Below are 56693 nucleotides of genomic sequence, written 5' to 3' on the forward strand. Positions count from 1 at the left end.
GTCGAGTTCCACCTCGACGCGACCGACAACCGCGTCACCGTCTACCAGGACGGCGTCGAGCGGTCCGACCTGACGGTCTCCACGAAGAACCACGGCGGCACGGCGGACGACTTCGTCTTCCCGACCTTCGACAAGCTCAAGCTGGGCTGGCAGCTGTACCAGGCCGACCCCAGCCCCTCCGCCTACGACGTCCGCATGGACGACGTGGCGCTGAGCACCCGGCGCGTGGGCGGGTGCGCCTCATGACCCGGGGCCTGTCGCGCCGGGCGCTGCTCGGCGGGACGGTCGGCGGCCTCGCCCTCGCCCCCGCCCTGACCGGCCCGGCCGTGGCGGCTCCTCAGCCCGGGCGGCGGGGGAGCGCAGGCCCGGAGCGGTACGTTCCCCTGGCCGTGGGCGCGGGCGGAGGGCCGGCCGGTACGGACCGGGTCCATGTGCTCAAGACCGGTCCCGACACGGCGCACACGGTGCTGGTGATGGTCCCGGGCCAGTTCGGGGCCGCGGGCGACTTCCGGCTGGTGGCCCGGGACCTCGTCGCCGCCGTGCCCGGCGTACAGGTGTGGTCCTTCGACCGGCGCGAGGAGAACCTCGCCGACCGCTCCGGCTTCACTGCCGCGGACCCCGCCGGCTACTACCTGGACGGCCACTACCGCTCGCAGGACCCCGCCGCCTCCGGCTATGTGGCGGGCTGGGGCCTGGCCCGCACCCTGGCGGACCTGGACACGGTCGTATGCGCCGCCGCCCGCGGCGGCCGCCGGGTCGTGCTCGGCGGCCACTCCTGGGGCGCCACCACCGCGATGACCTACGCGGCCTGGGACTTCGACGGCCGCCCCGGACACCGGGACCTCTCGGCCCTCGTCCTGGTCGACGGCGGGGTGCGCGGGGCGTTCGACGGGACGGGGGAGCCCGTCCACAACACCCCCGACGAGGTACGGCAGCGGCTGGCGGCCATCGACGGCGGAGCCGTCTTCGACCTTGCCCTGAGCGGCGTCGGAGTGGGCTCCCGGGCCGAGAGCACCCAGATCTGGTACCAGCTCGCCGGCTGGTACGCACGCCTCGACCCGGCCGGCCGCTCGGTCCTGCAACCCCGGCTGCCCGACGCCCTGCGGCCGCCGTACCCGGTGACCAACGCCGCTCTGCTGGGCATCCTGGTGGACGCGGGCTTCGGCTGGCCCAACTCCATCACCGTGCACTCGGGGCGCCTCGCCGACAGCGGTGACGTACGCGGGTGGATCGACACCGGCATCACCCCGATCAGCCGGGTCGCGACGGCGTACGCGGGCGGCCCGCAACCGGCCGTGTGGGAGTGGTACTGGCCCGCCCGGCTGTCCGTGGACCTCGACGTCGCCGACCCCTACGCGGACACCGGCCTGGCCCGCTCGCTCGGTCTGCGGCTGCGGCACACCGAGTCCCTCGACATCCCGCTGTACGCCTTCCAGACGAGCTACGCCCAGGGGACCATCGTATCCGCCGCCCGCGAGGTCGTCGCCGACTCCCGTATCCCCTACGGCACTTACGCCACGGATGACGGGATGAACCACCTCGATCCGCTGTTCGCGGACACCGCGCACAACACCCTCACCCACACCCTGGCGCCGTTCCTCGCCGCGCTGAGGTAGGACACCGCGCATCGGCGGGGCATCGCGCCGATGCCCCGCCGACGACCGGTCCCGGCTGTTCGCCCGTGCCCGCGGTTGCCGTCAGAACAGGAAGCTCCCGTAGGGGCCGCCCAGGATCTGGTTCTTCTGGCTCTGGTTGAAGTGGGTGTTGGGATAGTCGTAGAAGGACGCGGACATCGGGGTGCCGTCGGTCGAGGACGAGTCCGGCAGGCCGAAGGCGTGGCCGAGTTCGTGCACCATTCCGCCGTACCAGCGGTTCATCGACTGTCCGCTGGTGCCGGCGGCGCCGTCGGCGTCGTGTCCGCTCAGGACGACCCAGCCGGGGCTGGCGCCCCCGCCCGCGCCCTCGCCCTCGGCGCTGATCTCGCCCACGTTGAGCCAACGGCTGTCGGGGTTGTTCAGGCCGAACTTCCGGGCGAGTTCGTTCTGCATGTTCGTGACGGCCCACCAGTAACGGTCGCCGCCGTTGGGCGTGTTCTCGTACCAGCTCCGTGGCTGGTCACCGCCTACGACTTCGACGACCGGGCTGTTCAGCTTGAAGGTCTTGCCGAGTTCCTGCTGGTAGTAGCGCTGTGCCTCCCGCATCACGGCGGCGATGCCGTCGGGGTATCGCTGGTCGAGTGCGACGTCGGAGGGCTTCAGCCAGTACACCCGGACGGTCCTGGTCGGGGGCGTGGTGGGGGTGCCCCCACCGCCGGCGAAGTCGGGCAGCCGCCATGTCCGCGACGCCGCGTTGGTGCAGGGCAACTGGACGAGTCCGGTGTTGCCGGCCGAGGAGTCGCCCGTCGGGGCGACGCACTTGCCGGAGTGCACCGCCTGCACGCTGAACACGTTGTTCGTGCCGGTGACCGTCACGGGAACGAGCCGGAACTTCTGGCTTGCTCCGGTGCCGCACGGCCGCTGCACGATCGTGGCGTCGTCGGCGCCGGACGCCCCGTTGACGTCCACGCACTTTCCGCCGGTCGACGTGCCGATGCCGTACTGGTCGGTGGTCCCGCCGACCGGGGTGAACGTGAAGGTCTGGTTGGCCCCGCCGTGGCAGGCCCATTGGATGAGCTGGATGCCGTCGGCGGTGGAACTGCCCGGCACGTCCAGGCAGTTGGCGCCGTTCTGGTTGACCGCGGTGGAGGTGAACGCCGTCGCGGCGTGGACGGGCGGCGCGCTCGCGACGGTGCCCATGACCGAACCGATCAGGACGGCCAGCACAGCCGGCCAGAGGGACAGGAACCGAGATCGTCTCATCGGTCTACTCCCCTGACGGCGCGGTCAGCGGCACGCCGAGAGCCACCGGTGCGCCGAAGTTCGGCGTGCCGTCGGCGTTCCAGGTGAACTTCTGAACTCTGGTCGTACGGTTCATGTCGCAGCCACCGCCTGCGGAGTTGTTGGCGTGGTAGACCATCCAGTCCTCGGTGCCGTCGGGCGACTTGAAGAACCCGTTGTGGCCGGGGCCGTAGACGCCGTTCGCGTCGGAGCGCTGGAAGACCGGGTTCGGCGACTTCACCCACGACGAGGAGCTGAGCGGGTCACCGCCGTTGTAGGTGAGCATGCCGAGCTTGTAGTCGGGCGTGGAGCAGTGACTGGCGGAGTAGACGATGAACGTCTTGCCGCCGTGCTGAAGCACCTCGCCGCCCTCGTTGACCGCGCCGCCCACCGTCTCCCAGCTGTACGTCGGCGTCGACAGCACCCGGCGGGTGCCGCTCGCGGTCCAGGGGTTGGACAGCGGCCGGATGAACATCGGCTGCGAGCCGTTGTAGAAGGTGCCGAGCAGATACAACTGGCCGCCCAGCTGCAGAATGCTCGGGTCCAGCTCCCAGGTGTTGTCCTGCGTCGGGTCGAGCAGGTCGGCCTTGAAGCTGTATGGCCCCATCGGGTCGAGTCCGGCGCTCTCCAGCACATGGATCCGTTGGGTGCCCAGGTCGTACGGCTCGCGCCCGGCCGTGTAGTAGAAGTACCAGCGCTTCCCGTTGGGTCCGTCGAGGAGATGGAACTCCGGCGCCCACATCGTCCCGGCGCCGTTGGGCCGGCTGAGGTTGAAGATCACCTGGTCGGCGGCCGTGGCGAGCCCGGCGAGGGTGCTCGCCTTGCGCATGGTGACCGTCGAGTTCCAGGTGGTCGTGGCCAGGTGGTAGTACCCGTTGTAGTACGTCAGCCACGGGTCCGGGCCGTGCTGCGAGAGCGGGTTGGTGAACGTGTGGGGGCTGGTGCCGCCGCCGCTGAACGCGGGCAGCCGCCACACCCGGCCGTTCGCGGCGGCACACGGCAGCTGCACCAGGTTGGTGTTGGACGCCGAGGATCCGCCGCTCGGCGCGACGCACTTGCCCGAGCCGACCGAGACCAGGTTGAAGGTCTTGTCGGTGCCGGAGACCGTCACGGGAACGAGCCGCCACTGCTGGTTCGTCTCGCCATGGCAGGGCCACTGGATGATCGCCGCGTCGTCGGCCGTCGAGGCGCCGTAGACATCGACGCACTGACCGGACTGCGTGGTGATCGTGTACGTGTCGCTCGTGCCGGAGACCAGCGTGTAGCCGAAGCTCTGGTTCGCGCCGGAACTGCAGCCGAACGCCCGCAACTGGGTGCCGTTGGCGGTCGAACTGCCCGGCAGGTCAAGGCAGTTGCCGCCGTTCTGGTTCACGCCGGCCGAGGTGAAGGCGACGGCGGCGGACGCGGGCGGCGCCACGAGGAAGGCGACCGCCACGGTGAGCAGGGCGATGAGTGCCGACAGGCATCTGGAACGGGTCACGGTCCGTACACCTTTGCTTCGAGGAGGCCGACGGAGTTGGTGCCGTTGCCGGTGAGCAGCACCCGCAGCCGGGTGGTGCTCGTGGCGGTGAAGGTGACGGCGTTGTACTGGTTCTTCACCAGCGGATAGCCGCTCGCACCGGGCACGTCGACGTAGGCGCTGCCGTTCCAGTACTGCAGCTTCCAGGAGGCCGGCATGTCGATGCCCTGGTCGTCGTCGAAGAAGTACACCTCGGCCTTGTTCAGGGTCTGCGCGGCGGACCAGGTCAGCTCGGCCCACTGCTGTCCGGTCTCCGGCCAGGTCCCCCAGCGCGGGTTCACCGTGTCGTTGGACGACGGCGGGTCGATCCCGTCGTTCACCGCGGCGACGCTCTCCCAGGAGGAGGTGTACGACGCCGAGGCCGTCGCCGAAGTCGCCAGGTTGGCCGGTGGCTGCGGTGGCTGGACCCCGCCCCGGTTGAACACCTTGACCTCGGTGAGGCCCGTCTTCGCGCCGGAGGCGTTGGTGGCCAGGACCCGTATCCGCTGGGCGCTGATCGCGGGGAACTGCACCAGGTTGTAGTTGGCGCGCGGAACGGCGGGACTCTTCGTCTGGCCGGGTACGTTCACCCAGGAACTGCCGTCGTAGTACTGGATGGTGTACGCGGAGGGCGCCCGGTAGGTCGTACTCGCCGGACGGCTGTCCTTGAAGTACAGGCGCACCTCGTTCAGCGTGCGGGCGGCGCCGAAGTTCAGCTCGTACCAGTCCTGGCTGTTGGCGGATCCGCCCGCACCCCAGAACGGCTCGTTGGTGGGATACCCGTCGACGGCGCCGGCGGTGCTGCTGCCGGAACCGGTGTACGACGCCGAGGCCGTCGCCCCGATGGCCAGGTTGGTGGGGGCGCCGGTCAGGTCGACGCCGGCCTTGGCGAGCATGTCGACCATCCGCGGGCTGTTCTGCACGACCTGGTTGGGGGCCTGCAGACCGGCGACGGCCGTGTGGTAGGTGACCGCGCCGCTCGTGGTCACCTCCCCGGTCGCCGGGTCCCAGGTGAACGGCACCAGCGAGCTGACGGTCGCGGCCCGGTTGCCGTTGACGTAGATCGAGTAGCCCTCCGGGACACCCGGGTAGCGCACCACCGCGTCGGCCGGGTCGTCCCAGACGATGCTCAGGTCCGCGTTGCGGTAGCGCAGGTTGTTGACGGTGAAGTGGTCCCAGCCGATGTCGATCGGGGAGAGCTCGACCTTCGCGTCGTTGCGCGGCCGCAGCCCGGCGACGTCCTCGACCACCGTCCAGTTGCTGCTGCCCAGGATGTTGTGGTGGATCCAGGACCGGTAGTCGATGTTGCTCCCGTTCCAGTCGGCCCAGAACTCGTTGGCGTCCGGCCACTGGGTGTTCCCGCCGATGTACTGCGCCCAGGTGTTCCAGTAGAGCAGCTTCTTGTAGTCGGTCGCGTTCATCCAGGAGTTGGGGTAGTTGCGCAACACCGACGAGTACAGCCGGAACTGGACGGTGGAGTTGATGGTCGAGAAGTTGTTGGAGCCCGGGTTCCCGGCGTCGGCCGCCGCCTTCTTGTCGACCTGGTTGGCCGTGTAGAAGGGGAAGACGGGGTACTGTGCCGGGTCGTCGAACAGCCGCAGCGCCTGCTTGTACGTCGCGGTGTCGGGGACGGCCCCGACCGAGAACGGGTAGTAGTTGTTGATCTCCTTCCAGGGCACCCACTCGTTGGTCGACTTCAACCGATGCTCGAACAGCTGCCGGTTGGGGTTCCACAGCACGTTGACGATGGCGTCCTTGATCTGCGCAGCGAGCGTGCGCATCTCGGTCGCCTTGGACGTGTTGCCCGTCGCCTCGTAGGCCTGGGCCGCGGCGAGCGCGCCGCTGTACTGGTAGGCGGACTCGGCGCGGTCCATGTTGCCGGGCTTCCAGTGGAAGGACACCGCGTCGGCGTCGTTGCCCGTCAGAGCACCCCAGTCGTACTCGATGAGCTTGTTGTTGTCGTGGTCGTAGTAGGCGAGCTGGCCCTTGACGTCACCCTCCGCGTAGTGCGCGAGGTTGCCGGCGATCGCGGGTTGCCCGCCGTGGATCTGGTAGCTGCGCCAGGCGGCCTCGGCGATGTACTGGGTGTAGCTGTTGGACCAGTTCTCCGGGTCGCCGGGGTTGTCGAGGAACCGGCCGCCCTTGGAGACCTGCCCGACGCTCAGCCAGTCGCCGTAGGCGTAGGCCGGGTTGCGCAGGTACTTGAGATCGTCGATGTGCATCGGCTGGGTGAGCGCGATCGCGTTGTTGTAGCCGAGGACGCCCTCGGTCGACGTCGGGAACTGGAAGGTCTGCCCGGGGATGTCGGCGTCGAGGTTGTTGAAGCGCATCAGCCACCAGCGGTAGTAGATGTTCTTCTTGATCGCGCCTTCGGGGACGTCGATGTACGGCACGTTCTGCGCCCACCACAGGTTGTACGCCCTGACGTGCGTGGCGAAGGCGGTGGCGCCCGAGTAGCCCGCGTAGGCGTTGTACTCGGTGAGCGACTCGGGGATCTCGTCGGTGACGAAGCCCATCACCACCTTGGCGGTGACCGTGGCGCCTGCCGCGATCGTCACCGAGCGGTTGAGCCCGCCGTTGGTGGCGCTGAACCCGTCGCCGGTGAGCCGGGGGTGGATGGTCGTGAGGTTGTTGTAGGCGTTGACCTGGCCGGTCAGCTCACTGCCGGAACCCGAGGTGGCGTACGGCGAGGTCGCCCGCAATTGCAGGGTGGTGGAGGCGCTGCCGTTGTTCTTGATCGACAGGTTGGTCACGGCCACGTTGTTGTCGGTGATGAACTTGGTCTGCGTGACCGACACCGAGCCGGCTGTGTGCACGCTCTTCCAGTAACTGGGTGCCTGCCAGCGCTGGGAGACCTGCTCGGTGAACGTGCCCGGGCTGATCGCGACGGTGTAGGCGTTGTTGTCGTTGATGCTCTCCCAGTACGCGACATGCCCCCCGAAGCCGAGGACCGAGGGGTCGTGGGTCTTCATGAACAGCGCGCGCCCACGGCTCATCAGCCAGGGCCCGGCGGGGTCGTCGCCGGAGCGGGCCAGCAGACGGTCCATCCAGAAATCGGTTCCCGAACTTTCCGCGTCGTAGATGCTCCGCATCATGTCGCCCGGGGTGTAGGCGACGGGCGGGGCCGGGATTGCGGGACCGTTGAACGTGGGGAACCCGATGGTCTGCGCGGCGGCGGCCGGGTTCACGGAACAGATGGAACAGAGGATGAGCACGAGGGCGACGAGGAGGCGCTTCATGAGGTGCTCCCTCTCCGGTTGAGGGCAGTGGCAGCGGGTGGTGGGCAGCGCGCGGCGGAGCATGTCATGTGCCTGACATGTGTGCGAGGAAACTCACCTAAAAGGTTTTCGCAACGTAGGAGCGAGCTGATGAGGTGTCAAGAGAGGGCGCCGTACGGCGGGACGCGGATCGGGACGACGCCGCCCGGGGGCGGCGCGGCCCGGGACCGTGCGAAGCAGGATGAAACGGCCCGGGATGCCGGCCCGGGACGCGGGACACCGGCCCCGGGGCATCGGTTCCGGTCAACGCGGTTCAGGACAGCGGCGCCGTCGAACCCCGGATGATCACGCGGCAGCGCACGGTCTCCACTCCCGAGCGCCGGCCCCCGCCGATTGCGGTGAACAACGCGTGGGCCGCCGCCCGGCCGACCTGCTCCAGGTTCATGTCGACGCTGGTCAGCGGGGGGCGCGAGGAGGAGGTGAGAACCTGCCAGTTGTCGAAGCCCATCACGGCCACGTCCTCCGGCACCCGGTGTCCGCGCTCGCGCAGGACGTCCATGACGCCCCGGGCGATCTGGTCGCTGCCGCACAGCACGGCGTCGACATCGGGATTCCGATCGAGCAGCAGCGCGGTCGCCGCCCGTCCCCAGCCCTCCGACCAGGCCCCGAACCGCGGCTCGCCGACCAGCGCCAGACCGGCGTCGGCGAGCGCCGTCCTGGCGCCCTCGGCCCGCTCCTGCGCCGCGAGGTACCCCGGGTCGCCGGTGATGTGCGCGATCCGGGTCCGGCCGCAGGTCAACAGGTGCTCCACCGCGATCCGGCCGGCGTCGACGCTGTCGGGGACGATGGACAGATCCGCCGGATCCTCCGACGGCGCGTACGCGTAGACCACGGGCACGGGCAGCTCACGGCCCAGGGACGGGCGCGGGTCGGTCCGGCTGCCGACCACGATGAGCCCGTCCACCCGGCGCCCGAGCAGCGCACGCACATGGTGCTGCTCCCGGATCGCGTCGCCGCGCGCGTCGCACAGGAAGACCGCGACCTCACCGGCCCCGAAGGCGTCCTCGGCGCCCATCAGGATCGGGATGCTGAATCGGCCCTCCAGGTCGCTGGTGAGCAGACCGACCGTGCCCGACCGCCCGACGAGCAGCCCGCGGGCCAGCTGGTTCGGCCGGAAGGCCAGCCGCTCGGCGGCCTCGATCACCCGCTGCCGGGTCTCGGCGCGCACCTGGCTGCGGCCGTTGAGGGCCTTGGAGGCGGTGGCGATCGACACGCCGGCGAGTCGGGCGACGTCGCTGAGGGTGGCGGGATGCGAACGAGAGGGGCCGACGGCCGGTGTCATGGATGTTCTCCTGTCTCGCGTCGCGTGCGTCGTAAACCGTACGCGAGAAGTTTCGGCCCGGGTGCGTCCAGGGGGTTTTCACTGGTTTCGGTGAAGTCCGGGCAGTAACTCCTGCAGCCGCTCCATGCAAGGGGATTGACGGGCCGTAAGCCGAGTTTTAGCTTTCAGAAAGCCTTTTCGGTTCCTTTTCGTCGCAGAACCCACACTCAGGGGGATCGCCATGAGGAGCACGACCGGACCACGTAGACCCATCCGCCGGCTCGCCACCGGTGTCGTCGCGCTCCTCGCCGCCGCGAGTCTGGTCACGGCCTGCGGGTCGGGGGACGGCGGCGGCTCGAACAGCGGGGGAGGGGGCAAGGCGGCGGACGCCACGGGCGTCGACGACGGCGCCACCCTGACGATGTGGACCCGCGCCGCGACCCGCCCGCAGAGCGAAGCGCTGGTGAAGGCCTACAACGCACACCACAAGAACAAGATCGAACTGACCGTCATCCCGACGGACGACTACCAGGCCAAGGTCGGCGCCGCGGCCGGCTCCCACGACCTCCCCGACCTCTTCGCCTCCGACGTGGTGTTCGTGCCGAACTACACCACCAGCAGACTCTTCGCCGACCTCACCGCGCGCATCGACGTGCTGCCGTTCGCCGACAAGCTGGCCCAGTCGCACATCAAGGCCGGCACCTACGAGGGCAAGAAGTACGTCGTCCCGCACACCCTCGATCTGTCGGTGCTGTTCTACAACAAGAACCTCTACCGGCGGGCGAAACTCGACCCCGCGAAGCCGCCGACCACCCTCGCCGAGTGGGACCGGCAGGCGCGGGCCGTGGACGCGCTGGGCGGCGGCGTGGACGGCACCTTCTTCGGCGGCAACTGCGGTGGCTGCGGTGTCTTCACCTGGTGGCCGTCCATCTGGGCCGGGGGAGCGGAGGTGCTGAACGACAAGGGCACCGAGGCGAAACTCGACTCCGCCACCGCCAAGAAGGTCTACGACACCTACCGGGGATGGGTGAAGGACGACATCGTGGCGCCCGGCGCGAAGGACGAGACCGGCACCACCTGGACCGGCGTCTTCCCGAAGGGGAAGGTCGGCGTGATGCCCATGCCGTCGACCACCCTGGGCCTGATGCCCAAGAACCTGGACCTCGGCGTCGCGCCCATCCCCGGTCCCGACGGCGGAAAGTCCACCTTCGTCGGCGGCGACGCCATCGGCATCTCCGCCACCAGCAAGAAGGCCGACCAGGCCTGGAACTTCCTCGCCTGGTCCCTGGGCGACGACGCGCAGGTGAACGTGGTCGCCGCGCACAAGGACGTCGTGGCGCGCACCGACCTCGCGTCCAACAAGTACTCCGCCGCGGACCCCCGCCTGGTCGCGATCAACCAGCTCGTGGCGGACGGCCGCACCCCGTACGCGTTGAAGTTCGGCCAGACCTTCAACGACCCCAACGGGCCCTGGCTGTCCCTGATGCGCGACGCCGTCTTCGGTGACGGCACGTCCGTCGAGAAGGACAACAAGGCCGTCACCGCCTCCCTCGCCGACTGAGACGGCACGGCACCGGACGCACCGGACGCACCGGACCCCGGCACGACCCCTCCCACGTCACCCGGCAGAGGAGAGCCATGCAGGTCAAGGCACCCGACCGGGCGACCGTCGAGCGCCGGGCGCCGACGGCACGCCCGGCCCGCCGACCCCGAACAGCCGCGCCCCTGTGGCGCTCCCGCAAGCTCCAGGGCCTCGGGTACGCGGCCCCGACCGCCGTGTTCGTCGCCGTCTTCTTCCTGCTGCCCCTCCTCCTCGTCGGGCAGATGTCGCTCAGCGACTGGCCGCTGCTCGCCGGCGACCAGGGCGCCAACGCCCCCGAGAACTACGCCGACATCGGCGACAGCCCCCTGTTCTGGCCCGCCGTCCGCTTCACGCTCCTCTACACCGTGATCGTCACGGTCATTCTGCTGGGCCTGGCCCTCCTCCTCGCCCTGCTCGTGCAGGAGTCCCGACCCGGCGCGGGCTTCTTCCGCACGGTCTACTTCCTGCCCGGCGCCCTCGGACTCGCCTCCGCGTCCCTGCTCTTCTGGGGCCTGTACAGCCCCACCACCGGTCCGCTCAGCCGCACGCTGGAGAAGCTCGGCCTTGTCGACGACCCGGTGTCCTTCCTCGGCACGCCGACCTCCGCGCTGCTGTCGACGGTGTTCCTCGTCGTATGGAAGTTCGCCGGTTTCTACATGCTGATCCTGCTCGTCGGCCTCCAGCGCATCCCGCACGAGGTGTACGAGGCGGCCCGGATGGACGGCGCGAGCCGCGGCCAGATCTTCCGCTCCATCACCCTGCCGCTGCTGCGCCCCTCCCTCGCTTTGTCCCTGCTCCTGTGTGTGACCGGCTCACTGCTCGCCTTCGACCAGTTCTTCGTCCTCACCAAGGGCGGACCGGACAACAGCACCGTCACTGTCGTGCAGTTGATCTACCGCGAGGCGTTCCAGCGGCTGAATCTCGGGACCGCCGCGGCCCTGTCGATCGTGGTGCTGGCCGCGCTGCTCCTGCTGAACGTCCTGCAGTTCCGCGGGCTGCGCCGCGCCGACGAGTCATGATCCGCTCGCGAAAGGAGACACCGGTGCTCACCCGAGCCCTCGGCCGGACGCCGCACTACGTCGTCGCCGGCGGACTGGCCGTCATCTTCCTCTTCCCGCTGCTGTGGAACGCCTGGGCCTCGGTCAGCGCCCAGCCCGGCACGGCCCAGGAGTCCGGCTACGGTCTGGGCAACTACCGCACACTGCTCGACTACGACGCCGGCCTGTGGCGCTACCTCGGCAACAGCACCGTCGTCGCCGCGCTCACCGTCGCCCTGACCCTCGGGGTCTCCCTGCTCGGCGGCTACGCCTTCGCCCGCTTCGACTTCCCCGGCAAGAACCTGCTGTTCCTGCTGACCCTGGCCATCCTCATGGTTCCGTACGCCACCCTCCTCATCCCGCTCTACGTGCTGCTCGGCAGGCTCCATCTGCAGAACTCGCTGCTCGGGCTGAGCCTGGTGCTGGCCATGTTCCAACTGCCGTTCGCCACCTTCATGATGCGGATCGCCTTCGAAGCGGTCCCGCGCGAACTGGAGGAGTCGGCGCTCGTCGACGGGTGCGGCACGGCCGGCGCGCTGCGCCGGGTGCTCCTTCCCGCGGTGCGGCCGGGGCTGATCACCGTGGGCCTCTTCGCCTTCCTCGCTGCCTGGAACGACTTCATCGCACCGCTGATCCTCATCTCGGACAGCCAGAAGGCGCCCCTGCCGCTGGCCGTCGCCAACCTGCGGCAGCAGAGCATGGGCGCCGTCGACTACGGCGCCACCGAGGCCGGCGTGGTGGTCCTCGCCGTGCCCTGTCTCCTGCTCTTCCTGCTGCTGCAACGCCACTACGTGCGGGGCTTCATGTCGGGCGCGCTCAAGGGCTGACCAACCGGATGAAAGGCATCAATGGGTGAGCGAGAACAGAGAGTTGTCGACGATGCTGCCCGTGGCACCGACCGTGGGGCGATTGCGCCCGCTGGGCCTGGACGAGGTGAGGATCACCGGAGGCTTCTGGGCCCGACGCCGGGAGACCAACGCCACCGCCACGCTCGACCACTGCCGCGACTGGATGGAACGCGTCGGCTGGATCGGCAACTTCCGGGCCGCCGTCGAGGGCAGGATCGGGCGGGACCGGCGGGGCCGCGAGTTCGCCGACTCCGACGTCTACAAGCTCCTCGAAGCCATGGTCTGGGAGCCCGGGTACGACCTCGACCCCATGCTCACGCAGTCCGTCGCAGCCGCCCAGGAACCGGACGGCTACCTGAACACCGCCTTCGGCCGCCCCGGCCAGCAGCCCCGTTACAGCGACCTCGAATGGGGCCACGAGCTGTACTGCTACGGGCACCTGATCCAGGCGGGCGTGGCCCAGATCCGTACCGAGGGCGAAGGCGAACTGGCGAAGATCGCCCGGCGCGCCGCCGACCATGTCTGCACCGCCTTCGGCCGGGGCGGCATCGAAGGGGTCTGCGGGCACCCGGAGGTCGAGACGGCGCTGGTCGAACTGGCCAGGGCGACGGGGGAGCAGCGCTACCTCGACCAGGCCGCCCTGTTCGTCCAGCGCCGTGGCCACGGCACCCTCGCCGACCCCGAGTTCGGCCGCGCCTACTACCAGGACGACCTGCCCGTCCGGCAGGCCACGGTGCTGCGCGGCCACGCCGTGCGCGCCCTCTACCTCGCGGCCGGCGCCGTAGACGTGGCCGTGGAGACCGGCGACGAGGACCTGCTCGCGGCCGTCGTACGGCAGTGGGAGGCCGCCGTCGCCCGGCGCACCTATCTGACCGGCGGCATGGGCTCGCACCACCGCGACGAGTCCTTCGGCGACGACTTCGTGCTCCCGCCGGACCGCGCCTACTCGGAGACCTGCGCCGCCGTCGCCTCCGTGATGCTCAGCTGGCGGCTGCTCCTGGCCACCGGCGAGCCACGCTTCGCCGACCTGGCCGAGCGGACCCTGTTCAACGTCGTCGCGACCTCGCCGGCCGAGGACGGCCGGGCCTTCTTCTACGCCAACACCCTGCACCGGCGCCGCCGCGGCACGATACCGTCCGCGGACGCCGACAGCCCGCGCGCCGAGTCGAGCCTGCGCGCCCCCTGGTTCGCGGTGTCCTGCTGCCCCACCAACGTGGCACGAACGCTGGCCCTGCTCCCCGCCTACCTGGCGACCGCGGACGACCACGGCATCCAACTCCACCAGTACGCCGACGCGGAGATCACCACCTCCCTCGCGGGCGGCCACGGCGTCGCGCTGAGCGTGCGCACCGACTATCCGTCGGGCGGCAGCGTGACCGTGCGCGTCGACCGGTCCCCGGACCGCCCGTGGACCCTGTCGCTGCGCGTCCCCGCGTGGACCGAGGGTGCCCCCGCCCGGCTGGTCGACCCCGGCGGCGTACGCCGTGCCGTCGCCCCGGGCACGGCCGCCGTCACCCGGCTCTTCCGGCCCGGCGAGGAGATCCGGCTCGAACTGCCCATGGCCCCGCGCTGGATCGGGCCCGACCCGCGCATCGACGCCGTGCGCGGCACCCTCGCCGTCCAGCGCGGCCCCCTGGTGTACTGCGCCGAGTCCGTGGACCTGCCGGACGGTCACGAGGTCGACGCCGTACGGGTGGATCCGTCCGCCGAGCCGCAGGACGGGCCCGACGGCACCGTCGTGGCCCCCGGCGAACTCGCCGCCGTACCGGGGGAACCGCCCGAGGACCCCTGGCCGTATCAGCCGTACCAGCCGTACCGGCCGCATCAACCGCTCGGCCAGGGAGCCGAGCCCGCCGCCGAGCCCACCGGCATCGTGCTGGTGCCCTATCACTCCTGGGCGAACCGCGGGCCCTCGACGATGCGCGTGTGGCTGCCGACGACGACCCCACCGCCGACCGCACCCTCCGGGAGGTAGCCGTGCACGGACCGGGAAGAGGAGGGCACCGCCGCAGATCCCTCGCCGGGGCACTGGCCCGTCGAGTACCGGGACGGCGACACCTGGCGCGAGGTCGCCTCGCCCGGCGGCTACGGCACCGACGAGGACCGCTACAACAGGACCACCTCCGCGCCCGTCACCACCACCGCGGTACGGGCCCGGCTGACCGGCCACGCCAATCCGGGGCTCGGCGTGCAGGAGTGGAAGGTGTCCGCCGAGCCGCCCGAGTCCGTGCGCGAGGTCCATCTCCCCACCCTCCACGGCACCGTGCCCCGACTCCCCGGCCAGGTGACGCTGGTCTACGCCGACGGCTCGACCGCGCTCTCTCCCGTGGCCTGGCCCGCGCTCACCGAGACCAGGTGGCTCAGGGCGGCACCAGCGTCCGGGTCACCGGGCTCGGCGACCTGACCGCGCTGCCCGTCACCGCGACCGTGGGGGTACGGCAGACCGACGCCGTCGAGATCACCGCCCTCGCCGAGGAGCACCTCACCACGCGGGCCGGCACGGCGCCCGCCCTTGCGGACACCGTCGTCGCCACCTACAACGAGGGCTCCAAGGACAGCCGGGCCCCGGTGACCTGGGACCCGGTGGAACCGGACCGGTACGCCCGGCCGGGGACCTTCGAGGTGAAGGGAACCGTGACCGGCACCACCTACCGCGCAACGGCCGCCGTCACCGTGACCGCCGCCCCCTCATGAGGGCGCGGCCACGCAGACGACCGTCCATGCCCATGCCCACCGACGCCCCCACGATCGGAGCCCGAGCATGTCCCAACCCCCCACCCGCCGCCACCTGTTGAGGCTGGCCGCCGGAACCGCGGCCGCCGTCCCGCTTCTGCACGCGACCTCGGCGGCGGCCCAGGCCGACTCCCTCGCCGCGCCGACCGGCACGACCGCGGCACCTGGCCTGGCCCCCACGGCCCCGCCGACCTGGGCGGTCCAGCCCTTCGCGCTGGACCGGGTGACCCTGGGCGACGGCGTCTTCCGCCGCAAGCGCGACCTGATGCTGGACTACGCCCGGGCCTACCCCGCCGACCGCATCCTGGCCGTCTTCCGGGCCAACGCCGGCCTCGACACCCGCGGCGCCCAGCCGCCGGGCGGCTGGGAGACCTCCGACGGCAACCTGCGCGGCCACTTCGGCGGCCACTTCCTCACCCTGGTCTCCCAGGCGTACGCGGACACGCGCGAGGCGGCACTCAAGACCAAGCTCGACCACCTCGTGGCCGCGCTCGGCGAGTGCCGGCAGGCGCTGGCCGACCACGGCTCGCCGAAACCGAGCCACCCCGGCTACCTGGCCGCCTACCCGGAGACCCAGTTCATCCTGCTGGAGAGCTACACCACCTACCCCACGATCTGGGCGCCGTACTACACCTGCCACAAGATCATGCGCGGTCTCCTGGACGCGCACACCCTGGCCGGGAACGCGCAGGCCCTCGCCATCGCCTCGGCGATGGGCGACTGGGTGCACAGCCGGCTCGGCCGACTGCCCAAGGCCCAGCTGGACCGCATGTGGTCGATCTACATCGCCGGCGAGTACGGCGGGATGAACGAGGTGATGGCGGACCTGTACGCCCTCACCGGACGCGCGGAGCACCTCGCCGCCGCCCGCTGCTTCGACAACACCGCGCTGCTGGACGCCTGTTCCGGGGGCCGGGACATCCTGGACGGCAGGCACGCCAACCAGCACATCCCCCAGTTCACCGGCTATGTGCGGCTCTTCGACCACACCGGCGACGAGGAGTACGCGGCGGCGGCCCGCAACTTCTGGGGCATGGTCGTGGGCCCCCGGACCTACAGCCTGGGCGGCACCGGCCAGGGCGAGATGTTCCGGGCCCGGGGCGCCATCGCGGCAACCCTGGGCGACAACAACGCCGAGACCTGCGCCACGTACAACATGCTCAAGCTGAGCCGGCAGCTGTTCTTCCACCAGCCGGACCCCGCCTACATGGACTACTACGAGCAGGGCCTGACCAACCACATCCTGGCCTCCCGCCGGGACGCCCCCAGCACGGACAGCCCGGAGGTCACCTACTTCGTGGGCATGGGGCCGGGAGTGGTGCGCGAGTACGACAACATCGGCACCTGCTGCGGCGGCACCGGAATGGAGAACCACACCAAGTACCAGGACTCGGTCTACTTCCGCTCCGCGGGCGGCGACGCGCTGTACGTCAACCTGTACCTCGCCTCGACGCTGCGGTGGCCGGAACGGGGGCTCGTCATCGAGCAGACGAGTGCCTACCCGGCCGAGGGCGTACGCACCCTGACGTTCCGTGAGGGCGGCGGCAGCCTGGACCTGAAGCTGCGGGTGCCGTCCTGGGCCACGGCAGGGTTCACCGTCGCCGTCAACGGGGTCCGGCAGCAGGTCCAGGCGATGCCCGGCAGCTACCTCACCCTGAGCAGAAGCTGGCAGCGCGGCGACCGGGTCACCGTCTCGGCCCCCTACCGGCTGCGCATCGCACGGGCGTGGGACGACCCGACCGTCCAGTCGCTGTTCTACGGGCCGGTCCTGCTGGTCGCGCGGAGCCAGGCGACGACCTTCCGGCAGTTCTCCTTCTACAAGGACTTCACGCTGCGGGGCGACCTGGCCGACGCCGTCCGCCCCGAGGGCCGCCCCCTGCACTTCACCACGCACGGCCTGACGCTGGCCCCGTTCCACCTCGCGGACGACAGCCGCTACCACGCCTACTTCAGGCGCGCGGAACCGTCCGTCGTGTTCGGCACGACCGACTCGGGCGTACCGAACCGCGCCCGCGCCGACGGCCTGACCTTCCTCGACGTCCTCTGGGAACAGGCGCCGTTCGCGACCTCGGCCCGCTTCGTGGACGCGGTCCGCACCCTCGCCGACACCTGGCTGTCCGGCGCCCTGTTCACCCGGGCCGAACGAGACCGCGTCGTCGCGGCCGCCGGCAGCGCCCGCCTGAAGCGCTGATCTGGAGGGAGACGCACGTCACAGGCGGCCGTACTCGGCCGCCTGTCACATTTCGCCGGGGCGTTCCGTCAGTGCTGTGTAAGCGTCGACACGGCAAGGAGATCACCATGGAAGCGCGTCTCAACCTCTTCGGCAGCCCCCTCGCAGGCACCCTCCTCAAGCACTTCGGTGCGGCCGGCAAGGCCGTCGCGGATTCGTCGCTGCCGGTCGCGACCCGGGATCTGGTGCTGCTGCGGGCCAGCCAGATCAACGGCTGCGGCTTCTGCACCGACATGCACTCCAAGGACGCCGCGCATGCCGGGGAGACCTCGGTGCGCCTCAACCTGGTCGCGGCCTGGCGCGAGGCCACGGTGTTCACCGACGCGGAGCGGGCCGCCCTGGAACTGACGGAGCAGGGCACCCGCATCGCCGACGCGGCCGGCGGCGTCCCCGACGACGTCTGGGCGAACGCCGCCAAGCACTACGACGAGGAGCAGCTCACCGCGCTGGTGGCGCTGATCGCGATCATCAACGCGTACAACCGGCTGAACGTCATCGTCCGGCAGCCCGCCGGCGACTACCGTCCGGGCCAGTTCGCCTGACGCCACCCCCGAACGACGCCTCCGGTCACCGCTCCACGGTGGCCGGAGGGACGGCTTCACGGAACGTACACACATCCACACGTGAACTTTAGGTTTCAAGCGCTACGCTCATCGGCAATTCGAGTGGTCGAGGAAGCCCCCACGCGCCCGACCGCTCGCTTTCCCCCCCATGCTCAGGAGACGCGCGTGCGCGACGGCGACGTAGTGGTGATCGGTGGCGGCTACGCGGGCGTGCGGCTGGCCAAACGACTCGACGGGGCGGCGCGGGTCACGCTGGTGGACCGCAAGGAGGTCTTCTTCCACCGTATCGCCTCCCTCCGCGCCGGCGTCCGCCCCGACTGGTCGGTCACCCCCTTCATCCCGTACGACCGACTGCTGCGCGACGGCCGGGTGGTCGTCGGCAAGGCCGTCCGCATCGACACCGGCGAGCGACAGGTCGTCCTGGCGACGGGGGAGCGGCTCCCGTACGACGTGGTGGTGATCGCCACCGGCGCCGACTACCCCGAACCGGCCCGCTTCACCGGCACCACCGCCGAGGAGACGCTCAAGTCCTTCGCCGGTCACCAGCGCAGGGTCGCCACCGCCGAGCACGTCCTCGTCGTCGGCGGCGGACCGTCCGGCGTCGAACTCAGCGCGGAGATACGCCTCGTCCGGCCCGACGCCCGGGTCACCCTCGCCCACTCGGGGGCGGCGCTGCTGCACTCCACCGGCAGCGAACGGGCCGGACGCAAGGCGCTGGCCTGGCTGGAGTCCCACGACGTGGAGGTCCGCCTCGACTCCTTCATGTCCCCCGGCAACGACTTCGGCACCTATCGCGACGCCCACGGCAACATCATCGACGCCGACCTCTCCTTCTGGGCCACGGGTACCACGCCCAACACCTTCTGGCTGCGCCTGGGCGGACACGGCGACTGGCTGAACTCCGCCGGCCACGTCAAGGTCGACCGGCGGCTCAGGGTCGAGGGACGGCCGGACGTCTTCGCCGTCGGCGACGTCAACGACGCCACCGAACTCAAGATCACCCCCGCCGCCCTCGCGCAGGCCGACCTCGCCGCCCACAACATCCGCGTCCACCTGCAGCACGCAGGCAAGCACCGCAGGGAGCCCCGCCTCTACCGGCCGATCCAACGCACCCCGCTCATCGTGCCCTTCGGTCCGGCCGACGGAGTGACCCTGCTGCCCGTGCCGGGCGGTGAGAGCGCGGTGCTCGGCGGTCGTACCTCCGTGCTGGCCAAGGCGAAGACCTTGATGACCCCGTACATGAGGCGTCAACTCGGGTACACCGCCACCTGAACCGGCCGCGGTCGGGCCGCTGCCTCACCTGTGACGGATTTTGGCCGAAACGGCACGCAGGGGCCGAGTAAGCGCTCTCAACCGGCCTGAACCGAAAGAAAGTTCGCCTAGGTTGGGGCCCTGATCACCAACGTACCTGTGCAGGAGGCTTTGCTGTGTCGGACTCCACCTCCCAGACCACCGAGACCGCCGGAACACCCGGCCGGATCGACACGTCCAAGCCGCACTCGGCCCGGTTCTGGAACTACTTCGTCGGAGGAAAGGACAACTACGAGGTCGACCGGGAGATCGGGGACCACATCAAGGAGATCTTCCCCGGCCTCGTCGACGTCGCGGTCACCAGCCGGCACTTCCTGGGGCGCGCGGTGCGCCACCTGGCAGGCGAGCAGGGCATCCGCCAGTTCCTGGACGTGGGCACCGGTCTGCCCACCGCCGACAACACCCACCAGGTGGCCCAGCGCGTCGCCCCGGACGCCCGGATCGTCTATGTCGACAACGACCCCGTCGTGCTCGCCCACGCGAACGCCCTGCTGACGAGTACGCGAGAGGGCAAGACCGCCTATTTGGACGCGGACCTGTACGACCCGGAAGCCGTGCTGGCGGCCGCCGCGGGCACCCTCGACTTCTCTCAGCCGGTCGCCCTGATGATCCTCAACACGCTGGGCCATGTCGCCGACTACGAGCAGGGCCGCGACCTCGTGCGGCGACTCATGGCCGGGCTGCCCTCGGGAAGTTACCTGGTCATCAGCGACAGCACCGCCACCAGCGAGGGCATGATCGCCGCGTCGGAGGCGTACAACGCGAGCGGCGCGGTGCCCTACTACGTGCGCAGCATCGACGAGATCGGCGGCTTCTTCGAGGGGCTGGAACTGGTGGAGCCGGGGATCGTCCAGGTGCCCGAGTGGCGGCCGAACCCCGATGATTCAGCCAACTTCGCCGCCGCCGTCGACGCCTACTGCGGCGTGGGCCGCAAGCCGTAGCCGGGGAAGCGAGCGAGCTCGAGGAAGCCCTCACCGCCGCACCGCCGAACCGGACGACCGTGGAACTGGACGAAGCGTCCACGGTCGTCCGCCCCCGCCTTCGCTCCGGAATCCTGATCATGGAGAACAGGACGCTGCGGCGAACGGACCGCAGGACTCCTTCAGACCAGGGCCGGCCGGGGCTGTGCCCCCTCCTCCCCGTCGCTGTGCTGCGAGCCGCCGCTCCGTATGAGGGGGAGGGCGTCGAGGTACTGGGGCGGGAGGTCGAACGCCTCGGTGAGGGTGGTGAGGTGGGGTTGCAGGCTGTGTGTGAGGGCGTCGACGGTGGAGGGCAGCTGGTGGACGTGGTGGGGGGCGATGTGGTTGTCGGCGAGGAGCGTGCCGGTGTGGGGGGTGAGATGGGTGAGGAGGTAGAGAGTGGTGAGTTCGGTGAGGAGTTGATGCGTGCTCTGATGGCCGGTGCGGGCCAGCGTGGCCAGGAGGGCGTCGGCCGCACGCACGGTGGTGTGGGCCTGTGCCCTCTGGAGCGCGGGCGTCGAGGCCGTGTTCCAGCGGCCCTGGGGGTCGTGGGCCGGGCCGTGGCGGAGCGCGCTGTGGGCCTGGGCGTGGAAGGCCTGCTCGGTGCGGGCGAGAAGGTTGCGGAGGTAGCGGGGGTTGGTGAGGTGCGGCGGGCCCGCGTCGGGCAGGAGCGCGGCCGGCGGGTGGAGGAGGAGCTCGGCGGCCGCCTTGGTGGTGATGAGGAGGTTGTCGCCCTCGGCGGTGATCGTCCCCTCCACGTACTCGGGGAACCCGGCGAGATGGTTGGCGGGGAGGAGGCCCTGCGCACCGCAGCGTTCCCGGGCCTCGAGGGTGATCGTGCGGGCCTGCCACGTGATCCAGGCCTTGGTGAGGGCGATGAGGCGTTCGACGTGGTCGCGGTCGTCGGCGGTGTGCCGGCTCCATTCGGTGGTCAGGGAGCGGTGGAGCAGGGTCATGGCGTAGGTGGTGGCCACGGCCTGGAGAAGCCTGCTGTGGTGGGTGCGGTGGCTGTTGACGGGGATGCGCCGCCCCGGGCGCGACCCGCTGACCTGGCGTCGGTTGCCGTACTGGACGGCGATCGCGAGAGCGGCCCGCGAGGCGCCGATCGCCGCGGCGCTCATGCAGAGTTTGCCGGCGGTGACCCGGGCGATGGACGTCAGGAAGCGTTTCCGTCGGTTGCCGAGGGCGCTGGTGAGGGTGTTGTCGGCGTTGAGGCGACCGTGTTCGCCCTGCAGTAGCGCTTGGCGGGGCAGCGGGAGATGGTCGAACGAGGTGAGGCAGTGGTCGACGGGGGCGTTCGGACGCAGGGGGAGCGGAGTGACGGTGATGTGCGGCAGCGGGCCGTCGCGATCCGTGAGGGGGGTCAGGAACAGGAAGACGCCCTGGTCACGGCCGTCGATGAGGAGGCGGGCGGCGACGACGGCGGACTTGGGGCCGCCGAGTGTGCTGGTGTTGGGCATGAACTTGGCGGCGCCCGGGTGAGGGGTGTGGAGGACGAAGCCGCCGGTCTCGGGATCGAGGGTGGCGGTGGTCTCCAGGGCGGGGGCGTCGTTGCCGTGGTCGACCTCGGTGCACAGGAAGGTGCCGATGCGTCGGAGTGTGGTGAACTCGGCGTGGTTCCTCAGCGGGCTGTCGTCGTGGTCGAGGAGACTGCCGAGGAAGAGGTTGTAGTGGATGCTGGCGACGGTCGTCAGCCCGCCCCCTCCGTCGACGATCGCCGCCCACTCGTGCAGGGCGGTGAGCAGGGCAGGGTCGGTGGCGAGGGCCTCGGGGTCGTCGAGGGTGTCGTTGACCAGGCGCAGCCAGGCATAGGACTGCGCGGCGCGCTGTTCGGGGGTGAGCCCGGGCTGATGGCGGAAGGTGTCCCGGGCGATGAGGCGACGCCATGGCGCGTGGACACGTTCCTGCTCGCCGTCCTGGTCGAACAGCAGCCGGGTCAGCTCGCGGGCCGTCGCGGCGTCGGCCCGCGCCGGGTCGCCGGGTCGGATCGGGTCAGCGGCCGCTTCCCGGTTCGGGTCGGGTGCGGTGACGTCTGCGGCCGGGCCCGGTGTGGGGGCCTGACTCGGGACGTGGTCGGCGCGGTGCGGCCCGGTGGGGCGCTCTCCGCTGTGGAATGCCAGAAGGGCCATGACCCTCTCCCCGTTGTCGCAGATCCGGAAGCTGGATGTCTGGATGTGCAGTGAGCCAGAAGATACGGACCTACCGGTTTTCTTATCAAGTCAGAAATCGGCAAAGTGCGGTGGCGTGGATGGCGGGTTTTGAGGGGTGCCTATGTCGCAGGAGTGAGTTCGGTACTCCTGGTGCGGCCGGTGGCCGGGGGAACGAGAGGCGGAATCAGGAACTCCGGCCGGTTTTCCGGAGGTTGTGCTGGTGGGTGCCGGTCGCGGTACCGCAAGGGGGGTGGGAGGCGGGGTGCGGGGGCGGTGCCCGTGAGGTGGCAGTGGACAGACCTGCCGGTATATTTTCCGGAGCCGGAATCACGGGGAGCAACCTCGGAGGTGGGGGCGTGGCGCTGCAGGAACGGGCCGTACGGACGAGGCGGGCAGTCCTCGTCGCGGCCGCGGCGGTGTTCGCGGAGGTCGGGTACGAGGCCGCGACGATCGCGGAGATCCTGGCCCGCGCCGGGGTGACCAAGGGAGCCCTGTACTTCCATTTCTCCTCCAAGGAGGAGCTCGCCCAGGCGGTTCTGGCCAGCCAGCTGGAGGCGGTACCGGCCGTGCCGACACGGGAGTTGCTGCTCCAGCAGGGACTGGACGAGGCGTTCGTGCTGGCCCATCTGCTGGCGGTGGGCGACCCGCTGGTGCAAGGGAGCATCCGGCTGACGGTGGACCAGGGGATGCCCAGCGACAAGCTGGACCGACGGCTGCCGATGAGCGGCTGGATCGCTCACAACGCGGACGTGCTGAAGCGGGCGAAGGAGAAGGGCGAACTGCTGCCGCATGTCGACGTGGCCGCCGCGGCGCGCATGTTCGTGGGAGCGTTCACCGGTGTCCAGGTACTGTCCAAGATCATGACAGGACATGCGGACCTGCCGGAGCGGGTGGCGGACCTGCAGCGGCACCTGATGGCGGGGATCGCGGTGCCTGCGGTGCTTCTGCAGCTGGACACGGCCGCCGACCGGGGGGCCAGGGTCTACGAGGAGGCCATGAAGGCCAGTTGGGGGACGGGCGGCAAGCAGGCGGCGGGCTGACCGCCGTACCGGTGTCGACCGGGCGTCGTCGGCGGTCGTCGAGGCGTGTTCGTCGAGGCGTGTTCGTCGTGTGACGGTGGTTGTGCTCTGTGGCGGTGGTTGGTTTCGGGGCGGCTGGGGGAGTGGTGGGAATGAAGTTCGTCCGGGGCGTCGTCGTGCGTTCCCGGTAGGGAGGGCGGGGGAAGCCCCTTTCTCCTGGGCAAGCGCAAATGCCGATGTGTGCAAGACGAACCCAGGGAGTACGACGATGGATACGACTGCCTGCCCTTATGCCCTGGATGTCACGGGGCGCGATCTCGCCGGTGAGGCGGCCATGCTGCGGGCCAACGGACCGGCCGTCCAGGTGGAGTTGCCGGGCGGTGTGGTGGCCTGGGCGGTGGTGCGCCAGCAGTACGTGGAGCGGCTGCTGACCGATTCCCGGGTGTCGAAGGACGCGCGCCGTCACTGGCCCGAGTTCATCGAGGGGAGAATCACCGAGGAATGGCCGCTGTACCCGTGGGTGGCGAACGAGAACATGCTGTTCGCCTACGGCGCCTCGCACACCCGGCTGCGCCGGCTGGTGGCGGGGGCGTTCACCGCACGGCGCTCGGAGGCGATGCGGCCGCGCGTCGCACAGCTCGCGGCCGAACTCGCCGACGGGCTCGCGGACACCGAGCCGGGCGCGCCGACGGACCTGCGGTCGTCGTTCGCCGAACTGCTGCCCATGCGCGTGATCTGCGAGCTGTTCGGGGTGGCGCAGGGCGAGGCCACCGACGCCCTGTGCACGGCGCTGCACACGGTGTTCGGCACGACGATCAGCGGGCAGGAGATCGAGGCGGCGCGGCTGGAGGCGTTCGTCCTGCTGTCGGAGCTGGTGAAGGCCAAACGGGCCGAGCCCGGCGACGATCTGACCTCCTTGCTGATCCAGGCGCGCGACCAGGACGACCGGCTCACCGAGGAGGAGCTGCTCGGCACCCTCTTCCTCATGATCGCCGGCGGGCAGGACACCACCGCCGCCCTGATCACCAACGCGGTCGGGGCGCTGCTGCGGTGGCCCGAGCAACTGGAGCATGTCCGGGCGGGGCGGGCGACCTGGGGCGACGTGGCCGCCGAGACCATGCGGGTGCACACCCCCGGGGCGTACTCGCCGATGCGGTTCGCCGTGGAGGACATCGACCTGGACGGTGTGCTGATCCGCAAGGGCGAGGCCATCCTCGTCTCCTTCGCGGCCGGCGGCCAAGACCCCGACCGCTACGGACCGGACGCCGACCGGTTCGACCTGCTGCGCAAGGACCGCGACAGCCTCGGCTTCGGCCACGGACCGCACCGCTGCATGGGAGCCCCGCTCGCCGGCGTGGAGGCGGAGAGCGCCTTCGCCGCACTCTTCGACCGCTTCCCCCGGATAGAACTCGCCTGTGAGCCGGAGGAACTCGCGCCCCTGCCCAGCTTCCTGATGAACAGTTACCGGTCGCTGCCCGTGATCCTGGCGCCCGCGCACGTCTGACCGGCGAGCCCTCTTCACCGGGAGCGTTGTCGCCCGGGTGGCGCTGCCGGACCCGCCGGTCCGGCAGCGCCCGCGTCGGCGCCGTCCAGGCGAGGAAGCGGCAACGCGGGGACAGAAAACGAACAGGCACGCACGGACGGTAAAAATACCGAACGCGCGGTTTACTGCGGCGTGTTGGTGATGGGATGCTCTCCACGATTCGGCGGGGCGCAGGGCGCGGACCTGCGTTGTCCGGGCAGGCCGGGTGGGGGAGGAAGGCATGATGGTCAAGCAGGCACGGGCGGTGCGCACGCGCCAGTCCCTTGTCCGTGCGGCGGCCGAGGTGTTCGCCGCCGAGGGCTACGCCCGGGCGTCCCTTCCCGCCATCAGTGAACGGGCCGGCGTCAGTACCGGAGCCCTGCATTTTCACTTCTCCAGCAAGGACGACCTCGCCGGGGCCGTGGAGCGGGCGGCGGCGGACGCCGTGGAGCAGCTGGCGCAGCGCTGCCGCAACGCGGCGGACACGCGGCTGCAGTCCCTCGTGCACATGGCCAGCAGTCTGCTGCTGGCGGTCGTCACCGAGCCCGTGATCAGGGCGGCGTTCCGGCTGAGCGGTGATCCCTCCCGCAAGAACGGGGCGCAGATGCTGCGCTGGTGGCATGGGTGGGTGCACGATCTCATCGTCCAGGCGCAGCACGAGGGGGAGCTCGCGCAGGACGTCTCGGCCGACGCCGCGGCGACCGTGATCGTGGCGGCGACGACCGGATTGGAGGTGCTGGGCGCGGCGGACTGCGAGTGGCTGTCGGTGGAGCGCATGACGCAGCTGTGGACGTTCGTCCTGCCACGGCTGGCGGCCTCGCCCGACCCGGCCCCGTTCCTGGCGGGCATCGGCGCGGCCGTGACCGAACAGAGGGAGTAGCGCGCCGCGGATAGTGGTGACGGTCGGCGGACGGCGGTGACCGGTCAGTGGGGCGACGGTGACGGTCAGCGGACGGCGTGCGGGCGGCCGTGTGCCTCCCCCTGGGCGAGCAGCGGCACGACCAGCGGAATCCATACGGCGTAGATCACGCAGTGCCTCCGGGATCCGCCCGGCCGTCGTCGAGCAGGGCCCGCAGGAGCTCCTCGTCCTCGGGGCCGAGGCCGGAGACGAAGCGGGCCAGGACGGTTCCGCGGTTCGCGTCCTTGTCCAGTTCGGCGTGCATGCGGCGGGCCGTCAGACCGGGCGGGTCCTGGGCCGGGGCGTAGGCGTAGCCGCGGCCCGCGGGGGTGCGGGTGACCGCGCCCTTGGTGTGCAGGCGCGTCAGGATCGTCGTCACCGTGGTGCGGGCCAGGTCCCCGCCGAGCGCCGCCTGCACCGCGACCGGCGTGAGGGGCGCGTCGGCGGCCCAGAGCGCGGCCAGGACACTCGCCTCCAGCTCACCGGCGGGCCTCCGGTCGGGCCGTCCGCCGGCCGGCGGGTCTTCGTGTCCCTCTGCCATGGAAACGCTCCTCGGCTCTCTTTCGTCTGCAGAGCGGTGAACCGGCTACGCGGTTGCTGGACCTGTCCTGGTCGCCACGACTGTAGTCCGCTCGACGCCAGGTGACACGCCGTCTTGCCCGGTGCATGCCACCGATGCGAAACTCCGGGAACCGATGCCTGCCCGCGCGCCTCTCGGCGCACCGGGCGCGGCACAGCCCCACGCTCAGCCGGCTGATCTCGACAGCAAGGGAGTGGCGTGTTAGGCGCACCGAGGTTCAGGCACGTTTCCCTGGCCGCCGCGGCGGCCGCCCTCGCCCTCGTTCTCTCCGCCTGCAGCGGTGAAGACCGGCCGGGCGGAAGCGGCCCCGCCGCCTCCGCGTCACTCGACCGCGAGGCCGACCTGAGCAAACAGCGGCTCACCGTCTCGAACTGGGACGGCTATCTGCCCGAGGACCTTCCCGCCAGGTTCAAGTCCGCCGTCGGCCCCTCCGTGACCGTCGCCAAGCACACGACCAACGAGGAGATCGTCGCCAAGCTGACCGCCTCCGCCGACAGCGGCATCGACGTGGCGTTCGTGTCCGGCCAGTACGCGCAGGCGCTCGCCGCACAGGGCCTGCTCGAACCGATCCACCACGATCTGGTCCCGCACCTCGCGAACCTCGATCCGCTGGCCTCCCGGCTCGCCCACGACAAGGGCAACGTCTACTCCGTGCCGTACACCTGGGGCACCACCGGGCTCTGCTACCGCAAGGACCTCGTCGGCCGCGCCCCCGACAGCTGGAACGACCTGCTGAAACCGCGCCCCGCGGTCAAGAAGAAGATCACCATGCTGAAGACGGAACGCTGGCTCTTCCTCCCCGCGCAGAAGGCGCTCGGCTACTCCGTGAACACCACCGACGAGCAACAGCTCGCCCGCGTCAAGGAGTTGCTGCTCACCGCGAAGAAGGGACTCCTCGCCTACGACGACACCACGTTCGGCGACCGGCTGAAGTCCGGGGAGACCGCGCTGGCCGAGGCCTGGGACGGATGGTGCCCGACCGACGACGAGAGGATCGGCTTCGTCGTCCCCAAGGAGGGCAGCGACCTGTGGACCGACACGATGGTCGTCCTCAAGTCGTCGAAGAACAAAGAGGCGGCGCACGCCTTCATCAACTACGTCCTCGACGCGAAGGTGCACTCCTGGGTCGCCTCGAACATCTTCTACAAGGTCCCCAACGACGCCGCCATGGCCGAGATCGACCCGGCCCTGCTGAAGAGGTATCCGGCGCTCGCCATGACGCCCGAACAACTCATCAGGGGCGAGTCCGTCGTCGACGTCGGGGACGCCTCCACGGCGTACACCCGGATCGTCACGGAAGTCACCGCGGGCTGATGGTCGGCACGCTGAAGGCGGGCCGGGTACCGCGCCTGCGCGCCCGCGTCGTGCTGATCGGTCCGGGCCTGTCGTACCTGGTCGTCCTGCTCATGCTGCCGCTGGGCCTGCTGATCGGCTACACACTCTTCAGGCGGGGCCGCTTCGGCCGGATCGCGTACGAGGACGGGGCCACCGGGGAGAACTTCACGAGGCTCACCGACTCCCTGTACGCCTCAGTCCTCACCGACTCGCTGCGGATCGCGGCCGTCACCACGGTGCTCGCACTCCTCCTCGGCTACCCGACGGCGTACGCCATCGCCCGGCTGCCCAGGAGATGGCGCACGGTCGCCCTGGTCCTGGTCGTGCTGCCGTTCTGGACCAACTTCCTCATCCGGACCTACGCCTGGATCGTGCTGCTGTCCAGTAAGGGCGTGGTCAACACGGCCCTCACCGGCATCGGGGCGATCGACCGGCCGCTGCAACTCCTCTACACGGAGCCGGCCGTCGTCGTCGGACTGCTCTACGCGTATCTGCCGCTGATGGTGCTGCCCCTGTACGCGGCGATCGAGCGCGTCGACGTGCGCCTGCTGGAAGCCTCGGCCGATCTGGGAGCCCGCCCCGCCCGCACGTTCTGGAGCGTGACGTTGCCACTCACCCTGCCCGGCGCGCTGACCGGCTGCGTCTTCGTCTTCGTGCCCAGCCTCGGCAACTTCGTCGTCCCCGAACTGCTGGGCGGCGGGCGCACGGTCATGGTCGGCACCCTGATCAGGGACCAGTTCCTCACGGCCCGGGACTGGCCGTTCGGCTCGGTCCTGGCCCTCGCCCTCATGGCGTTCCTGGTCCTGCTGCTCATGGCGCAGGCGTGGGCCGGACGCCGGCTGGGCGGCCGCTGATGCGCCGACCCATGCTCCTCCCGCTCTGGGTGACATACGTGTTCCTGTACACGCCCGTCGTCGTGCTCGTGGTGATGTCCTTCAACCGCTCGGACAGCCCCTACGAGTGGTCCGGGTTCACCACGGACTGGTACGGCACACTGGCGGGCGACGACGAGGTGCTGCGGGGCCTGGTCAACACGATGATCGTGGCCGCGGGCGCGACCGGCCTGTCCACCGTTCTCGGCACACTGCTGGCCGTCGGACTGGCCCGCCACGCGAGCCGGTCCCGACTGCTGCACGCCCTTACGGTGATGCCCGCCGTCCTGCCCGACATCGTCCTCGCGATCGGCCTGCTGGCGTTCTACTCGTTCGTCTCGGCGACCCTCGGCCTGCACTCGGTGCTGCTCGCCCACACCGTCTTCGGCCTGGCCTTCGTCACGGCCGTCGTGCGCACCCGCATCGCCCACGTCGATCCCTCACTGGAGGAGGCCTCGCGCGATCTCGGCGCGGGAGAGGTCACCACGTTCCTGCGGATCACCCTGCCGACGCTCGCCCCGGGGATCGTGGCGGGCGCGCTGCTGACGTTCACGCTCTCGCTCGACGAGTTCGTCATCGCCTTCTTCACCGCCGGACCCGAGGACCCCACCCTGCCCATCGTCATCTACTCGATGATCAGGTTCGGTGTGACCCCGGAGATCAACGCGCTCGCCACCCTGCTGCTCGCGGTCAGCTTCACCGTGGTGATCGCCGCCCAGCGCCTGAGCCGGCTCACCGAGGCGCTGTGAGCCAGGACCCGCTGATCCGGATCCGGGGTGTGACCCGCGCGTTCGGCGACACCGTGGCCCTGGACGGCGTCGACCTGGACATCGGCGCGGGGGAGTTCTTCGCCCTGCTCGGCCCGAGCGGCTGCGGCAAGACGACGCTGCTGCGCGTGCTCGCCGGATTCGAGACACCGGACGGCGGCACGGTCGCCCTGGACGGCCGGGACCTGCTGGGCGTGCCCGCGCACCGGCGACCGGTCAACCTGATGTTCCAGTCCTACGCGCTGTTCCCGCACCTGAATGTCGAGAAGAACATCGCGTACGGGCTGGCCAGGGAAGGCCTCGCCCGGGCGGAGATCCGCGACCGGGTCTCGGCCGTGCTCACCACCGTCGGACTGACCGAGCAGGCGCGCAGACGACCGCACCAGCTGTCCGGCGGGCAACGGCAACGGGTCGCACTGGCCCGCGCCATCGTCAAACGGCCTCGCCTGCTGCTCCTGGACGAGCCGCTGTCGGCGCTGGACAGGAACGTCCGCGCGGAGATGCAACTGGAGCTGAAACGGCTCCAGCACGAGGCCGGCATCACCTTCGTCGTCGTCACGCACGACCAGGAGGAGGCGATGTCGCTGGCCGACCGCATCGCCGTCCTGGACCGGGGGCGCGTCCTCCAGGTCGACACCCCCGTCGAGCTCTACGGGCGCCCCCGGAGCAGGTTCGTCGCGGGCTTCGTCGGCTCCAACAACCTCTTCTCCGGGCGGCTGCTGGCCACCGGGGGGCTGGAGGCGCCCGGCGTCGGCGTGCTGCCCGCTCCCGCCGACGGCCGGACCGGAGCCGGCGTCGTCGCCGTACGCCCGGAGAACATCCGCCTCACCGCGGCGGACGCACCGGGCGCCGCGCCGGGCGCCGAGCAGGCCCTGCTGCGCGGAACGGTCCTGGACGTCAGTTTCCACGGCGGCTCCTCACGGATCGCCGTCACGGTCCCCGGTCTGCGCCGGCCGATCCTGATCACCGCGTCGGGCCCGGCCCCGGTGGCCGTCGGCACGCCGGTCCGCCTGTCCTGGGATCCGGGCAGCGCGGTCCTGATCGAGACGGACGGGACGGAAAAGGCAGGCGAGGTGGACGAGGTGGACGAGGCGAGCTCGGAAACGGGAGGACAGGCCCCATGAGACCACTGACGATCCTCTTCGCGCCGGAGAGCGCCTACGGACCGACCAACAACTGCGTAGGCATGGGCGACGTACTGCGCCGACGCGGCCATCGCGTGGTGTTCGCGGCAGAGGCGTCCTGGAAGGGCAGGCTCACCGCGCTCGGCTTCGAGGAGGACCTGGTCGAGCTGGCCCCGCCGCCCGAGAAGCCCCAGGAGGCGGGCCAGTTCTGGAAGGACTTCATCCGGGACACCGCCCCCGAGTTCAGGAAACCGACGATCGAGCAGCTGGGCACCTGGGTCAGGCCGGTCTGGGAGGAGCTGGTCGCCGGCGCCCGCTACTGCGAACCTCGGCTCAAGGCGATCATCGACCGGGTCCGGCCGGACGTGATCGTCGAGGACAACGTCGTCTGCTTCCCCGCGCTGACCACGGCCGGCGTCCCCTTCGTGCGGATCGTCTCCTGCAACCCGCTGGAGATGAAGGGCGACCACATCCCTCCGCCGTTCTCCGGGTACCCGGCCCACGACCGCGCCGGCTGGGCCGAGTTCCGTGCCGAATACGACCGCACGCACCGCGACGTGTGGTCCGCCTTCAACGCCTGGGTGGTGGAACAGGGCGCACGACCGCTGCCCGACCTGGAGTTCATCCACGAGGGCGACCTGAACCTGTACGTCTACCCGGAGATCGCCGACTACACCGACGCCCGCCCGCTCGGTCCCACCTGGCACCGGCTGGACTCCTCGGTCCGTGAGACCGACGAGGAGTTCACCCTGCCCGCCGAACTGGCCGACCCACGAACCCGTACGGACGGCAGCGCACTGCTCTACTTCAGCCTCGGCTCGCTCGGTTCCGCCGACGTCGACCTCATGCGCAGGATCATCGGCTCCCTGGCGCGCACCCCGCACCGCTGCATCGTCTCCATGGGGCCGCTGCACGACGAGATCGAACTCCCGCCCGGTATGTGGGGCGCGGAGTTCCTCCCGCAGACGCGGATCCTCCCCCTCGTCGACCTCGTCATCACCCACGGCGGCAACAACACGACCACCGAGTGCCTCCACCACGGCAAGCCCATGATCGTGCTGCCCCTGTTCTGGGACCAGTACGACAACGCGCAGCGGGTGGCCGAGCTGGGCTACGGCGTCCGACTCGACCCGTACCGTTTCACCGACACCCAACTGCACCACGCCCTCGCGGAGTTGCTGGGTGACACCCGCCTACGGCGCACGCTGGGGGAAACCTCCGCGACCATCCGGGCGCGCGACGGGCTGCACACGGCCGCGGACCTCGTCGAGCAGGTTGGGTGCGACCCGCAGGCCCTCCCGTGACAGCCCCTGGGAGGAAATCCCTCGCAGGAGGGCTCCGGGTGTCGGTTTTCCCGGTTTCGGAGGCTGTGGCTGGATCGGACAGCGGGAGGGGCCCGAGTGTTCTCCTCGTGCAAGCCGCGTGCGGCATCGCCGTGCCACGAGGGAGAGTTCCGTGAACGTCACACCCACGAACACGCCGCGAGAACGGCAGGTGGCCACGCTGGTCATGGCCTGTGTCGGCATGCTCGTCGCCTGTCTGCCGGCTCCCAGTTGACCTGGGTGTCGGCGGCGTTCCAACTGCCCATGGCCGCGCTCATCCTGACCGCCGGAGTCTTCGGAGACGTACACGGCCGCAGGAAGGTGTACCTGGCGGGACTGGCGATGGCCGGGGTGGGCGCGGCCGCGCTGTTGCCGTCGACGCTCGCGCTGATCAGCCATGCCGTGCCCGACCCGCGCAAGCGGGCCACGTTCGTCGGGCTCTGGGCGGCTTCACTGATGGCGGCGCTGGCCGTCGGCCCGATGATCGCCGGTGTGATCCTCGACCACACCGCCTGGCGATGGATCTTCCTGCCGACCGTACCGGTGGCCGTCATCACCCTGGCGGTCGCGTTTCCCCTGGTGACCGACTCCCGCGCGCCCGGTGACCGCCGGCTGGACTGGCCCGGCCAGATCACGGCGGCGGTGGCCATCAGCGCGCTGGTCTATGGCGTCATCGAGGGTGGCGCCTCCTCAGTTCACCGAGGGGGTCGAGCGGGGGGGAATTCCACACATGGCGGTGACGTGGGTGCGGGCCGGCGTTCCAGTCGGCCCCGCTCCTCCAGGCGGGCCACCTGGGACGCCACCCGCCTGCGGAGTGACGTTCAGACGGCGGGCCGGTTCGGCGCCGGTCAGGCCGGGCTCGGTGTGCACACAGATCAACAGGGAGTACGGCGCGGCCGCGATCGGCCCGTCGTCATCGTGTTTCACACCCGGAGAATACGGCACCTGGACGGGTGTCCATCTGCTTGACCCTTGACAGTGTCCGGCGAGATCGAGCGTCCGGCGGGGTTGGGGACCTCTTGCGTCGCGGTGGTGAGGAGCGTCAAGGTGGGGGCACCGGCGTTGCCGGGAACCGCCCTGAGTGCGAACAAGTCTCCCGCCCCGCAGCCCAGTTGGGCCGCCGAACCGCACGTCTCCTGACCAGAGAGCCCTGAACGGCAAGCCGAGCGCAACAACGAGCGCCCGCCGTCTTCCGGCGCGGAACTCGTCGACCGACATCCCTTGCTCCCCGGCCTCGGAGGTACGCGATGCGGCACGTGCAGCAGTTCCTACGACGCGGCGTCAGCGCCGTCGCTCTCGCCGCCCTCGCGGCGCTCTCCGGCTGCACGGACAGCTCGTCCTCCTCCGACGGCGACCCGGGCGGCCCCGCCCAGCTCGACCTCGCCATCCCCTCGGCCGTGATCGCCCCCAAGGAGGAAGTCGCCACCTACGCCGTGGGCGACGCCGAGGGCTACTTATCGGCGGAGAAGCTCAAGGTCAACGTGATCAACACCGACGGTTCGGTCGCCGCGGTCCAGGCCGTCGCCTCGGGCAGCGCCGACATCGCGCCGGCCGACGCCGGAGCCATCCTGGCCGCGCGGGAGAAGGGCGTCCCGGTCAAGGCCGTCGGCGGCCTGGTACGGAACTGGCCGTGGCGCATGGCGGTCCAGCCGGACAGCGACATCAAGACCGCGGCCGACCTCGAGGGCAAGAAGGTCGGGGTCATCAGCCTCGCCTCCGGCTCGGCCATCTACGCCCGTGCCTACGCCGCCGACGCCGGACTGGACGCCGCCAAGGACGTAGATCTGCTGCCGGTCGGTGTGGGCGCACAGGCCCTGTCCGCTCTTCAGAGCGGCAAGGTCGACGTACTCGCCCTGTACACGCAGGCCTTCACCACGATCGAGAACACCGGCACCGAGTTCCGCTACCTGGACAACTCCGCTGCGTTCGACGGCATCCGCTCCCTGACCTTCGCGGTGACCGAGAAGACCCTGAAGGAGAAGAAGGACGTCCTCACCCGCTACTTGCGCGCCTCCTACAAGGCGCTGCTCTTCTCCGCCGTCAACCCCGAGGCCGCCATGCGCGACGGCTACCGGGCGTTCCCGCAGTTGCTGACCGGCAAGAAGGCCGACGACCGCATCGGCGACGACACCAAGACCCTCCAGGCGTGGATCAAGACCGCCGTCCCGGCCTCCGGCGAGCCCGCGAGCTTCAAGGACTGGGGTGCGATCAGCGACGCGGAGTGGAGCAGGACGGTCGCCTACACCAGGACGTCCGGCCAGATCACCAAGGACGTCTCTCTGCCGCAGCTGTGGGACGACAGCCTCCTCAACGGCGCGAACGACTTCGACTCGGCGGCAGTCGTCGAGAAGGCGAAGGCCGCCGACCAGTGACCGGAACGCATCACCGGGAAGGCAAGGGGGCCGACAGGGCGATGAGGATTCCGGGGCGACGCCGACGCAGCGGGCCGGGCGGTGGCGCGGTGGCCCAACCCGATGTGGACGAGGACCGCTGGATCGAGGTCACCGGACTGCACAAGACCTACCGGCCGAGCAGGTCCGAGCCGACCCACGCGCTCTCGGACGTCGGCTTCACCGTCCGGCGCGGCGAGTTCGTCTCGGTCGTCGGGCCCTCGGGATGCGGCAAGACCACGCTGCTGAAGATCCTCGCCGGGCTCGTCCCCGGGAGCCGGGGCGCGGTCCGTGTCGCGGGCCGCGACGTGACAGGGCCGCTGCCCGAGGTGGGCATGGTCTTCCAGGCGGCCACCCTCCTGCCGTGGCGCACCGTTGTGCAGAACGTGATGGTCCCCGTGGAGGTGCGCGGGCTCGACGCCCGTGTCCACCGCGAGCGGGCCGAGCGGTTGCTCGCGATGGCCGGACTCGACGGGTTCGAGGACAAGTACCCCCATGAGCTGAGCGGCGGGATGCAGCAGCGCGCCGGAATCTGCCGGGCCCTGGTGCACGACCCGGCCGTGCTGCTGATGGACGAACCCTTCGGCGCGCTCGACGCCATGACCCGCGAGTACCTGAACGTCGAGCTGCTGCGGATCTGGCGGGAGAGCGGCCAGAGCGTCGTGTTCGTCACCCACTCCATCCCCGAGGCCGTCTTCCTCTCCGACCGCGTGGTGGTCCTCAGCCCCCGCCCCGGGCGGGTCGCCGAGATCGTCGACATCGGGCTGGAACGCCCGCGCGCGATCAGCGTCATGGCCTCGGACCGGGCCGGGATCCACGTCGAGCGGATCCGCAGGCATTTCGACGCCACGAGCGTGATCGACCGATGAGGCCCCGCAGAACACCCAGGCCCGGCAAGGGGCCCCGCCTGGATCCGAGAGAGCGCCCCGAACTGCTCCTCGTCCCCGCCGTCTTCGTGATCGTCATGCTGGCCTGGGAGTTCGCGGTCCCCGCCCTCGGAGTCGACGACTACCTGCTGCCGCGGCCCTCCCAGATCCTCGACGCGCTGCGCACGCAGCTCGCCGACCCGTTGTTCTGGGGCCATCTGAAAGTCACGCTGCTGGAGTCGCTGTACGGCTTCCTCCTGGGCGCGGGCGCCGCCCTGGTCCTCGGCGCCGCGATCTCACAGGTGCGGCTGATCGAACGCACCTTCATGCCGTACGTCGTCGCCTTCCAGACGGTGCCCAAGGTGGCCCTCGCGCCGCTGTTCGTCGTGTGGTTCGGCTTCGGCATGACGAGCAAGGTCGTCATGGCGGCGGTGATCTCCTTCTTCCCGATGCTGGTCAACGTGATCGAAGGGCTGCGCTCGGCCGACGCCGACCGGATCCAGATGCTCAAAGTGTTCGGGGCCGGCCCGTTCCAGGTGTTCAGGATGGTGCGGCTGCCGAGCGCGCTGCCGTTCATCTTCGCAGGCCTCGACATAGGGATCGTCTTCGCGATCCTCGGCGCCGTCGTCGGCGAGTTCATCGGGGCCAAGGAGGGCCTGGGATACCTCCTGCTGCAGACCAACTACAACTTCGACATCGCCGGCATGTTCGCCGTGCTGGTGGTGCTCTCCGTACTGGGGCTCGTCGCTCACTTCGTCATCCGGTTCGTCCAGAGGCGCGTCACCTTCTGGTCCGAGGCCGGCCGCGTGATCGGGGCATGAAATGAAGGAACCCACCGTGACCGAGTACGACCTCGTGCTGAAGAACGCCCGTGTCGTCACCCACGACCACGACGAGGCCCGGCCCGCGGACATCGCCGTCAGCACAGGGCGGATCGCGGCGGTGGCCCCCGGCATCCCGACGGCAGGCGCCCGCCGGGTCGTCGACGCCCGCGGCAGACTGGCGTTCCCCGGCGTCGTCGACGCCCACCAGCACTGGGGGATCTACCACCCCCTGGCCGAGGACGCGGCCACCGAGAGCCGCGCGTGCGCGCAGGGCGGCGTCACCAGCGCCCTGACCTACATGCGGACCGGGCGCTACTACCTCAACAAGGGCGGCGCGTACGCCGACTTCCTTCCCGAGGTACTGGCCGCCGCCTCCGGCCGCGCCCACGTCGACTACGGCTTTCACCTCGCGCCCCTGTCACGCGCTCACATCGACGAGATCCCCGACCTGATCGAGCGGTTCGGCGTCACCTCGTTCAAGATCTTCATGTTCTACGGCGGTCACGGCCTGCACGGCAGGTCCGCCGACCAGAACGCCTTCCTGATGCTCACCGACGACGAGCGCTACGACTACGCGCACTTCGAGTTCGTCATGCGCGGAGTCCAGGCCGCACGCGAGCGCTTCCCCGACCTCGCCGACGAGATCTCCCTCTCCCTGCACTGCGAGACCGCCGAGATCATGACCGCCTACACCAAACTCGTCGAGGAGGCGGGCGACCTCACCGGCCTGGCCGCCTACAGCGCCTCCCGGCCCCAGCACTCCGAGGGGCTCGCGGTCTCCGTCGCCGCCTACCTGGCGCACGAGACCGGGCTGCCGACGATCAACCTGCTGCACCTGTCGTCCCGCAAGGCGGTCGACGCGGCCGTACGGATGAGCAGGGCGTTCCCGCACATCGACTTCCGTCGCGAGGTGACCGCCGGGCACCTGCTCGCCGACATCACCACCGCCCACGGCCTCGGCGGCAAGGTCAACCCGCCGCTGCGGCCCCGCGAAGACGTCGAGGCCCTCTGGGAGTACGTCCTCGACGGCACCGTCGACTGGGTCGTCAGCGATCACGCCTGCTGCCGTGAGGAGGTCAAGTTCGGTGAGCCCAAGGACGACGTCTTCCTCGCCAGGTCCGGGTTCGGTGGGGCCGAGTACCTCCTTCCCGGCCTGATCACCGAGGGGACGAAGCGCGGCCTGCCCCTCGGCCGGATCGCCGCGCTGACCTCCTTCAACCCCGCCCGGCGCTACGGGCTGCGCGCCAAGGGCAGCCTCGCGCCCGGCTACGACGCGGACATCGCCCTGGTCGACCCGGACCGCACCTGGACCGTGCGCGCCGCGGACTCGGAGTCGACGCAGGGGTACACCCCGTTCGAGGGCTTCGAGCTGACGGCCCAGGTCACCGACACCTTCCTGAGAGGCGTCCACATCCTGCGGTCGGGCCAGGCCGTCGGCCGGCCCGTCGGCGCCTATCTGCACCGCCCGACGCCGACCTCCACAGCGGTCCCCTCGCCTTTGACATGATCGACGGCAGTCCGTACCGCTGTCTGGCTGGAGCCGCCGATGGAAGTGACCGATTCAGGGCATGCCGCGCGGGTGCGCGCATACGCAGGCGTGGGCGCCCGTCTGTCCCTGCTCAGCGACCGTCGGCTGCAGGACGCGGTGGCCGCGGCGCCGAGTCTCGGCTCCGGCATCGGCGGCAGGTCGGCGGAGCTGGAGGTCGACGGGACACGCGTCTTCGTCAAACGGGTCCCCCTGACGGACGTCGAGCTACGACCGGAACACCTGCGGTCCACCGCCAACCTGTTCGAGCTTCCCCTCTTCTACCAGTACGGGGTGGGCTCGGCCGGGTTCGGCGCCTGGCGTGAGCTGGCCGCGCACATCCTGACCACCGGCTGGGTGCTGACGAACGAGTACGCGGGTTTCCCGCTGCTGTACCACTGGCGGGTGCTGCCGGACAGCGCACCCGCCGGCTTCGTCGACGGGCTCGGGGGCATCGAGAAGGCGGTCGCGCACTGGGAGGGCTCGCCGGCCGTGCGCCGTCGGCTGGAGGCCATCGGCTCCTCCTCCGCCAGCCTGGTGCTGTTCCTGGAGTACGTGCCCCGCACGCTGGCCGCGTGGCTCGGCGAGGCCCGTGACACCGCCTGGCGGGGTCCGCACGGCGAGTCGCCCTGCCGATGGGCCGAGGATGAACTGGTGCGCGGGACGGACTTCATGAGCGCGCGCGGACTGGTCCACTTCGACGCGCACTTCGCCAACCTGCTCACCGACGGCCGACAGGTGTACTTCGCGGACTTCGGGCTCGCGTCGAGCCGCGGCTTCGACCTCTCGCCGGCGGAGGACGCCTTCCTCACCGACCACCTCGGGTACGACCGCTCCTACGCACCGAACCACCTGCTGCGCCATCATGTGCCGGACGAGGTGCGCGGCGGCGCCGACCACAGTGCGTTCCTGCGCGCATGGGCCGACGGTCACCGGCCCGACGGCGTTCCGTCCGACATCGGCGCGATCCTCGATCGTCACGTCTCGCACGCGGTCGTCCTGGACGACTTCCACCGCCGCCTGCTCACACAGAGCAAACGCACTCCGTTCCCCGCAGCCGAGCTCCAGCGGGCCCTGGCCAGGCCCCCGGGGGGAGTGCCCTGAGGGGCCGCCCCTCTGTGACATGCATGTGACAGGCCTGTGACTGGCAAAGTGATGTGCGTCACGGCCCATGGGGTGCGCCACCACCAAGATCATCGGATGTGGAGAAACCTCTTACCGGCCGGAGCGGCCGGGCGCCCCGCCCTCGCCGTCCTGGCCGCTGTCGGCGTCACGGCGGGCATCCTCGTCGGTTGGCCGGCACTCGACACCGTGAACGGGTGCGGGCTCGCGAGTGATCGGTACCCGTCCGGGACCGCGCAGGACTGGGTGTGGTACGCCGATGTCGTGGTCGTCGGCCGGGCCGTACGGGAGAGGGAGAGCGGGCGGGAGAAGCTGGCGGCCGGAGCGTACGGTTACCAGCTGCAGCGGACCGTTGAACTGACCGTGCAGGACCGGCCGTTCGACTCCCGCACCCGCTCCCACCCCACCGTCGGGGCCACCCTCGACTATGTGGCCGCCGGCTGGAAGGTGCTCCGTGCCGACGGCACGACCCGGGTCCCGGACCTGACCGGCGACGCCCCGCGCGTCATACCCGGCCACACCTACGTCCTCGCGCTGCGCTGGGAGGGGGAGCGGTGGGTCGCGCTCGGGGAAGGGGCCGTGGTGCCGTTCGACGAGCAGGTCGTCGGGCGTGGGGAGTGGTGCGGGCGGGTTCTCGACACGGACGCCTTCGCCCAGGGCGAGCGGACCGGCCGCTCGGACGACCACAGCCTGGAGAAGACCCTCCTCGGCCAAGGCCGGCCGGCCCTGGAACGGGCCCTCCGACAGGCGGCGCGTCAGGGGTCCTAGGGCGTCTTCCGGCGCGATGTGTGAAGGACGACAAGGATGGATGACGAGCGGGGACGAGGTACTCGCAGGGCTCAGGGGCTGATGGGCCGCCGCACGACTGGAGGGACATGAGCATGTCGGACATGAGCGCTTTCACCGACCGGCTGGACCCCGACATGTGCGTCGTGACGGCCCATGCGGGTGGCGACCGTGCGGGTTGCCTCGTGGGATTCGCCTCGCAGTGCTCCATGCGTCCGGTGCGGTTCGTGGTGTGGCTGTCGAAGGCGAACCGGACCTACGAGGTGGCCTGCGCCGCCGACTTTCTCGCCGTGCATCTGCTGACGCCGGACCGGTACGAGCTGGCTGCCCTGTTCGGCGGTGAGACCGGCGACCGTCTGGACAAGTTCGCGCGCACGCACTGGACGGAGCGGCACGGCGGGGCCGTCGTCCTGCGGGACGCGTGCGCGTGGTTCGTCGGCAGGATCGAGCAGCGGATCGACGGGGGCGACCATGTCGGCTTCGTCCTGGACCCAGTGCAGTCCGGCGGGCAGGAGAAGAGCGAGGACGAGCCGCTGCTGCGGCTCTCGGACACGCTCACGATCGAACCGGGGCATCCGGTGCCGTAGGCGCGCAGGCTCAGAGGTTCGCCGCGTGATCGGGGACGTAGGTCTGCAGATCAGGAGGCGGGCGCTGGTATCCGGTCGAGGGCGGACGCGGCGGCAGCTCCAGGACGGCCGGAGGCACGTCGCGGTACGGCAGGGAGTCCAGCAGGTGGGCGATCATGTTCAGCCGGGCCCGGCGCTTGTCGTCGCTCTCGACCACGTACCAGGGCGCCCCACTGACGTCGGTGTGCACCAGCATCTCGTCCTTCGCCCGGGAGTACGCCTCCCAGTGGGTGATCGACTCCAGGTCCATCGGGGACAGCTTCCAGCGCCGCAGCGGATCCTCGAGGCGGCGCCGGAAGCGCTCCTGCTGCTCGACGTCGCTCACCGAGAACCAGTACTTGCGCAGCAGGATGCCGTCCTCGACCAGCATCCGCTCGAAGATCGGGCACTGCCGAAGGAAGAGCTGGTGCTCCTCCTTCGTGCAGAAGCCCATCACATGCTCCACCCCGGCCCGGTTGTACCAGGACCGGTCGAACAGCACGATCTCCCCGGCCGCCGGCAGCTGCTCAACGTACCGCTGGAAGTACCACTGGGTGCGCTCGCGCTCGGTCGGCTTCGGGAGGGCCGCGATCCTGGCCACCCGCGGGTTGAGGTGCTCGGCGACCCGCTTGATGGTGCCGCCCTTGCCCGCCGCGTCCCGCCCCTCGAAGATCACCACCAGTCGGGTGCCCTCAGCCCGCACCCACTCCTGCAGCTTCACCAACTCCGTCTGCAGGCGCAGCAGTTCCGTCTCATACGCCTTGCGCGACAGTGTCGCCGCCTTCTTGCCGGCCATGCCGCCTCCACCGCCCGATGACCTACGCCGATGACCTTCGAGGTCACCCGTACCCACGGTCGAACACCTGGACGCCACCGTACTGACCGACGACGCACCGCGCACCCCGGCCGCCGCCTTTACTGGCCGCCCCTTTACTGGCCGTCGCCCTTAGCGGGCGGCGCTCGGCCGGTGTTTCTGCTTCGACCGTGTGCGCCTGGCGGCCGGGTCACTTCACGAAGCGGTACTTCAGGTGGGTGGCGAGGGGCGTGTCGACCACCCGCACGGGCTTGAGGTTTCGCCGCCCGGCGCCGAGCCCCTCGAAGAGCCGTAGACCCTCGCCGAGGAGCGCGGGCACCACATGCAGCTGCAGTTCGTCGATGAGTCCCTCGCTGAGGTATTGCCGCACCGTCCTCGCCCCGCCCGCGATGTCGACGTTCCGGTCCCCGGCGGCGGCCCTCGCCTGGTCGAGGGCGCTGTGGATGCCGTCGGTGACGAAGGTGAACGTGGTGCCGCCCGCCTTGACCAGGGTCGGGCGCGGGCGGTGGGTGAGCACGAAGACCGGGGTCCGGAACGGCGGGTTGTCGCCCCAGAACTCCTCGCCGGTGTCGTACATCATCCGCCCCATGACCACCGCTCCGGTGGCATCGAACCACTCGCGCATCAGCTCGGAGTCGCGGTTCTCCTCCCCGCCGGTCATGCCCTGGCGCTGCCGCCAGCTCGCCAGGTTGTGGATCCACTCGAAGAGCGGCTCGGCGCCGTCGCCTCCGGGGTTCTCGAGGGTGACGTCGGTGCCGGCGATGAAGCCGTCGAGGGAGATGGCCAAATCCGCGGTCACGATCATGACGGGGTGCTCCTCAAGGTCTGGGAAGTGCTGCCTGTGCCTTCACGTCGATCGGGCACCGCTGTTTTCGACAAGCCACACTGGAAGAGCACGCACCCCGTGTCGGGTGGCGCCGGTGAGGGTCGCCGGTGCGGCCACGCCGACCAGGAGGATCCATGCCCGCATCCGGCAGCCCGCCTGCCCGGCCCGTGGCACGGGTCGGCGTCGCCCTGCGACACCGTGCCGCCCACCTCCTCGCCCGCCTGCACCACGGACCCGCCTCCGGCGGGCTGTCGCGCCGGGCCCAGCTGCGGGCACTGCTCGCGGTGCTGGACGAGGCGGTGGCCGCTCAGCGGCCCGCCGATGCGGCAGTGGCCGCGTGCGGGGAGCCCGGCCCCGTCTCAGGGCGGACCGCCCAGGACTGCGGGCACGCGGGCTCGGCCATCGTCCGTCTCCGGGCCCGCCTGCTGGCACTGCCGCTCACCCAACCCGATCTGCTGGCGGCACAGGCGTATGCGGGGCGGCTGCTGGCCTACGACCAGTGGATGCTGCGCCAGTCGCTGAACCTGGCCTTCAGCACGCACCCCGACGCCCGTACACAGGAGGCCCGGCAGCGACTCAACGGCCTGGGCCGCCCCGCGGACGATCTGAGGCGGCTGCGCGACGCCCTCCGGGCGGCCTGGACGTACTGCCCCTGAGAGGGGGCGAAAGTCCCGCCTGTTCTGCCGCGGCAGGCATGCGCGCCGGTTCGGTCTGGTCGGGCGTGCTGTCGCCCCAGCAGGCCGGCGGGGATGATGGCAGACATGCGCATCCGTATCGACGCCGTCGACCTGCCCGGGCTCGTCTGCCGGTCTCCCGCTGACGGGGACGCTCCCGCCTACGCCAACGTCCATGTCGCCGTGCAACGCCGTGACCGTCCGGCCGAGCTGCTGGAGCCGCAGCCCGGTGACGCCGCGTCCGCGACATGGACCCTGGAGTGCACCGCCGTCCCCTCGCCGGCCGGCACCGAGGTGAAGGGCCCGTATGTGCAGGACCGGCTGGGCCGCCGATTCGTCTACCTGTCCTGGGGCACGGTCGACGAGGCGGGCGTCTTCTCGATGTTCCGCCGCGCCAAGCTCATGCTCGACGTCGTGCCCGCCGAGGTGCTTGCCGCCGCCGCACGCGACGGCCTGCTGGTCGGACGCCTCGGGCTGACCGACGCGCACGGCGGCCCCCTGTGCGCACGGGTCGAACCCCCGCACGTCACCTGGACCGCAAGCTCGGTGTGACGCCTCTCGCGATTGCGCAGGAGCTGCCGGAGTTCACGCGGCCTCTCCTGCCGGGCGTTCGACGGCATGGGGCTGCCGCGCGATGCCGGTCAGTGTCCCGGTCAGCGTGATGGCGAGCATGGCGACACCGATGACGAGACAGCCCGAGGTGACGCCCAGACCGGCGGCGGCCGCGGTGGTGACGGCCGCGCCGAGCGGATCCAGCGCCGAGTGGATGGTCCAGAACGAGGACGTGACCCTGCCCAGCAGATGACTGGGCGTCACCTCCTGACGCAGCGACATCGAGCAGATGCCGGCGATGCCCGTGCACATCAGGTTGACCGTTACCAGCGCGGCGATCACCGGCACGTTCCGGGTCAGGCCCAGGCCGGCGACGGTGATCCCCGCGAGTGAGAACGCGCTGATCCAGCTCACGCCGAACCCGAGACGCTTGCGGACCCGGGCGACCACGGAGGAGGCGATGAACGTGCCTACGGTGCCCGCCGCCAGGACGTAGCCGACCGTGGTGTCCGAGCGGTCCAGATCGTGCTTGAGCAGGTAGACGACGAGGTCCGTCAGCCCGTACGTGAGGAAGGTCAGCAGCGCCAGCAGCACGGTCAGCGGGCGCAGCACGGGGTGATCCCACAGGAACCGGGCGCCGGCCAGGAACTCCTGGCGTGCGGTGCCGCGTTCGGGCACGGCGGCGGCTTTGGGTGGCTTGCCGTCGAAATTGACGAACAGGACGCCGACCGCGGCGACCGCGAAGGTCGCGGCGTCGATGCCGAGCGCGGTGGCCGGCCCGGCGGAGGAAGCCACGAAACCCGCGAGCGCGGGGCCGGCGACGCTCGCGATCGCACACGTCGCGTACATGTGACCGTTGGCCCTGGTGATCTGGTCAGGTTCGACGAGGGCCGGCACCACGGTCACGTAGGTGACCCGGAAGAGCATGGAGAAGACACCCGCGACGGGGACCACGGTGTAAATCAGCCAGACCGGGGTCGAGAAGATCCACGCCAGCGGGATCACGAGGAAAAGCAGACAGCGCGCTCCGTCGGTGAGCACGAGGAGCCGTCTGCGGTCGAAGCGGTCGGCGACGAGGCCCGCGAACAGACCGGCGACGATGGAGGCGACGCCGGTGAGACCGGTGACGAAACCCATCTGAAGGACCGAGCCCGTGCTGTGCAGCACCAGCAGCGGCAGAGCCACGTAGGAGAAGGAGTCACCGAGCGAGGACAGGGTCTGGATGGCCAAAAAGATTCGGTAGGCGGAGTTGCTCCATAAAGAAGGAGGGTCGCTCCCCGGTTCCGCTGCCCGTGCCTGATTCTCGGACATTTCCCCTGGCGACACAGTTCCCCTTCCCGGTCCAGATCCCGGTGAGTAGGTCACGCCCCACAATAGGTGGGGGCTACGGTGGATCAATGTCGTCGATCAAGCAGTTCCAGGTCACTTTCGACTGCGCGGAACCTGAGCGCGTCGCTCGCTTCTGGTGCGAGGTGTTGGGGTACGTCGTCCCGCCGCCACCGGAGGGGTTCGCCACGTGGGAAGAATTCTCTCGCTCGCTGCCGTCCGAGGAACAGGGTTCATGGTTCGCCTGCGTCGACCCCTCAGGGGTCGGCCCGCGACTGTTCTTCCAGCGCGTTCCCGAAGGCAAGGTCGTCAAGAATCGGGTGCATCTGGACGTGCGGGCAGGCACCGGACTCGTGGGTGAAGAGCGCCTTGCCACGCTTGAGGCCGAATGCGCCCGACTGGTCGCGCTCGGCGCGGTGCGCGTGCAACTACTGCCTGCCGATGACGACAACGAGTCGTGCATATCGATGCAGGACATCGAGGGCAACGAGTTCTGTCTCGACTGACCGTCCTCCGAGAGGGCGAGGCAGCACAGGGCGCCTGATCGGGTGATCGCGCGCGAGTCGGCGCGTGACAGGGGGCCGGCGGACCGACCGAACCCGACCGGCCCCCGGGTCAGCGTGCGAGGAGCCAGGTGCGGCTGGTGGCGATGGTTGTGAGCTCTTCGGTGGTGATGAGCGGGGTGGCGCCGCTGTGTCGGGAGGCGGGGGTGGGTGCGTTGTAGGCGGTGAGGGACATCCACAGTCCGTTCACGCGCAGTGCGTCGGCTCGGAGTTGGACGACTCCCGGCTGCTGGCCGGGGCTCTGCCTGGTGCCCACCTTGGTGCCGTCGGGCAGGGTCCGGTTCCAGATTTCTTTGTCGCCGGCGACCCGGGTGGCCTGGATGTATGTCCTGTGGCCGGTGGTGCGGTCGATCACGACGACGTGCCCCTCGGCTCCGGTGCCACCTTCGGAGGTGATGTGGAGACGGTGGGGCAGGAGGGTTTTGAGGACGGGGAGGATGTCGCCCGGTTCGGCCTCGGTGCCCGGCTTGAGCGTTCCGAGCGGGTTGGCTTCGCCGTCGCCGGTGAAGGACCCGTCGACGAACATCGCCAGGTAGCGCAGTTTGCCGGGGTTCATACGGGGGTTGCGGCTGACGGACGATGCCTTGGTCTGCCGGGCCGCCGGCAGGTTGTGCGTGGTGACGTCGATGAGGTATCCGCTGGGCGAGAGCATGGTGACCGCCCATTCCTTGACCCCGCCTGCCTTGCCCGCTCGGGTGTATCCCTTCACGGCCCGGTTGTCGGGCTGTTGCGTGCACTCCTCGTAGGGGGAGTCGTTGGCCGTCGGGCAGGTGATCTGTTTCTTCAGGGCGGGTTGGGAGGGGTCGACGCGCCGTACCGAGAGGGTGACTCTCGCCGCGCCCCAGCCGTCCTCGAAGTCGATGGATGCGGTGGCGGGCCGGGCGCGGTCGGTGCTGCCCGTTGCTTGGAGTTCGGGGTGTGCGACGGCGATTCCGGCCCGGTTCATGCCGTTGTGCAGGATGTTCTTCATCTCCTGGGCGCTGACGGCGAAGTGGCGGTAGTCGCCTGCGGGCCGTGGCGTCGCGGCCTGCTCGCCGCGGTCCGGGCCGCCACCGCTGTGCGGGGCGTTCAGCCGGAGTCCGGCGGTGGCCACGAGGACGACGGCCAGCGTGCTGCCGGCGACGACGCCGGCCCGGCGGCGGGCCAGCCTGCGTCGGCCGCGGGTGAGGCTGCCTTCGGCGAGGGAACGCCGGTCGGTGGTGACGGCGCCCGCGGTGCGGCGGAGCGCCTGGGCGAGTTCGTCTTCGAAGTCCATGGGCTGAGCACCGGTTCCTTTCATGGTGCGGAAGGGGGGAAGCGCGCCGGCGCAACGGGACGGGAACCGTGCTTGGCCCGGCTGTTCGCCGCGGGAAGGCGTGAGCAGGAGGGTTGGGTGCGGGGTGGTCAGGCGGGGGTGGTCAATTCGGTGAGGCTGCCGCCCAGTTGTCGGCGGAGTTTCGCCAGGGCTCGGGTCGAGCGGGTGCGTACGGCGGCGGGGCTGACGTTCAACGCGTCGGCTGTCTCCTGCACGCTGCGGTCCTCCCAGTAGCGCAGGACCACCACCGCCCGGTCCTTGGGCGGCAGTTCCCGCAGGGCTGCCAACAGCGCGAGCCGCAGGGCCGGGTCGTCCGCGCTGTGCGGGGGCGGGGTGTCGGGGAGTTCGGCCAGGGGTCGTTCGGCCGCGGAGTATCGGCGCCGCTGGGTGATGAACGTCCGTACGAGAACGGTCTGGGCGTAGGCCGCGGGGTTGTCGATGCGGGACATCCGTCCCCAGCGGGTGTACATCCGGCTGAGTGTCTCCTGCACCAGGTCCTCGGCGAGGTGGCTGTCTCCGCTCGTGAGCAGGGATGCGCAGCGGTGCAGGTGTCCGGCGCGCGCGGCGGCGAACTCCATGAACTCATCCGTCCGGGACCTGGTCCGGGACCTTCTCATTCGCACCCCTCGAATGCCGTCTGGTCGGCCTACATCTCTCCGACGCGGTCGGCCGGGGAAAATGTTTCATGTCATTTTTCGGGTGGCCCCCGGGTCGGTCGGGCGGCTCGTCTCTGCCGCGGCCGGGTCCGGGGCAGGGGGAGGCAGTTGCACGGGCCCGCCGCCCCCGGGGTGGACGGGGTGGGGGCGCGGCAGCCCGTGCCCGCCGAAACCCAGGGGTCGGGGAGTCGCCGAGAACGCCTAGATGCTGCGGGCGGTGATGTCGCCGTGGGCGGTGGTTGCGTGGATGGTGAGGCCGGCGGCGGCGCCGTCGGTGTTCGTGAGCGTGTTCCGGATCCGGCCGTAGCCGGTGCCGGCGTCCAGGGCGGCGGAGACGCCGCGGGCGGCGCCGATGGACACATCGCCCTGCTCGGTGCGCAGCGTGACGGTGCCGCCGACGGCCTCGGCGACGGTCAGGTCGCCCTTCTGGGTGCTGATCTCGCCGTCCCCGCCCAGGCGGCCGACCGAGACGTCGCCGGCCTGCAGGACGAGGCGGGCGCCGGCGGTCTCGTCGAGCTTGACCGGGCCCTGCGCGCTCTCGTAGGCGACGTGGCCGAGCCGTCCGACGCCCCGGAGCTCGGCACCGGCGGCCTTCGCCTCGACGCGGGAGCCGGCGGGCAGTTGGACGGTCACCTCGACGGCCCCGGAGGCGCCGAGGATCTGGTTCTTCGCGGGGGTCTCGATCCGCAGGACGCCGTCGGCGTAGGCGACCTCGGTCTGCTGGGCGGCTTTCACGTCGCGGCTCTTGGTGCCGTCGGCGGGAAGGACCTCGACCGTGGTGTCGGGCCGGTCGGCGGCGATGAACCGGATGCGTCCCGCGGGGATGTCGAGGACGACGGAGATCGGGGCGGGGCTGTCGAACTTCTGCATCGTGGGCTCCTTCAGCTCTTCGGCTCGTTGTTTCCGATGAAGGAAAAGCTACGTTGCGTTCAAAGGTTCTTCAACAGTTTCGTTGCGCTCAATGGTCATATTGGCAGGTGGAAGCAGTGAAATCGTTGCAACTGCTTGAGTTGGAACGCAACAAGGGTCACCCGTTGCGTTGCAATGGATTGGCGGTGAACGCTATGCTGGCGGTATCGGGCAGCACAAGACGGCACGAAGGAGACCGCGATGCCGGGAGGCAGGCTCACGCAGCAGGAACGTCAGCAGATCGCGCTGGGGCTGGCCGACGGCCTCGCCTACGCGGAGATCGCCAGACGCCTCGACCGCCCGACCTCGACCGTCACACGCGAGGTGATGCGCAACGGCGGCCCCACCGCCTACCGCGCCGACCTGGCCCACCGCGCCACGGAACGTCGTACCCGTCGGCGTAGGAGGATCGCGCCCCCGGGACCGCAGGTGCCCGAACAGGCCCACGGACGCGACGCCGACGCCGTACGCGAGTACGAGGAGACCTTCACCACCCTCCTCGTGCACCAGGGCCTGCCCAAAATGATGTCCCGGGTGCTGACCTGCCTCTACACCACCGACGCGGGCAGCCTCACCGCCTCCGAACTCGTCCAGCGCCTCCAGGTCAGCCCGGCTTCCATCTCCAAAGCGGTCGCGTTCCTGGAAAGTCAGGGCCTCATTCGCCGGGAAGCAGGAGAACACCGCCGCGAGCGCTACGCCGTCGACGACGATGTCTTCTACCAGTCGACGATCGCCGCCGCCCGGGCCAGCACCCAGCTCGCCGAGACCGCACGGCAGGGCGTGCACGTCCTCGGCCGTGACACGCCGGCCGCCGCCCGCCTGGAGAACATCGCCCGCTTCGTCGACTTCGTCGCCGAGGGCATCACCCGCGCAGCAGAGCAGGCCCGCGAGGTCCTCCACACGAAAGCCGAAACACCTTCAGCCGGCGCCGCCGAGCCGAGTCCGGGCCACGGCTAGCCGGCCGCCCGCACCGGCTCCGGCCGTCACCATACGCAGACGGTGACGGCCTCTCGGGTTCGTTTCAGCGCAAGGGGAGCGCCCGTGTGTGTTCGATGCGTACGGCGCCGAACTGGCCGTACAGGTCACCCGTCCCTGGTAGGCGCTCACGGTGAACCGGAAGGTGCGACCCGACCCGGAGCCATGCCCCCAACTCCTCAGGTGTGTGCTCCACCGAGTTCCATCCCGTGCGGGCGCCGGCGGAGGCTCAGTGTGGGGCGGCTCGCGTGGGTGGGGTTGTGCCCGGGAGCGGGAGCCGGTGCGCTGGAACAGTCGTGTCAGACGCCGTTCCACGGTCTTGTGACTGCAGGCGAGTTCAGTGGCGATCTGCCGGTCGGTAGCGCCGTCACTGCACCAGCCTCGGCTTCCAGTACGTTGAGAAGAGCCAGCGCGTCGGCGCTGGGGGATCCTGGTCGCGCGCTGTAGAGCACGAGGTGCTGGTCGCGGTCCGTGAGCTTGAGCGAGTCGCAGTCGACGGTGAGCTCCCCGACGACCGGGTGGCGGAAGGTCTTCGTGAGCATCGGCGCGGCCTGCACGTCATGCCGCTCCCAGAGCCGGGCGAAGTCGGGGCCGGCGTCGCGGAGTTCGTCCACGAGGCCGGTCACCGCGGGATCCGTCGGGTAGCGGGCGAGGGCGGCGCGCAGTTCCATGACCACCTGGTGCCGAAACTCGGCGGCGTCGGAGATCCCGTACAGCGTCGCGTCGCCGCGTTCCGGCCCGAGAAAGGTCCGGCGCGCGAGATTGCGGTCCTCGGGGGTCCGCTGGGCGAAGTCCTCCATGAGCGCGGCCGCGAGGGCGTTCCACGCGAGGACCTCGAACGCGGCGGACATCACGAAGGCGGCCGTCTGCGGCAGCCGTTCGAGGAGCGCGAGGATGCTCGGGCGGACGTCGCGCCGGTGCAGCCGACGACCGGTCGGCGCGGTACCCGCGAGAACGTGCAGATGGTCGCGCTCGGCGTCGGTGAGCCGCAGCGCGCCTGCGATCCCGGCGAGGACCTCACCCGACGGCCTGGGCGCTCTGCCCTGCTCGAGCCGGATGTAGTACTCCGTGGAGATGTGCGCGAGGACCGCGGCCTCCTCGCGGCGCAGCCCCGGTGTCCGGCGTCGTGGTCCGGAGGAAAGGCCGACATCCTCCGGCCGCAGCCGCTCGCGACGGCTACGGAGGAAGGCCCCGAGCTCCTGCTTGTCCATACCCCAAGTCTGCACGCTGCGCGGCGAGGGATCCTGGTACAGCTTGTGCCTCCATCCGGTCTGGGTCCGGTCCGACACTGGCGTCATGACGAACAACACCGACATCGCGCCCATCGGCCTGCTCACCGGCAAGGTCGTGTTCATCACCGGCGCCAGCCGCGGCATCGGGGCGGCCGCGGCCCGGCTCTTCGCCTCCGAGGGCGCCTCCGTCGTGCTCGCCGCCCGCAGCACCGGCGCCCTCGACCGCATCGTCACCGAGATCCGCGCCGACGGTGGTGTCGCCGACGCCGTCCCCCTGGACCTCGCCGACCGGCCGAGCATCTGCGCCGCCGTCGACCGCGTGGCAAAGCTGCACGGACGGCTCGACGGCGCCTTCAACAACGGCGCGGTGCCCCAGCAGCAGTTAGGCCCGGTCGACACCACCAGCGACGAGGACATCGACGAGCAGTTCGCCGTCAACTTCCGCGCGCACTGGACCGCCATGACCGCCGAGGCCGCCCTCATGCGGCAGGGCGGCGGCGGAGCGATCGTCAACACCTCGAGCATCGGCAGCCGGCGCGCGAACCCCGCCCTGCCCGCATACGGCGCCATGAAGCGCGCCCTCAACAGCCTCACCGAGACCGCCGCGGTGAACTGGGCCGGTGACCGAATCCGGGTCAACGGCATCACCCCCGGCGGCACTTCAACGGAGATGATCGACACCTGGGAGGCGGCGGCTCCCGGCATCGTCGAGCAGATGACCGCAACGATCCCGCTCGGTCAGATGGCCGAGCCCCGTCAGATCGCCGAGGCGGCCGCGTGGCTGCTCAGCGACCGGGCCTCGTACGTGACCGGCGCGATCCTGCCGGTCGACGGCGGCGCCGGCGCCTGACAGGAAGGCCAGTCTTCGCTCCGCTGTTCTTCCGTGCCTGTTGGTGAACTGGGGTCCACGGATGGCTGAGGGGAGGTGTGTTTCGTTCTCACGGCGTCGGGCCGATCTGTGGTCCTGCGGTGGGCGCGGCGCGGCCGTAGCGGGCGGCGAGGTCCGCGAATGCCGTGGCGAGTTGGGGTGGGCCGATGACTTCGATGTCGGCGTCGAAGCGGCCGAGGGCGGCGGCTAGCCCCGTCCATGACCAGGAGCCGAGGGTGAGCCGGCAGCGGTGCGGGCCGAGTTCCTCGACGGTTGCGTCCTGGGCGAAGGGCGCGACGTCGGCGGCCGGGAGGTGGAGGACGACCTCGCCTTGGCAGGGCCAGTCGCTGGTGGTGCCGTCGTTGCCGCGGAATCGGCTGGTGACGAAAGTGGAGACGTTGCCGCCGGGGAGTTCGCGCGGGGTGAAGCGGGGGCCGGTGGGTGTGCGGGGCCGGATGCGGTCGGCGCGGAAGGTGCGCCAGTCCTCGCGGTCGAGGTCCCAGGCGACGAGATACCAGCAGTGCCGCCAGGTGACCAGGTGGTGGGGCTGTACGCGGCGGCAGTCATCGGCTGAGGCGGCCGGGCCCGGCGTGTAGTCGAAGCGCAGTTCTTCGCGGGCGTGAATGGCGCGGCTCAGCTCCAGCAGGACCTGGGCGTCGACTTCAGGGGTGTCGCGGGCCGTGGGCGCGGGGACGGCGGTGATGCGCAGCAGGTCGATGCGGTGACGCAGGCGCGGTGGCATGACCTGACGGAGGGTCGCCAGGGCGCGGGCGGCGTCTTCGGCGACGGCGGTGCCGGCGGCCGCGGACTGCAGTGCGACGGCCAACGCGACGGCCTGGCCGTCGTCGAACAGCATGGGCGGCAGTTGAGCGCCGGCCTCCAGGCAGTAGCCGCCGCCCGGTCCTTTGACCGTCCTGATCAGGTAGCCGAGTTCGCGCAGGCGGTCGATGTCACGGCGCACGGTGCGCGAGGTGACGGCGAGACGCCCGGCGAGATCGTCGCCGGACCGGTCACGGTGCCTCTGAAGCAGCGAGAGCAGCGCGAGCAGCCGGGAGGACGTTTTCTGCATGAGATCCATCTTCACCGAAGTACAGGACCCATCCTGTCCTCTACCTCCGCCATCGTGGCCTTCGAGCCGTTCGGGAGCGCATCGCTGCCGGTCACGGCCGCCGCATCGTGCCTGTACGGCCGGCGGCGCATTTCACCACTCGATCGAGGCAAGGAGCAGCCATGTCCGTCACGACCACCACTCACCTGAACTTCCGGGGCACCGCGCGGGAGGCGCTGGACTTCTACCAGTCCGTCTTCGGCGGGCGTACCGTCGCCATCACCTACAAGGACGCGGGCGCCGTGCAGAACGAGAGCGAGGCGGACTGGGTGATGTGGGGCGAGGTGGCCGGCGACAACGGCTTCCACGTCATGGCCTACGACGTCCCCTCGCAACTGCCCTGGAACCAGGGCGACAACCCGTTCTTCGTCTCCGTACGCGGTGACGACGCCGCGGAGATCAGCGCCCTGTGGGGCAAGCTCGCCGCCGACTCCACCATCGTCCGTCCGCTGGAGTCAGCGCAGTGGGCACCGCTGTACGGCATGCTCACCGACCGCTTCGGCGTGACCTGGGTCCTGGACGTCACCACCCCGTACGACAGCTGAGTCCGTTGGCCGCGATCCACAGCTGAGGGATCGCGGCCAGCACTTGCAACAGCACCGCTCCGGTCGGCCCCGGTCCGGATACTGCTGGCATGGAATTCGCCGTCTTCATGACCTTGCCCGGACTGGTCATCGTCCTGACGGTCGTGGCCTTCGTGGACCAGTTGCTTCTCCGTGCCGGGCGGGCCGGACTGCTGCCAGGGCGCAACAGTGTCCGGCAGGGCCAGATATCGGCGACCGGGGCGGCCGTCGAAACATGCCGATGCGTCGCTCTGACGACGCCGTCCCCCCTGACTCAGCGGAGCATAAGAAATTGTCGCGGTCACATGCAATGCGTAGTTTTGTACCGTTATGCGCCGCATGTAACGGCATACGGCCCTTTCCTCAACCAACTACGGCTCGACGCCGTCGACGCCCTGGAAACCCACTACGGCACCGCGCCGCGGGTGCACCAGCCCCTGGAGTTCGGGCACGCCGCATCAGCAGAACTGCTCAAGTGGCTCGGCTTCAAGAACGTGCGGCGCGACCCGGACGAGACCGTCACCGCAGCGACACCCGACCAGGTCCCCGGTTTCATCCTCACCCGGGGCGCGGACCTCTACGGCCGCTGCATCGCCCTGGTCGGCAAGGGCAAGCCCCCAAAGGCCGGCGGATCGTGGATCAACGTCGACGTGGCACTGCTGCGGAAAACGGCCAACCACCACCTGCTGGCCACCGGCCTGGCCTACCCCACCTACTGCCGCAACCTCTTCCCCGACCACCGCAACGAACTGACCGACGTGGCCCACAAGGCGCAGAAGGGCGGCAAGGGGCTGTGGCCGCAGGACGTGACCACCAAGGGCGCGAAGGTCACCGGGATGACGTCGATCACCGACCAGGTGGTGATCCTGCCCAAGCTGTTCCGCCGCCTCGTCGACTACCTGCGCCTCGGCGACCCGTCGCTGACCGGGTTCCCCGCCTTCCTCGCCCAGAAGCAGGACCGCTTCTTCATCCTGTCCACCGGCCACGCCACCACCGGCCTGGACTACATCGTCAAGATCACCAACAGCCACACCGTCCGGATGACGCACCCCTCCGATGACCTCGTCTTCGACGAGGGATGACGAAGGAGGAACGACGGGACTCGCGCGACTGTGCCGCCGTACGAGGTCAGGGGCGGCTGTAGCGGACGCACTTCAGGTAGGTGATCGTCCCGGTCGCGGGGACGTACTGGTCGAGGCACACCCGCGCGAGGGAGACGCCGGGGACGTCCACCGGCACGGTGAACTGGAACGCGTACTCGTACTCGCAGGCGGCCGACCCGCTGTCAGCGTGGGCCAGTTCGTGGCCGGCGGAGTCGAGGGCGAAGACCGTGGTCATCCGGCAGCCGTTGACGTCGACCGACTTGTGGATGCCCGAAACGCCGATGGAGCGGTTGTACCAGGTCAGCGTGCCACGGGTGTATGTGTTGCCGTAGGTGACGTCGAAGTGGGAGGTCGGGTAGGCGGCGCTCTGCGCGTGGGCGGCGGGGGCACCGAGGAGCGTGCCCGCGGTGAGGGCGACCGTGCTGAGGGCAGCGGCGAGCGGCTTGCGCATGACGTCTCCGGGGTCGGGTTCTGGGAGCGGAAGATGGCACGCCAGTATCCCGCCGTGGGCCCCCGTAGTCGACTTCGTCCGTGGGTGGACGCCGCGGGGCGGCGACGTCACCCCCGCCGCGCGCCAGTTGGCTGCTCGAGACCGGGCGCATCCGGGCCACGACGCTCAGGTCATCCACCTCGAGGCCCGCACCTGGCACCCCCGGTGACAGTGCGTGGGACAGCGCCACCCACACAGACGGTCAGCGGTCAGCGGTCAGCGGCTTCGGGCTGTGTGTCGGCCTCGGACCTAGTGGTCGGCTCGGGTGCGGGGGCGGTGTAGAAGACGGACTTGCCCTGCTTGCTGCGCTCAGCCTGACTCTTGGCCACGAGCCCCTCGAGAGTGACCCGCACGACCTTGGTCGTGATCTGGCGCTCGGGGTGTGCCTGGCCGAGCGCCGCAGAGATCTCCGCGGCGGAGCGCGGTTCCTTCAACTCGGCAAGGTGGCGGCGAATGAGCGCGACCAGGGTGGGCTGGGCCCCCTTCGTGACAGTCGCCGTCTCGGGCGCGGGCTTCTTGGCTGCTGCCTCTCCCGGCGTGGCGCCGGGCTGTCGTGCGCTCCGCTTCCCGCCGCGCGCGGCACCGGCCTTCCGCCGGGGAGCGGGCACCGCGGCGCTCTCGGACTCTTCGGCAGGCTCGGCCGAGGCTTCGGTGATGCCGAGCGCCTGCCGCATGTTCACCAGCACGCTGTGGTCGTGCTGCAGGGCGGCGAGTTGCCCCTGCAGCAAGGCGATTTCCGCCGTGATGCGTTCCTGCTCCTTGATGTTGCGTTCGAGATCACCGGTCACCTGAGCGACGTACTGCGATGTCAGTTCGGTGACGGGAGTCGTTGTCTCGGGCATGGATGCTGACCTTTCCTCGGCGAATGACCGTGTTGCGGGGCTGCACCGAATGAGGGTGACGCCCCTCTTGGGCGAGATGCCGGCGCCCGGTAGGGACGCGGCATGTGCCGCAAGATGCCTTGGCGTACAGATGGTACGGACAAACAGCGCCGTTTGTTCCTGCGGACCCGTGGACGTCGGCGTGTGAGGGCTGCGGCGGGGCACACCGATGCGGCCCGCCCCGCCCTGGAACCCGGTTGTCCCTCCCGGAACCGCGGGCGTGTGCAGCAGGACCAGGATGCGAGCCCGAGATTCCGGCCGGCCGGATTCACACTTTCGAGGCGGGGTGAAGGGTCGGGAGGGTGAACCCGTCCTTGCACCGTACAGAGCCCGGGCTTTCCGCCGCAGCCGGCCAGGCACCGCAAGAGCGGGAGGACTTGCGCGTCGTGGACCTGCCCCGTCAGCCGACCACCTGCGGCGGCGGTTTCATACCGTCTGCCAGGGCCCGAACGCTTCGCGGGGCAGATCTCTCAACGGACGCCCTGCCGTTCCTCTGCTGTGGGAAGGAAGGGCGCCCGGTGTGTCCACCGGTCGTCTGCCGACAGGCGCATGCGGCCGCTTGTGGTCACCGAGGCCGGTAGGCGGTAGCCAGCACGGAGACGGTGACCTGATCGGGCAGGAGGCAGCCATCGTTGAGCTCTGCACGGCTTATGTGGCGTGCGCTCGGCGTCATCACTACCAGGTCCAGGGCATCCGGCCTGGCCATGGCCGCGAGGTACTCCACCTGTTCGGTGACGGCTGCCTCGAAGTAGGGATCCAGCGCCCGGTGCAGGCGCTGTTCCTTGGCCGGGTCGATCGTGACCATCGCAGACACCCGGCCGCGCAGCTCGGCCAGGTGCCGCCCGGTGGGACGGACCACGATCAACCGGCCGGTCGGGCGCAGCACGCGGTGGAACTCCGCCGGGTTGCGCGGGGCGAACACGTTCAGCACGACATCGGCCACTTTGTCGGCCAGCGGGAAGGGGCGGAAGACGTCCCAAGCCACCGCGGCGGCTCGGTCGTGGGCTCGGGCTGCCGAGCGCAAGGCACGCACCGACGTGTCCAGGCCCAGACCACGGGCGCCGGGCAGCTGGTCGAGTACGCCGGCCAGGTAGTAGCCCGTGCCGCATCCCACGTCCACAACCGTGGCCTGTTCAGCCGTGGCGCCGGCCGCCAGGCAGGCCCCGACGTCGCGGATGGGCGCGTAGGCGCCGGTGGACAGGAATCGGTCCCGGGCCTGGACCATGGCTGCGTCGTCGCCGCTGGTGGCGCGGGTGCCCGTCAGCAGGCCGGCGTAGCCGTGGCGGGCGATGTCGAAGGTGTGGCCCACCGGGCAGCGCAGTGCGCCGAGTTCGGGGTGCAGGCGGGGCATGCGGCACGTCGGGCAGCACAGCAGGTCGAGGGACAGTTCGAGGGCAGGGGGAAGCGACACGGGCACGAGGCACTCCTGGCGAGGGTGAAGGGAAGAGACCGTGCCTGCACGCGCGCTCAGAGCGTCACTGCCTCAGGAAGGAACGGGCAGCGTAGGGAATGGGGTTCACGCGGCAGGCACACCAAGGAGGGCGACGCCGTCCGGCATCGCCCTCAACACCTTCCGATCACAGGAAGCAGCAGTGCGGGGTGCTCATGAACGCCATGTCATGAGTTTACGAGCATCGGCGAAGCCCGTCCCCCAAGGCCCTCTTCATCGGTCGGACCATTTCCGGCCCGGGTCGCCCCACCGTCACGCCGTCCGCGCACCCTCGGACTCAACTCCCCGACCTGGCGCCCTGCGCCCCCAGCCGCTGCGCCGGTGTCAGGGCACCGGCGAGACCCTTCTGCTCGTCCGGACGCAGGCACTCGATCAGGTAGTGGCCGGTGTCGGGGGCACGGGTCACGCCGTGAGTCTCGCTGCCGAAGCCCGGGAAATGGCGGTCGAAGGACTCCAGGGCGCTGAGGTAGCGCAGGAGAGGGCCCTCTTCCTCCCCGACGCTCTCGCCCGGCATGAGGACCGGGAT

At 70.3% G+C, this 56693-nt stretch carries 53 protein-coding genes and 1 pseudogene (2 of these 54 cut by a window edge); 35 read left to right on the forward strand and 19 right to left on the reverse strand.

Going from position 1 to position 56693, the window contains the following annotated elements:
- A protein-coding gene (locus tag ACIBTS_RS20130) for a hypothetical protein (protein ID WP_399320939.1) crosses the window boundary here: on the forward strand, positions 1–246 show its final stretch. 561 nt of this gene lie to the left of the window's left edge; only the last 246 of its 807 coding nucleotides appear in the window; the start codon falls outside the window, past its left edge; the stop codon is at positions 244–246.
- Positions 243–1616, forward strand: coding sequence for an alpha/beta hydrolase (locus ACIBTS_RS20135; protein WP_399320940.1), 1374 nt, complete (start codon positions 243–245; stop codon positions 1614–1616). The genes ACIBTS_RS20130 and ACIBTS_RS20135 overlap by 4 nt, the downstream gene beginning before the upstream one ends.
- A gap of 81 nt (positions 1617–1697) precedes the next feature.
- Here ACIBTS_RS20135 and ACIBTS_RS20140 read toward each other — a convergent pair whose 3' ends face one another.
- From ACIBTS_RS20140 to ACIBTS_RS20155, 4 genes are all read right to left on the reverse strand, one after another.
- Positions 1698–2858 carry an RICIN domain-containing protein gene (locus ACIBTS_RS20140; protein ID WP_399320941.1) on the reverse strand — a complete coding sequence of 387 codons (1161 nt, stop codon included), beginning with the start codon at positions 2856–2858 and terminating at the stop codon, positions 1698–1700.
- 4 nt (positions 2859–2862) lie between these two features.
- Positions 2863–4356 (reverse strand): family 43 glycosylhydrolase, encoded by a 1494-nt coding sequence (locus ACIBTS_RS20145; RefSeq protein ID WP_399320942.1) that lies wholly within the window; start codon positions 4354–4356, stop codon positions 2863–2865.
- Positions 4353–7613 (reverse strand): discoidin domain-containing protein, encoded by a 3261-nt coding sequence (locus ACIBTS_RS20150; RefSeq protein WP_399320944.1) that lies wholly within the window; start codon positions 7611–7613, stop codon positions 4353–4355. Before ACIBTS_RS20150 ends, ACIBTS_RS20145 begins: the two co-directional genes overlap by 4 nt.
- A gap of 292 nt (positions 7614–7905) precedes the next feature.
- Positions 7906–8934: a LacI family DNA-binding transcriptional regulator gene (locus ACIBTS_RS20155; protein WP_399320946.1), complete on the reverse strand. Its 1029-nt coding sequence runs from the start codon at positions 8932–8934 to the stop codon at positions 7906–7908.
- A gap of 220 nt (positions 8935–9154) precedes the next feature.
- On the opposite strand from ACIBTS_RS20155, the gene ACIBTS_RS20160 reads away from it, so the two are divergent.
- The 10 genes from ACIBTS_RS20160 (at position 9155) to ACIBTS_RS20205 (ending at position 20158) form a co-directional block, all read left to right on the forward strand.
- Positions 9155–10474, forward strand: a complete 1320-nt coding sequence (locus ACIBTS_RS20160) for an ABC transporter substrate-binding protein (RefSeq protein WP_399320947.1) — start codon at positions 9155–9157, stop codon at positions 10472–10474.
- Between the two features lie 77 nt (positions 10475–10551).
- Entirely contained in the window at positions 10552–11514 is a 963-nt protein-coding gene (locus ACIBTS_RS20165; RefSeq protein ID WP_399320949.1) for a carbohydrate ABC transporter permease, read from the forward strand.
- Positions 11515–11537: 23 nt separating this feature from the next.
- Positions 11538–12359: a carbohydrate ABC transporter permease gene (locus tag ACIBTS_RS20170; protein ID WP_399320950.1), complete on the forward strand. Its 822-nt coding sequence runs from the start codon at positions 11538–11540 to the stop codon at positions 12357–12359.
- 52 nt (positions 12360–12411) lie between these two features.
- Positions 12412–14355, forward strand: coding sequence for a glycoside hydrolase family 127 protein (locus tag ACIBTS_RS20175; RefSeq protein WP_399321093.1), 1944 nt, complete (start codon positions 12412–12414; stop codon positions 14353–14355).
- A gap of 228 nt (positions 14356–14583) precedes the next feature.
- Entirely contained in the window at positions 14584–14784 is a 201-nt protein-coding gene (locus ACIBTS_RS20180) for an Ig-like domain-containing protein (protein ID WP_399320952.1), read from the forward strand.
- Positions 14736–15074, forward strand: coding sequence for an Ig-like domain-containing protein (locus tag ACIBTS_RS20185; RefSeq protein WP_399320953.1), 339 nt, complete (start codon positions 14736–14738; stop codon positions 15072–15074). The genes ACIBTS_RS20180 and ACIBTS_RS20185 overlap by 49 nt, the downstream gene beginning before the upstream one ends.
- Before the next feature lie 67 nt (positions 15075–15141).
- On the forward strand, positions 15142–17304 hold the full coding sequence (locus ACIBTS_RS20190) for a glycoside hydrolase family 127 protein (protein WP_399320955.1): 2163 nt from the start codon (positions 15142–15144) through the stop codon (positions 17302–17304).
- Between the two features lie 107 nt (positions 17305–17411).
- Entirely contained in the window at positions 17412–17885 is a 474-nt protein-coding gene (locus ACIBTS_RS20195) for a carboxymuconolactone decarboxylase family protein (RefSeq protein ID WP_399320956.1), read from the forward strand.
- A 186-nt stretch (positions 17886–18071) separates the two neighbouring features.
- On the forward strand, positions 18072–19178 hold the full coding sequence (locus ACIBTS_RS20200) for an NAD(P)/FAD-dependent oxidoreductase (RefSeq protein ID WP_399320957.1): 1107 nt from the start codon (positions 18072–18074) through the stop codon (positions 19176–19178).
- Positions 19179–19333: 155 nt separating this feature from the next.
- Positions 19334–20158 (forward strand): SAM-dependent methyltransferase, encoded by an 825-nt coding sequence (locus ACIBTS_RS20205; protein WP_319339811.1) that lies wholly within the window; start codon positions 19334–19336, stop codon positions 20156–20158.
- Positions 20159–20319: 161 nt separating this feature from the next.
- Here the strand turns inward: ACIBTS_RS20205 and ACIBTS_RS20210 are convergent, their stop codons facing one another.
- The gene (locus ACIBTS_RS20210; RefSeq protein ID WP_399320959.1) at positions 20320–22305 is read right to left on the reverse strand and encodes an acyl-CoA dehydrogenase; all 1986 of its coding nucleotides are present in this window, start codon (positions 22303–22305) and stop codon (positions 20320–20322) included.
- Between the two features lie 377 nt (positions 22306–22682).
- Here ACIBTS_RS20210 and ACIBTS_RS20215 point away from each other — a divergent pair, with 377 nt between their 5' ends.
- The 3 genes from ACIBTS_RS20215 to ACIBTS_RS20225 all read left to right on the forward strand — a co-directional run bounded on the left by ACIBTS_RS20215 (position 22683) and on the right by ACIBTS_RS20225 (position 25747).
- Complete coding sequence (locus ACIBTS_RS20215) at positions 22683–23366, forward strand: ScbR family autoregulator-binding transcription factor (RefSeq protein ID WP_399320960.1); 684 nt, start codon at positions 22683–22685, stop codon at positions 23364–23366.
- A gap of 247 nt (positions 23367–23613) precedes the next feature.
- Positions 23614–24849 (forward strand): cytochrome P450, encoded by a 1236-nt coding sequence (locus tag ACIBTS_RS20220; protein WP_399320961.1) that lies wholly within the window; start codon positions 23614–23616, stop codon positions 24847–24849.
- Between the two features lie 259 nt (positions 24850–25108).
- The gene (locus tag ACIBTS_RS20225) at positions 25109–25747 is read left to right on the forward strand and encodes a ScbR family autoregulator-binding transcription factor (protein WP_319672543.1); all 639 of its coding nucleotides are present in this window, start codon (positions 25109–25111) and stop codon (positions 25745–25747) included.
- Between the two features lie 145 nt (positions 25748–25892).
- On the opposite strand, the gene ACIBTS_RS20230 is transcribed toward ACIBTS_RS20225, so the two are convergent.
- Entirely contained in the window at positions 25893–26306 is a 414-nt protein-coding gene (locus ACIBTS_RS20230) for a BlaI/MecI/CopY family transcriptional regulator (RefSeq protein WP_399320962.1), read from the reverse strand.
- Positions 26307–26543: 237 nt separating this feature from the next.
- Between ACIBTS_RS20230 and ACIBTS_RS20235 the strand changes: the two genes are divergently transcribed.
- The 13 genes from ACIBTS_RS20235 to ACIBTS_RS20295 all read left to right on the forward strand — a co-directional run bounded on the left by ACIBTS_RS20235 (position 26544) and on the right by ACIBTS_RS20295 (position 39865).
- Positions 26544–27659, forward strand: coding sequence for a spermidine/putrescine ABC transporter substrate-binding protein (locus tag ACIBTS_RS20235; protein ID WP_399320963.1), 1116 nt, complete (start codon positions 26544–26546; stop codon positions 27657–27659).
- A complete protein-coding gene (locus ACIBTS_RS20240) occupies positions 27659–28534 on the forward strand; it encodes an ABC transporter permease (RefSeq protein WP_399320965.1) in 876 nt (291 codons plus the stop codon). Before ACIBTS_RS20235 ends, ACIBTS_RS20240 begins: the two co-directional genes overlap by 1 nt.
- 11 nt (positions 28535–28545) lie before the next feature.
- Positions 28546–29301, forward strand: coding sequence for an ABC transporter permease (locus tag ACIBTS_RS20245; RefSeq protein ID WP_319672547.1), 756 nt, complete (start codon positions 28546–28548; stop codon positions 29299–29301).
- Entirely contained in the window at positions 29298–30443 is a 1146-nt protein-coding gene (locus ACIBTS_RS20250) for an ABC transporter ATP-binding protein (protein ID WP_399320967.1), read from the forward strand. The genes ACIBTS_RS20245 and ACIBTS_RS20250 overlap by 4 nt, the downstream gene beginning before the upstream one ends.
- Positions 30440–31747, forward strand: coding sequence for a glycosyltransferase (locus ACIBTS_RS20255; protein WP_399320969.1), 1308 nt, complete (start codon positions 30440–30442; stop codon positions 31745–31747). Before ACIBTS_RS20250 ends, ACIBTS_RS20255 begins: the two co-directional genes overlap by 4 nt.
- Before the next feature lie 282 nt (positions 31748–32029).
- Complete coding sequence (locus ACIBTS_RS20260) at positions 32030–32734, forward strand: MFS transporter (protein WP_399320971.1); 705 nt, start codon at positions 32030–32032, stop codon at positions 32732–32734.
- Between the two features lie 278 nt (positions 32735–33012).
- Positions 33013–34137: an ABC transporter substrate-binding protein gene (locus ACIBTS_RS20265; RefSeq protein ID WP_399320972.1), complete on the forward strand. Its 1125-nt coding sequence runs from the start codon at positions 33013–33015 to the stop codon at positions 34135–34137.
- Between the two features lie 104 nt (positions 34138–34241).
- Positions 34242–35024 (forward strand): ABC transporter ATP-binding protein, encoded by a 783-nt coding sequence (locus tag ACIBTS_RS20270; protein ID WP_399321094.1) that lies wholly within the window; start codon positions 34242–34244, stop codon positions 35022–35024.
- Positions 35021–35842, forward strand: coding sequence for an ABC transporter permease (locus ACIBTS_RS20275; protein WP_399320973.1), 822 nt, complete (start codon positions 35021–35023; stop codon positions 35840–35842). Before ACIBTS_RS20270 ends, ACIBTS_RS20275 begins: the two co-directional genes overlap by 4 nt.
- Before the next feature lie 16 nt (positions 35843–35858).
- Entirely contained in the window at positions 35859–37352 is a 1494-nt protein-coding gene (locus ACIBTS_RS20280; RefSeq protein ID WP_399320975.1) for a dihydroorotase family protein, read from the forward strand.
- 39 nt (positions 37353–37391) lie between these two features.
- Entirely contained in the window at positions 37392–38474 is a 1083-nt protein-coding gene (locus tag ACIBTS_RS20285) for a protein kinase family protein (RefSeq protein ID WP_399320977.1), read from the forward strand.
- A gap of 96 nt (positions 38475–38570) precedes the next feature.
- Positions 38571–39260, forward strand: coding sequence for a hypothetical protein (locus ACIBTS_RS20290; protein ID WP_399320979.1), 690 nt, complete (start codon positions 38571–38573; stop codon positions 39258–39260).
- 113 nt (positions 39261–39373) lie between these two features.
- Entirely contained in the window at positions 39374–39865 is a 492-nt protein-coding gene (locus ACIBTS_RS20295) for a flavin reductase family protein (protein ID WP_399321096.1), read from the forward strand.
- A gap of 10 nt (positions 39866–39875) precedes the next feature.
- Here the strand turns inward: ACIBTS_RS20295 and ppk2 are convergent, their stop codons facing one another.
- Together ppk2 and ACIBTS_RS20305 are read right to left on the reverse strand one after the other, a co-directional pair.
- Positions 39876–40679 carry a polyphosphate kinase 2 gene (gene ppk2, locus ACIBTS_RS20300; protein ID WP_399320981.1) on the reverse strand — a complete coding sequence of 268 codons (804 nt, stop codon included), beginning with the start codon at positions 40677–40679 and terminating at the stop codon, positions 39876–39878.
- A gap of 208 nt (positions 40680–40887) precedes the next feature.
- Entirely contained in the window at positions 40888–41502 is a 615-nt protein-coding gene (locus ACIBTS_RS20305) for a dihydrofolate reductase family protein (RefSeq protein ID WP_399320982.1), read from the reverse strand.
- 155 nt (positions 41503–41657) lie between these two features.
- Here ACIBTS_RS20305 and ACIBTS_RS20310 point away from each other — a divergent pair, with 155 nt between their 5' ends.
- Positions 41658–42179 (forward strand): hypothetical protein, encoded by a 522-nt coding sequence (locus tag ACIBTS_RS20310; protein ID WP_399320984.1) that lies wholly within the window; start codon positions 41658–41660, stop codon positions 42177–42179.
- 105 nt (positions 42180–42284) lie between these two features.
- Positions 42285–42749: a DUF5990 family protein gene (locus ACIBTS_RS20315; protein ID WP_399320986.1), complete on the forward strand. Its 465-nt coding sequence runs from the start codon at positions 42285–42287 to the stop codon at positions 42747–42749.
- A gap of 33 nt (positions 42750–42782) precedes the next feature.
- On the opposite strand, the gene ACIBTS_RS20320 is transcribed toward ACIBTS_RS20315, so the two are convergent.
- A complete protein-coding gene (locus tag ACIBTS_RS20320) occupies positions 42783–44060 on the reverse strand; it encodes an MFS transporter (protein ID WP_399320987.1) in 1278 nt (425 codons plus the stop codon).
- A gap of 86 nt (positions 44061–44146) precedes the next feature.
- Here ACIBTS_RS20320 and ACIBTS_RS20325 point away from each other — a divergent pair, with 86 nt between their 5' ends.
- Complete coding sequence (locus ACIBTS_RS20325) at positions 44147–44581, forward strand: VOC family protein (RefSeq protein WP_399320989.1); 435 nt, start codon at positions 44147–44149, stop codon at positions 44579–44581.
- 109 nt (positions 44582–44690) lie between these two features.
- On the opposite strand, the gene ACIBTS_RS20330 is transcribed toward ACIBTS_RS20325, so the two are convergent.
- The 3 genes from ACIBTS_RS20330 to ACIBTS_RS20340 all read right to left on the reverse strand — a co-directional run bounded on the left by ACIBTS_RS20330 (position 44691) and on the right by ACIBTS_RS20340 (position 47458).
- Positions 44691–45893, reverse strand: a complete 1203-nt coding sequence (locus ACIBTS_RS20330; RefSeq protein WP_399320990.1) for a hypothetical protein — start codon at positions 45891–45893, stop codon at positions 44691–44693.
- A gap of 128 nt (positions 45894–46021) precedes the next feature.
- Positions 46022–46549 carry a SigE family RNA polymerase sigma factor gene (locus tag ACIBTS_RS20335; RefSeq protein WP_399320991.1) on the reverse strand — a complete coding sequence of 176 codons (528 nt, stop codon included), beginning with the start codon at positions 46547–46549 and terminating at the stop codon, positions 46022–46024.
- A 240-nt stretch (positions 46550–46789) separates the two neighbouring features.
- Positions 46790–47458: a DUF4097 family beta strand repeat-containing protein gene (locus tag ACIBTS_RS20340; RefSeq protein ID WP_399320992.1), complete on the reverse strand. Its 669-nt coding sequence runs from the start codon at positions 47456–47458 to the stop codon at positions 46790–46792.
- Between the two features lie 240 nt (positions 47459–47698).
- On the opposite strand from ACIBTS_RS20340, the gene ACIBTS_RS20345 reads away from it, so the two are divergent.
- Entirely contained in the window at positions 47699–48454 is a 756-nt protein-coding gene (locus ACIBTS_RS20345) for a helix-turn-helix domain-containing protein (protein ID WP_399320993.1), read from the forward strand.
- A 317-nt stretch (positions 48455–48771) separates the two neighbouring features.
- Here ACIBTS_RS20345 and ACIBTS_RS20350 read toward each other — a convergent pair whose 3' ends face one another.
- Positions 48772–49683 carry a helix-turn-helix transcriptional regulator gene (locus ACIBTS_RS20350; protein ID WP_399320995.1) on the reverse strand — a complete coding sequence of 304 codons (912 nt, stop codon included), beginning with the start codon at positions 49681–49683 and terminating at the stop codon, positions 48772–48774.
- An 85-nt stretch (positions 49684–49768) separates the two neighbouring features.
- Here ACIBTS_RS20350 and ACIBTS_RS20355 point away from each other — a divergent pair, with 85 nt between their 5' ends.
- The gene (locus ACIBTS_RS20355) at positions 49769–50554 is read left to right on the forward strand and encodes an SDR family NAD(P)-dependent oxidoreductase (RefSeq protein WP_399320996.1); all 786 of its coding nucleotides are present in this window, start codon (positions 49769–49771) and stop codon (positions 50552–50554) included.
- Positions 50555–50642: 88 nt separating this feature from the next.
- On the opposite strand, the gene ACIBTS_RS20360 is transcribed toward ACIBTS_RS20355, so the two are convergent.
- Positions 50643–51641, reverse strand: coding sequence for a helix-turn-helix transcriptional regulator (locus ACIBTS_RS20360; RefSeq protein WP_399320997.1), 999 nt, complete (start codon positions 51639–51641; stop codon positions 50643–50645).
- 161 nt (positions 51642–51802) lie between these two features.
- Here ACIBTS_RS20360 and ACIBTS_RS20365 point away from each other — a divergent pair, with 161 nt between their 5' ends.
- Positions 51803–52225: a VOC family protein gene (locus ACIBTS_RS20365; protein ID WP_319674137.1), complete on the forward strand. Its 423-nt coding sequence runs from the start codon at positions 51803–51805 to the stop codon at positions 52223–52225.
- A 338-nt stretch (positions 52226–52563) separates the two neighbouring features.
- On the forward strand, positions 52564–53325 hold the full coding sequence (locus tag ACIBTS_RS20370) for a thermonuclease family protein (RefSeq protein WP_399321098.1): 762 nt from the start codon (positions 52564–52566) through the stop codon (positions 53323–53325).
- 46 nt (positions 53326–53371) lie between these two features.
- Here ACIBTS_RS20370 and ACIBTS_RS20375 read toward each other — a convergent pair whose 3' ends face one another.
- The 5 genes and pseudogenes from ACIBTS_RS20375 to ACIBTS_RS20395 form a co-directional block, all read right to left on the reverse strand.
- The gene (locus ACIBTS_RS20375; protein ID WP_399321000.1) at positions 53372–53797 is read right to left on the reverse strand and encodes a hypothetical protein; all 426 of its coding nucleotides are present in this window, start codon (positions 53795–53797) and stop codon (positions 53372–53374) included.
- Between the two features lie 248 nt (positions 53798–54045).
- Entirely contained in the window at positions 54046–54678 is a 633-nt protein-coding gene (locus tag ACIBTS_RS20380; protein ID WP_319674133.1) for a hypothetical protein, read from the reverse strand.
- Between the two features lie 468 nt (positions 54679–55146).
- Positions 55147–55286: pseudogene (locus tag ACIBTS_RS20385) on the reverse strand (IS5/IS1182 family transposase); the annotation flags it as partial.
- Positions 55283–56134, reverse strand: a complete 852-nt coding sequence (locus ACIBTS_RS20390) for a methyltransferase domain-containing protein (protein WP_399321001.1) — start codon at positions 56132–56134, stop codon at positions 55283–55285. The pseudogene ACIBTS_RS20385 and the gene ACIBTS_RS20390, both read right to left, overlap by 4 nt.
- A gap of 310 nt (positions 56135–56444) precedes the next feature.
- Positions 56445–56693: the 3' portion of an Orn/Lys/Arg decarboxylase N-terminal domain-containing protein gene (locus tag ACIBTS_RS20395; protein WP_399321002.1), read on the reverse strand. 2130 nt of this gene lie beyond the right edge of the window; only the last 249 of its 2379 coding nucleotides appear in the window; its start codon lies off the right edge, out of view — the gene reads right to left on this strand; its stop codon occupies positions 56445–56447.

It is taken from the genome of Streptomyces sp. NPDC050121 (genome assembly GCF_044460385.1).
Lineage (GTDB): Bacteria > Actinomycetota > Actinomycetes > Streptomycetales > Streptomycetaceae > Streptomyces > Streptomyces soliscabiei.

What these genes read in the sequence shown, in the direction of transcription:
- ACIBTS_RS20135 (WP_399320940.1), top strand. Translation starts at nt 243, where the DNA reads ATGACCCGGGGCCTGTCGCGCCGGGCGCTGCTCGGCGGGACGGTCGGC.
- ACIBTS_RS20140 (WP_399320941.1), bottom strand. Translation starts at nt 2,858, where the DNA reads ATGAGACGATCTCGGTTCCTGTCCCTCTGGCCGGCTGTGCTGGCCGTC.
- ACIBTS_RS20150 (WP_399320944.1), bottom strand. Translation starts at nt 7,613, where the DNA reads ATGAAGCGCCTCCTCGTCGCCCTCGTGCTCATCCTCTGTTCCATCTGT.
- ACIBTS_RS20155 (WP_399320946.1), bottom strand. Translation starts at nt 8,934, where the DNA reads ATGACACCGGCCGTCGGCCCCTCTCGTTCGCATCCCGCCACCCTCAGC.
- ACIBTS_RS20160 (WP_399320947.1), top strand. Translation starts at nt 9,155, where the DNA reads ATGAGGAGCACGACCGGACCACGTAGACCCATCCGCCGGCTCGCCACC.
- ACIBTS_RS20165 (WP_399320949.1), top strand. Translation starts at nt 10,552, where the DNA reads ATGCAGGTCAAGGCACCCGACCGGGCGACCGTCGAGCGCCGGGCGCCG.
- ACIBTS_RS20175 (WP_399321093.1), top strand. Translation starts at nt 12,412, where the DNA reads ATGCTGCCCGTGGCACCGACCGTGGGGCGATTGCGCCCGCTGGGCCTG.
- ACIBTS_RS20190 (WP_399320955.1), top strand. Translation starts at nt 15,142, where the DNA reads ATGTCCCAACCCCCCACCCGCCGCCACCTGTTGAGGCTGGCCGCCGGA.
- ACIBTS_RS20195 (WP_399320956.1), top strand. Translation starts at nt 17,412, where the DNA reads ATGGAAGCGCGTCTCAACCTCTTCGGCAGCCCCCTCGCAGGCACCCTC.
- ACIBTS_RS20210 (WP_399320959.1), bottom strand. Translation starts at nt 22,305, where the DNA reads ATGGCCCTTCTGGCATTCCACAGCGGAGAGCGCCCCACCGGGCCGCAC.
- ACIBTS_RS20220 (WP_399320961.1), top strand. Translation starts at nt 23,614, where the DNA reads ATGGATACGACTGCCTGCCCTTATGCCCTGGATGTCACGGGGCGCGAT.
- ACIBTS_RS20225 (WP_319672543.1), top strand. Translation starts at nt 25,109, where the DNA reads ATGATGGTCAAGCAGGCACGGGCGGTGCGCACGCGCCAGTCCCTTGTC.
- ACIBTS_RS20230 (WP_399320962.1), bottom strand. Translation starts at nt 26,306, where the DNA reads ATGGCAGAGGGACACGAAGACCCGCCGGCCGGCGGACGGCCCGACCGG.
- ACIBTS_RS20240 (WP_399320965.1), top strand. Translation starts at nt 27,659, where the DNA reads ATGGTCGGCACGCTGAAGGCGGGCCGGGTACCGCGCCTGCGCGCCCGC.
- ACIBTS_RS20245 (WP_319672547.1), top strand. Translation starts at nt 28,546, where the DNA reads ATGCTCCTCCCGCTCTGGGTGACATACGTGTTCCTGTACACGCCCGTC.
- ACIBTS_RS20255 (WP_399320969.1), top strand. Translation starts at nt 30,440, where the DNA reads ATGAGACCACTGACGATCCTCTTCGCGCCGGAGAGCGCCTACGGACCG.
- ACIBTS_RS20260 (WP_399320971.1), top strand. Translation starts at nt 32,030, where the DNA reads ATGGCCGCGCTCATCCTGACCGCCGGAGTCTTCGGAGACGTACACGGC.
- ACIBTS_RS20265 (WP_399320972.1), top strand. Translation starts at nt 33,013, where the DNA reads ATGCGGCACGTGCAGCAGTTCCTACGACGCGGCGTCAGCGCCGTCGCT.
- ACIBTS_RS20275 (WP_399320973.1), top strand. Translation starts at nt 35,021, where the DNA reads ATGAGGCCCCGCAGAACACCCAGGCCCGGCAAGGGGCCCCGCCTGGAT.
- ACIBTS_RS20285 (WP_399320977.1), top strand. Translation starts at nt 37,392, where the DNA reads ATGGAAGTGACCGATTCAGGGCATGCCGCGCGGGTGCGCGCATACGCA.
- ACIBTS_RS20290 (WP_399320979.1), top strand. Translation starts at nt 38,571, where the DNA reads ATGTGGAGAAACCTCTTACCGGCCGGAGCGGCCGGGCGCCCCGCCCTC.
- ACIBTS_RS20295 (WP_399321096.1), top strand. Translation starts at nt 39,374, where the DNA reads ATGTCGGACATGAGCGCTTTCACCGACCGGCTGGACCCCGACATGTGC.
- ppk2 (WP_399320981.1), bottom strand. Translation starts at nt 40,679, where the DNA reads ATGGCCGGCAAGAAGGCGGCGACACTGTCGCGCAAGGCGTATGAGACG.
- ACIBTS_RS20305 (WP_399320982.1), bottom strand. Translation starts at nt 41,502, where the DNA reads ATGATCGTGACCGCGGATTTGGCCATCTCCCTCGACGGCTTCATCGCC.
- ACIBTS_RS20310 (WP_399320984.1), top strand. Translation starts at nt 41,658, where the DNA reads ATGCCCGCATCCGGCAGCCCGCCTGCCCGGCCCGTGGCACGGGTCGGC.
- ACIBTS_RS20315 (WP_399320986.1), top strand. Translation starts at nt 42,285, where the DNA reads ATGCGCATCCGTATCGACGCCGTCGACCTGCCCGGGCTCGTCTGCCGG.
- ACIBTS_RS20320 (WP_399320987.1), bottom strand. Translation starts at nt 44,060, where the DNA reads ATGTCCGAGAATCAGGCACGGGCAGCGGAACCGGGGAGCGACCCTCCT.
- ACIBTS_RS20325 (WP_399320989.1), top strand. Translation starts at nt 44,147, where the DNA reads ATGTCGTCGATCAAGCAGTTCCAGGTCACTTTCGACTGCGCGGAACCT.
- ACIBTS_RS20330 (WP_399320990.1), bottom strand. Translation starts at nt 45,893, where the DNA reads ATGGACTTCGAAGACGAACTCGCCCAGGCGCTCCGCCGCACCGCGGGC.
- ACIBTS_RS20335 (WP_399320991.1), bottom strand. Translation starts at nt 46,549, where the DNA reads ATGAGAAGGTCCCGGACCAGGTCCCGGACGGATGAGTTCATGGAGTTC.
- ACIBTS_RS20340 (WP_399320992.1), bottom strand. Translation starts at nt 47,458, where the DNA reads ATGCAGAAGTTCGACAGCCCCGCCCCGATCTCCGTCGTCCTCGACATC.
- ACIBTS_RS20345 (WP_399320993.1), top strand. Translation starts at nt 47,699, where the DNA reads ATGCCGGGAGGCAGGCTCACGCAGCAGGAACGTCAGCAGATCGCGCTG.
- ACIBTS_RS20350 (WP_399320995.1), bottom strand. Translation starts at nt 49,683, where the DNA reads ATGGACAAGCAGGAGCTCGGGGCCTTCCTCCGTAGCCGTCGCGAGCGG.
- ACIBTS_RS20355 (WP_399320996.1), top strand. Translation starts at nt 49,769, where the DNA reads ATGACGAACAACACCGACATCGCGCCCATCGGCCTGCTCACCGGCAAG.
- ACIBTS_RS20360 (WP_399320997.1), bottom strand. Translation starts at nt 51,641, where the DNA reads ATGCAGAAAACGTCCTCCCGGCTGCTCGCGCTGCTCTCGCTGCTTCAG.
- ACIBTS_RS20365 (WP_319674137.1), top strand. Translation starts at nt 51,803, where the DNA reads ATGTCCGTCACGACCACCACTCACCTGAACTTCCGGGGCACCGCGCGG.
- ACIBTS_RS20375 (WP_399321000.1), bottom strand. Translation starts at nt 53,797, where the DNA reads ATGCGCAAGCCGCTCGCCGCTGCCCTCAGCACGGTCGCCCTCACCGCG.
- ACIBTS_RS20380 (WP_319674133.1), bottom strand. Translation starts at nt 54,678, where the DNA reads ATGCCCGAGACAACGACTCCCGTCACCGAACTGACATCGCAGTACGTC.